42 protein-coding genes and 7 tRNA genes are annotated in these 44,847 nt (G+C 67.4%); 30 read left to right on the top strand and 19 right to left on the bottom strand.

Translation table 11 applies throughout. The features are described 5' to 3' along the window. From CCR79_RS03555 to CCR79_RS03530, 6 genes are all read right to left on the bottom strand, one after another. Window positions 1–433: toprim domain-containing protein (locus CCR79_RS03555; protein WP_242510811.1), on the bottom strand; the 433-nt coding region annotated here is incomplete at its 3' end. 5 nt (window positions 434–438) lie between these two features. Further along, the gene (locus tag CCR79_RS03550) at window positions 439–1,059 is read right to left on the bottom strand and encodes a hypothetical protein (RefSeq protein ID WP_201168828.1); all 621 of its coding nucleotides are present in this window, start codon (window positions 1,057–1,059) and stop codon (window positions 439–441) included. Between the two features lie 66 nt (window positions 1,060–1,125). Next, window positions 1,126–1,557, bottom strand: a complete 432-nt coding sequence (gene ssb, locus CCR79_RS03545) for a single-stranded DNA-binding protein (RefSeq protein ID WP_201168823.1) — start codon at window positions 1,555–1,557, stop codon at window positions 1,126–1,128. Window positions 1,558–1,628: 71 nt separating this feature from the next. After that, window positions 1,629–2,072, bottom strand: coding sequence for a hypothetical protein (locus tag CCR79_RS03540; protein WP_201168821.1), 444 nt, complete (start codon window positions 2,070–2,072; stop codon window positions 1,629–1,631). 236 nt (window positions 2,073–2,308) lie between these two features. Beyond that, window positions 2,309–3,055: a PFL_4669 family integrating conjugative element protein gene (locus CCR79_RS03535; protein WP_201168818.1), complete on the bottom strand. Its 747-nt coding sequence runs from the start codon at window positions 3,053–3,055 to the stop codon at window positions 2,309–2,311. Then, window positions 3,052–3,744 (bottom strand): PH domain-containing protein, encoded by a 693-nt coding sequence (locus CCR79_RS03530; protein WP_201168816.1) that lies wholly within the window; start codon window positions 3,742–3,744, stop codon window positions 3,052–3,054. Before CCR79_RS03530 ends, CCR79_RS03535 begins: the two co-directional genes overlap by 4 nt. A gap of 159 nt (window positions 3,745–3,903) precedes the next feature. Here CCR79_RS03530 and mobH point away from each other — a divergent pair, with 159 nt between their 5' ends. Beyond that, window positions 3,904–5,607, top strand: a complete 1,704-nt coding sequence (gene mobH / locus CCR79_RS03525) for a MobH family relaxase (protein ID WP_201168801.1) — start codon at window positions 3,904–3,906, stop codon at window positions 5,605–5,607. A 109-nt stretch (window positions 5,608–5,716) separates the two neighbouring features. Continuing rightward, window positions 5,717–6,715, top strand: coding sequence for a tyrosine-type recombinase/integrase (locus CCR79_RS03520; protein WP_201168800.1), 999 nt, complete (start codon window positions 5,717–5,719; stop codon window positions 6,713–6,715). Between the two features lie 319 nt (window positions 6,716–7,034). On the opposite strand, the gene CCR79_RS03515 is transcribed toward CCR79_RS03520, so the two are convergent. The 4 genes from CCR79_RS03515 to CCR79_RS03500 all read right to left on the bottom strand — a co-directional run bounded on the left by CCR79_RS03515 (window position 7,035) and on the right by CCR79_RS03500 (window position 7,514). After that, a tRNA-Lys gene (locus tag CCR79_RS03515) sits at window positions 7,035–7,110 on the bottom strand. A gap of 96 nt (window positions 7,111–7,206) precedes the next feature. After that, window positions 7,207–7,282: transfer RNA gene (locus CCR79_RS03510), tRNA-His, on the bottom strand. 37 nt (window positions 7,283–7,319) lie between these two features. Further along, a tRNA-Arg gene (locus CCR79_RS03505) sits at window positions 7,320–7,396 on the bottom strand. A gap of 41 nt (window positions 7,397–7,437) precedes the next feature. Continuing rightward, window positions 7,438–7,514 (bottom strand) — tRNA-Pro (locus CCR79_RS03500). Window positions 7,515–7,670: 156 nt separating this feature from the next. Between CCR79_RS03500 and folD the strand changes: the two genes are divergently transcribed. Both folD and CCR79_RS03490 read left to right on the top strand, forming a co-directional pair. Beyond that, a complete protein-coding gene (gene folD, locus CCR79_RS03495) occupies window positions 7,671–8,543 on the top strand; it encodes a bifunctional methylenetetrahydrofolate dehydrogenase/methenyltetrahydrofolate cyclohydrolase FolD (RefSeq protein WP_201168799.1) in 873 nt (290 codons plus the stop codon). A 37-nt stretch (window positions 8,544–8,580) separates the two neighbouring features. Then, on the top strand, window positions 8,581–8,958 hold the full coding sequence (locus CCR79_RS03490; RefSeq protein ID WP_201168798.1) for a PilZ domain-containing protein: 378 nt from the start codon (window positions 8,581–8,583) through the stop codon (window positions 8,956–8,958). A gap of 141 nt (window positions 8,959–9,099) precedes the next feature. On the opposite strand, the gene CCR79_RS03485 is transcribed toward CCR79_RS03490, so the two are convergent. Then, window positions 9,100–11,826, bottom strand: a complete 2,727-nt coding sequence (locus CCR79_RS03485) for a phosphoenolpyruvate carboxylase (protein ID WP_201168797.1) — start codon at window positions 11,824–11,826, stop codon at window positions 9,100–9,102. A 139-nt stretch (window positions 11,827–11,965) separates the two neighbouring features. On the opposite strand from CCR79_RS03485, the gene wrbA reads away from it, so the two are divergent. Both wrbA and CCR79_RS03475 read left to right on the top strand, forming a co-directional pair. Then, window positions 11,966–12,562 (top strand): NAD(P)H:quinone oxidoreductase, encoded by a 597-nt coding sequence (wrbA, locus tag CCR79_RS03480; RefSeq protein ID WP_201168796.1) that lies wholly within the window; start codon window positions 11,966–11,968, stop codon window positions 12,560–12,562. 62 nt (window positions 12,563–12,624) lie between these two features. After that, window positions 12,625–13,995 (top strand): alanine/glycine:cation symporter family protein, encoded by a 1,371-nt coding sequence (locus tag CCR79_RS03475; RefSeq protein WP_201168794.1) that lies wholly within the window; start codon window positions 12,625–12,627, stop codon window positions 13,993–13,995. A gap of 53 nt (window positions 13,996–14,048) precedes the next feature. Here the strand turns inward: CCR79_RS03475 and CCR79_RS03470 are convergent, their stop codons facing one another. Together CCR79_RS03470 and CCR79_RS03465 are read right to left on the bottom strand one after the other, a co-directional pair. After that, on the bottom strand, window positions 14,049–14,528 hold the full coding sequence (locus CCR79_RS03470; RefSeq protein ID WP_201168791.1) for a flagellar basal body-associated FliL family protein: 480 nt from the start codon (window positions 14,526–14,528) through the stop codon (window positions 14,049–14,051). Window positions 14,529–14,593: 65 nt separating this feature from the next. After that, a complete protein-coding gene (locus tag CCR79_RS03465; RefSeq protein ID WP_201168789.1) occupies window positions 14,594–15,424 on the bottom strand; it encodes a hypothetical protein in 831 nt (276 codons plus the stop codon). 167 nt (window positions 15,425–15,591) lie between these two features. Here CCR79_RS03465 and CCR79_RS03460 point away from each other — a divergent pair. The 9 genes from CCR79_RS03460 (at window position 15,592) to CCR79_RS03420 (ending at window position 24,106) form a co-directional block, all read left to right on the top strand. Beyond that, window positions 15,592–15,681 (top strand) — tRNA-Leu (locus tag CCR79_RS03460). 85 nt (window positions 15,682–15,766) lie between these two features. Next, on the top strand, window positions 15,767–17,077 hold the full coding sequence (tig, locus tag CCR79_RS03455; RefSeq protein WP_201168787.1) for a trigger factor: 1,311 nt from the start codon (window positions 15,767–15,769) through the stop codon (window positions 17,075–17,077). Window positions 17,078–17,102: 25 nt separating this feature from the next. Continuing rightward, on the top strand, window positions 17,103–17,735 hold the full coding sequence (gene clpP / locus CCR79_RS03450; RefSeq protein ID WP_201168785.1) for an ATP-dependent Clp endopeptidase proteolytic subunit ClpP: 633 nt from the start codon (window positions 17,103–17,105) through the stop codon (window positions 17,733–17,735). A gap of 84 nt (window positions 17,736–17,819) precedes the next feature. After that, window positions 17,820–19,100, top strand: coding sequence for an ATP-dependent Clp protease ATP-binding subunit ClpX (clpX, locus tag CCR79_RS03445; RefSeq protein WP_201168783.1), 1,281 nt, complete (start codon window positions 17,820–17,822; stop codon window positions 19,098–19,100). A 123-nt stretch (window positions 19,101–19,223) separates the two neighbouring features. Further along, entirely contained in the window at window positions 19,224–21,686 is a 2,463-nt protein-coding gene (lon, locus tag CCR79_RS03440) for an endopeptidase La (RefSeq protein WP_201168780.1), read from the top strand. Between the two features lie 256 nt (window positions 21,687–21,942). Next, entirely contained in the window at window positions 21,943–22,215 is a 273-nt protein-coding gene (locus CCR79_RS03435; protein WP_201168777.1) for an HU family DNA-binding protein, read from the top strand. Between the two features lie 16 nt (window positions 22,216–22,231). Next, window positions 22,232–22,307 (top strand) — tRNA-Val (locus CCR79_RS03430). A 47-nt stretch (window positions 22,308–22,354) separates the two neighbouring features. Then, window positions 22,355–22,431: transfer RNA gene (locus CCR79_RS03425), tRNA-Asp, on the top strand. A 100-nt stretch (window positions 22,432–22,531) separates the two neighbouring features. Next, on the top strand, window positions 22,532–24,106 hold the full coding sequence (locus CCR79_RS03420; RefSeq protein ID WP_201168774.1) for a peptidylprolyl isomerase: 1,575 nt from the start codon (window positions 22,532–22,534) through the stop codon (window positions 24,104–24,106). 463 nt (window positions 24,107–24,569) lie between these two features. Here the strand turns inward: CCR79_RS03420 and CCR79_RS03415 are convergent, their stop codons facing one another. After that, window positions 24,570–25,361, bottom strand: coding sequence for an enoyl-ACP reductase FabI (locus CCR79_RS03415; protein WP_201168772.1), 792 nt, complete (start codon window positions 25,359–25,361; stop codon window positions 24,570–24,572). A gap of 65 nt (window positions 25,362–25,426) precedes the next feature. Here CCR79_RS03415 and CCR79_RS03410 point away from each other — a divergent pair, with 65 nt between their 5' ends. The 7 genes from CCR79_RS03410 (at window position 25,427) to der (ending at window position 34,482) form a co-directional block, all read left to right on the top strand. After that, on the top strand, window positions 25,427–27,322 hold the full coding sequence (locus tag CCR79_RS03410; protein ID WP_242510809.1) for an extracellular solute-binding protein: 1,896 nt from the start codon (window positions 25,427–25,429) through the stop codon (window positions 27,320–27,322). A gap of 12 nt (window positions 27,323–27,334) precedes the next feature. Further along, window positions 27,335–28,423 (top strand): microcin C ABC transporter permease YejB, encoded by a 1,089-nt coding sequence (locus CCR79_RS03405; RefSeq protein ID WP_201168770.1) that lies wholly within the window; start codon window positions 27,335–27,337, stop codon window positions 28,421–28,423. Window positions 28,424–28,427: 4 nt separating this feature from the next. After that, window positions 28,428–29,471: a microcin C ABC transporter permease gene (locus CCR79_RS03400; protein ID WP_201168768.1), complete on the top strand. Its 1,044-nt coding sequence runs from the start codon at window positions 28,428–28,430 to the stop codon at window positions 29,469–29,471. Next, window positions 29,464–31,056, top strand: a complete 1,593-nt coding sequence (locus CCR79_RS03395) for a dipeptide ABC transporter ATP-binding protein (RefSeq protein ID WP_201168766.1) — start codon at window positions 29,464–29,466, stop codon at window positions 31,054–31,056. The genes CCR79_RS03400 and CCR79_RS03395 overlap by 8 nt, the downstream gene beginning before the upstream one ends. A 127-nt stretch (window positions 31,057–31,183) precedes the next feature. Beyond that, window positions 31,184–32,419 carry a TsoY family (seleno)protein gene (locus CCR79_RS03390; RefSeq protein ID WP_201168764.1) on the top strand — a complete coding sequence of 412 codons (1,236 nt, stop codon included), beginning with the start codon at window positions 31,184–31,186 and terminating at the stop codon, window positions 32,417–32,419. Window positions 32,420–32,656: 237 nt separating this feature from the next. After that, complete coding sequence (locus tag CCR79_RS03385; protein ID WP_201168762.1) at window positions 32,657–32,950, top strand: hypothetical protein; 294 nt, start codon at window positions 32,657–32,659, stop codon at window positions 32,948–32,950. A gap of 113 nt (window positions 32,951–33,063) precedes the next feature. After that, window positions 33,064–34,482: a ribosome biogenesis GTPase Der gene (der, locus tag CCR79_RS03380; protein ID WP_201168760.1), complete on the top strand. Its 1,419-nt coding sequence runs from the start codon at window positions 33,064–33,066 to the stop codon at window positions 34,480–34,482. Between the two features lie 9 nt (window positions 34,483–34,491). Here der and CCR79_RS03375 read toward each other — a convergent pair whose 3' ends face one another. After that, window positions 34,492–35,217 (bottom strand): PP2C family protein-serine/threonine phosphatase, encoded by a 726-nt coding sequence (locus CCR79_RS03375; protein WP_201168757.1) that lies wholly within the window; start codon window positions 35,215–35,217, stop codon window positions 34,492–34,494. A gap of 145 nt (window positions 35,218–35,362) precedes the next feature. Here CCR79_RS03375 and CCR79_RS03370 point away from each other — a divergent pair, with 145 nt between their 5' ends. Genes CCR79_RS03370 through tspO form a run of 3 tightly spaced genes read left to right on the top strand, consistent with a single transcriptional unit; the run spans window position 35,363 to window position 37,136 of the window. Further along, on the top strand, window positions 35,363–36,361 hold the full coding sequence (locus tag CCR79_RS03370; protein ID WP_201168755.1) for a permease: 999 nt from the start codon (window positions 35,363–35,365) through the stop codon (window positions 36,359–36,361). A gap of 50 nt (window positions 36,362–36,411) precedes the next feature. Continuing rightward, window positions 36,412–36,645, top strand: coding sequence for a thioredoxin family protein (locus CCR79_RS03365; RefSeq protein WP_201168753.1), 234 nt, complete (start codon window positions 36,412–36,414; stop codon window positions 36,643–36,645). Beyond that, window positions 36,642–37,136 carry a tryptophan-rich sensory protein TspO gene (gene tspO, locus CCR79_RS03360; protein ID WP_201168751.1) on the top strand — a complete coding sequence of 165 codons (495 nt, stop codon included), beginning with the start codon at window positions 36,642–36,644 and terminating at the stop codon, window positions 37,134–37,136. Before CCR79_RS03365 ends, tspO begins: the two co-directional genes overlap by 4 nt. Window positions 37,137–37,540: 404 nt before the next feature. Here tspO and CCR79_RS03355 read toward each other — a convergent pair whose 3' ends face one another. Further along, window positions 37,541–37,840 (bottom strand): YciI family protein, encoded by a 300-nt coding sequence (locus CCR79_RS03355; RefSeq protein WP_201168748.1) that lies wholly within the window; start codon window positions 37,838–37,840, stop codon window positions 37,541–37,543. 88 nt (window positions 37,841–37,928) lie between these two features. On the opposite strand from CCR79_RS03355, the gene CCR79_RS03350 reads away from it, so the two are divergent. Genes CCR79_RS03350 through rluB form a run of 5 tightly spaced genes read left to right on the top strand, consistent with a single transcriptional unit; the run spans window position 37,929 to window position 42,085 of the window. Continuing rightward, window positions 37,929–38,555 carry an L-threonylcarbamoyladenylate synthase gene (locus tag CCR79_RS03350; protein ID WP_201168745.1) on the top strand — a complete coding sequence of 209 codons (627 nt, stop codon included), beginning with the start codon at window positions 37,929–37,931 and terminating at the stop codon, window positions 38,553–38,555. A gap of 42 nt (window positions 38,556–38,597) precedes the next feature. Beyond that, entirely contained in the window at window positions 38,598–39,815 is a 1,218-nt protein-coding gene (locus CCR79_RS03345) for a tryptophan--tRNA ligase (protein WP_201168742.1), read from the top strand. Beyond that, entirely contained in the window at window positions 39,812–40,639 is an 828-nt protein-coding gene (locus CCR79_RS03340; RefSeq protein ID WP_201168739.1) for a segregation and condensation protein A, read from the top strand. The genes CCR79_RS03345 and CCR79_RS03340 overlap by 4 nt, the downstream gene beginning before the upstream one ends. Continuing rightward, window positions 40,636–41,259 (top strand): SMC-Scp complex subunit ScpB, encoded by a 624-nt coding sequence (gene scpB, locus CCR79_RS03335; protein WP_201168736.1) that lies wholly within the window; start codon window positions 40,636–40,638, stop codon window positions 41,257–41,259. The genes CCR79_RS03340 and scpB overlap by 4 nt, the downstream gene beginning before the upstream one ends. Then, window positions 41,249–42,085, top strand: coding sequence for a 23S rRNA pseudouridine(2605) synthase RluB (gene rluB, locus CCR79_RS03330; RefSeq protein WP_201168733.1), 837 nt, complete (start codon window positions 41,249–41,251; stop codon window positions 42,083–42,085). Before scpB ends, rluB begins: the two co-directional genes overlap by 11 nt. Here rluB and CCR79_RS03325 read toward each other — a convergent pair. The 3 genes from CCR79_RS03325 to CCR79_RS03315 form a co-directional block, all read right to left on the bottom strand. Then, complete coding sequence (locus tag CCR79_RS03325; RefSeq protein ID WP_201168731.1) at window positions 42,033–42,737, bottom strand: endonuclease; 705 nt, start codon at window positions 42,735–42,737, stop codon at window positions 42,033–42,035. The genes rluB and CCR79_RS03325 overlap by 53 nt on opposite strands. Beyond that, window positions 42,734–43,510 (bottom strand): SDR family NAD(P)-dependent oxidoreductase, encoded by a 777-nt coding sequence (locus tag CCR79_RS03320; RefSeq protein WP_201168728.1) that lies wholly within the window; start codon window positions 43,508–43,510, stop codon window positions 42,734–42,736. Before CCR79_RS03320 ends, CCR79_RS03325 begins: the two co-directional genes overlap by 4 nt. Before the next feature lie 383 nt (window positions 43,511–43,893). Continuing rightward, window positions 43,894–44,475: an HD domain-containing protein gene (locus tag CCR79_RS03315; protein ID WP_201168725.1), complete on the bottom strand. Its 582-nt coding sequence runs from the start codon at window positions 44,473–44,475 to the stop codon at window positions 43,894–43,896. Window positions 44,476–44,847 lie beyond the last annotated feature (372 nt).

Raw genomic sequence — 44,847 nt, 5'->3', positions numbered from 1 at the left:
CGAGAAGCTGCGCCAGCGCCTGGCGTATGCTGGCTGGATCAAGGGCCGACAGCCACAGTCGCCGCACAGGGCCACGGTAGCCGGCATGATCCAGGATCTCGCGCCCGATGGTCTCCCCTTCACGGTCCGCGTCCGTCGCCAGGACCACCTCGTCGGCCTGGCTCAGTAGACGCCTGACGATGCGGTACTGCTCTTTGGCCTTAGGGCGAACCTGCAGCTGCCACTGCCGCGGGAGGATCGGTAGGGTCTCGAGCCGCCACTGGCCCAGCTGCTCGTCGTAGGCCTCGGGCGGCGCCATGGCAAGTAGATGGCCGAAGCCCCACGTCACCGCGACGCCGGAGCCATGCTGGCAGCCGGCGTCGCGGCGTGTGGCACCCAGCTCGCGGGCGATGTCCCGGGCCTGAGAAGGCTTTTCGCAGAGGTAAAGCTGCATGGCCTTTACTCCAGGGCGCCCTCAAGCTGCTCGGTGAGGTTGCGCTCGAACGCCTCGGGATCGGAAGGCCACGGTGCGTGATCCTCGGGGCGTCCCCATCCGGCAAAGAACTGGTGATACGCCGCACGAACACGGGTGCGATCCTGCTCCCGCTCGAGGTCCACTTGCAGGACGACGCGGTCGTCACCGATCTCTGCGGCGTCGCGCAGGGAGTAGTAGGCCCCCGGCTCGCTGATGTAGTGATAAAGGCCGGTGTCCTCGGCCAGCTCGTGATTATGGCGCTGAGCCGGAGTCTTGTAGCCGAAGGTTTGGCGCACGCGGTTGTACGCGGTATCGACATCGAGATCCGCGAGCTCCTCGTAGGCGATCACGTACCCATCATCGGTTTGCGGCGCATCGGTGAGCTCGTCAGGTAGAGGCGGCGGCTCCGAGGGGTCGCCCTGGTCCGGAGTTTCCGCGCCGGCGTCGGCGCTTCGCTCGTCGTCCTCGCCCTCATCCGTCTCGAACAAGGCGCCTGTATCTAGGGTGTACTCGACATCATCGCGCTCATCCTCCTGGATCATGGCGCAGCCGGTCGCCAAAGCAGACGAGAGGAGCGCAGTAATCGTGGTGTGCTTCGGCTTCATAGTCCGCCCTCCTGTGGCGATCAGTCGCTAAAATCGACGAAAAGCGTAAAAATGCCGGAGTCGGCACTATGAAGTATTTGCGCTTCCGGGGGCATTCGCCACCGCGCCATCGCTGTCCGAGGTGTTCTCCTCTTGGGCGTTATGTCGGCGGCGTATGGTGAGGGAGTCGATCCTTCCCAGATCCGGGTCAACGTGGCGGGCGCGGATCTCCAGTTGGCGACGCTCCTCGCCGGTCTCCTTGTCCACCCATTGCGACTCGAAAAGCTCACCTTCGACAGCAACCCGCGTGCCCTTGGGCAGGAGTCGGGCTGCGGTTTCGGCGCGGGAGCCCCAGAGGCTCACGTTGGCCCAGAAGCCACCGCGCTCGTTAAAGCCACCTTCGCCGTCGGGGATGGGTCGATCGAAGTAGACCCGCAGGTTGGCAACTGGTGTGTCCTGGGCGTGGCGCAAGGTGGGTGTCGCACCAAGATTGCCTCGGCCACGGAAGAAATTGGCCATGGCTGCGTCCTCCTGCTGGGTGGTGGTTACCCAGTCTGGGAGGATGTGCCAATTCGCGGGTCAAAAAACGTTCACTGCGATGACCAATTTCGCTCTAGCGCATCGAGCTGAGCCATGTGCTCGGCGAAGCGCTTCAGCATGCGCAACTCGGCGTTCGCGACGCTGGCCCGGGTATTGAGTCGCTGGGCCTCGCGGTCAATGCTGAGCCACGCGAGACGAGTCAGCTGTGGGACGTTCTGGTGTTCCAAGTGTTCTTGGACCTGCTCCGAGGTAAAGCTGAGCCAGGATTGTCGAGACTCCCTGGTGCCTCCGAGGCGCCAGCGGATCACCGGGGCCCGTTCGTTGCCGCTGGCATGGATGCCGGGGTAGATCGGCCTGGGCTGGGTCGGCCACTGACGCCGAAATCGTTCTACGAGGGCCCTCATCTCTTCGCAGGTGCAGAGCAAGCTCTTCTCCAGCTCGGCTGACCGCTTACGAGCCTGTTCGATAGCGTCCGGTGCGTCGAGCTCGATCATGGATCCAACGCCTCCCTTACCCTTAAAGGGCCCTTTAAAAGGGGTGGTAGTCGCAGTCGGTGACTCAACCCGCCCTCATTGGACCATGCATCTGGGATCACGGCGCATGGTGGCCAGTCATGATGGGTGACCAGGGGGTGCTACGTGCACCCCCTAAGACGCTTATCGTTACCGGCTGATGCATAAGGATGTGGGGGTGCTACGTGCACCCCCCCCCCTTCCGGTGGGGCGAGGCGCTAAGTGACATCGTTATCGGCCGCTGCCTGATCGGCCTGGATTGCCGGTGCAACCTCGGCACGCAGCGTGCCTTCGATGATCGCCCGCGGTGGTTCGCCCCATTCCTCGATCATCTGCTGTGCAGCGGGTGTGGGTTGTTCTAGGTCGGGGCGTTTGACCGCACGGTAGCGCCAGCCCTGCGGGATGTGGAACACCCCGCGAACAAGGCGTCCCCCTTCATAGAGGCGTCGCTCGCTGTCGTCGCGACTCAGTAGCCCGACATGGCGCGCCGTAAGCACGGCTCTCGCGTACTGGTCGAACTCGGCGATTAGATAGGCGCCCATGTACCCGTAAGGCGAAGTGAAGGACAGAGGGACCTGGATCGGTCGGAGGCTTTCAGCAAGTTCGATCTCGACCGCTGGCATCGATTGCAGGGCCTGATCCATCTGCTCGCGCAAAGCTTCAAGGCCTTGTCGATTCTCTTGTACGGCCTCGTGAGTTTGGAGCAGAAGCCAGTCTGCCCATGGGTCATCTCTGCTGGCCGCGTTCCAGATGCCTCGCATGAGTGTGGCGAAGCGAGTCAGGCCTATGATCTCGGCTTTATGCGGCTCCTGGCGGCGACTGCGGCCATGCACCAAACGCTGAGCCTGCCGTGTTTGGATGGTCATACGTGCCTGGCCTCGAAGCCCGCCTGGTTTCTGCGAGCTGCTACACGCGGCCAAAGGTTGTTGCTCACTGCAGATGGTCGCGAAACTTCCACGGCTCATCGCCAAGCTCCTCTAGTAGCGGCATCAATGCGGGTTTGAATTTCGTCGAGGATGGTCTGGGGGTTTTTGATGTCGCGCAGGTGGACCTCTCCAGAGTCCCCGGTCCCGGCTGAGGAGACGTGCACGGAGCCGATCCTGAGTAGGCGGTCGATAAAACCTTGCCTGAGCGTGGGAATCCTGGCATGCCGGTAATCAATCGACCGCCGTTGTCGGCGGATAATACCTTCCTGCGCAACCAGTCGGTCTGCCCCGAGCTCGTATCGGAAGGAGAAAACGTTCAGGAAAAGGCGAAAACTGCCCCAGGCGAATAGCATCAGCCCGATGGTCGCGACCGAGGCAGCCACCAATGAGGCCTCTAACCAGGAGGGCTCCCACAGCGCAAACTGAGCCAGCGTCCCGGATAGGTTGCGGCCCAGCTGCTCTCCGTTACTGGAACTTAGAACAAGGCCCCCGCCGATTGCGGTTTGTACCAAGGGGGTGGTCTGCGCACGCCATGCTGGTCGCAAGCGGACCGGTGGCTGTGAGCGCAGAGCGTGTTGGTTATCACTCACGCTGCAGTCCGGCCGCAGGGCGTAGCCATTGCCATGCTCCACAAGCGTAAATCTCGTACCGCTGAAGCGATGGAGCACATGTCGGATATGAGTAGCTTCTGCCTTGGTCCACGGCTGTTGTCGATGATTCAAAATCATCGGGCTACCTCCCGTTGCCACGCGCCTTAGTCAGACTATGAATCTCGCCAACAGCCGAAGAAGGGAAAACGCAGAAGCGGGAAGCAGGAATTCTCGCTCTGGTCTGCTGTGGTGACGAGCAGTCTTGGGGATCCACGGTGTCGAGAGCGAAGAGGCTGGATGCTGGGTTTATTCTCGCAGCTTCGATCGCGTGCGAAGGAGGATCCAAAGGAGCCACCGCGCCCCGGTCTCCTGCCTGTCTGCTCAGCGGGGAGGCTGCTGCGAGCCCCTGAGCGGGTTAAACGCGTGCGCAAGATCGTCCAGCTCACAGCGTTCCCGGTGACGCACCGGGTAGAGCTGGTGGATTCCCTGCTGAGGTCGTTCGCGGGTTTGGTGCAGGAGCTGCCAGCCTCGGAGACCCACCACCATGCCGGGAGAGGGGGGCTGCTGGATCACGGTCTGGAGACGGCGATCTACAGCTTGCAGCGGCGTCAGGGGCACGTCCTGCCTCCGCACGCCGAGCCGGAGCGCGTCGTTCACGAAGCGGATGCCTGGACGTATGCCTTGCTGGCTTTGGCCCTTGTCCATGATCTCGGGAAAGTCGTTGTGGATCAGCGGATCACGCTCTACGGCTCGGGTGGGCAAAAGTTGCGGCTGTGGGAGCCTTGGTACGGGACCATGTCCGATATGGGGGCTGTTTGGTACGCGGTTCGATATGCCTCGGGGAGGGTGCATCGGCTGCATGAGCCTGCCTCAGCCCTGCTAGCTCATCGGGTAATCCCTGCGTCAGGGCTAGCCTGGATCGCTCGCCATCCTGACCTCTTCTCGCTTTGGGCCGCTGCTCTCCAGGGTCGGCTTGAGGATGCCGGCATTCTCGGGCAGTTGCTGCAGCAGGGGGATCGTGAGTCTGTTGCACGGAGTCTCGGTGGGGAGCTCCCTGAGCCGCTCGCCGCTGTTAAAGAGCCCTTGGGCGAGCGGCTGCTGAAGACGCTCCGTTACCTCTTCCGGGAGAAGGGTATGCCGTTGAATCGCAACGGGGCGGCTGGGTGGCTCAAGGGAGAGGACCTGTGGCTGGTTTCCAAACGGGTTGCGGACGCGCTCCGGGAGCAGCTCCACGAGGAAGGGTTCCACTCATTGCCTTCTCGCAACGAGAGGCTCTTCGATGTCCTCCAGGAGCAGGGGGTTGTGGTACCCAGCGGCGATAGGGCCATCTGGAAAGCTTGGGTGACGGGCGATGGATGGCGGCACGAGCTGACGCTACTCAGGGTAGAGGCGTCTCGGATTTGGCCCGAACCTGAGCAGCGTCCCTCCGAGTTTGAGGGTAGCGTCGAGCCGGTCACGGAAGAGCAGGGCACAGGCTCACCGGTCGAGCCGGCGCCCGGTGGCGAGGAGCCTGGTGTAATAGCCGAGGAGGAGGGGCAATCCGCGGACAAGCTGGATTCCGTGGGTGATGATCGTTCTGCTCAGGTTGGTGAGCGGGCTGAGTCTGCGGCGGCGTTGCCGGATGACTCAGACCCAGGCGAGGCTTTCTGGCTGTGGCTCACCCAGCGCCTCGGTCAGGGTGACCTAGCGGTTAATCAGCGGGATGCCCGGCTCCACGTTGTAGAGCTCGAGGATGGCAGCCACGGCTTGCTGCTCGTCAGTCCTGGGATTTTCCAGGATTACGGGCGAGAACAGGGCCAGGAGTGGCAGCGCGTGCAGAGGCGCTTCCTTAAGAAGCAGCTGCATCGGAAAGCGCCGGATGGGACCAACATCCATCGTTACGTTGCCAAGGGGCAAAGAAGGGCTAGTGAGCTTAAGGGCGTCGTTATCCCCGAGGCAGCCCAGCTATTCTCCAGCCCTCCAAATCCCAATCCATTCGTATGCGCGCATTGGTCACGTTAGAAAGTGGTATGTTCTCTCCTCGGGGAAATTGAAAAGAGCCAGGGGCTTGTTTTTAAAGTGCCGTCCTGCTGCTCACTCACGTGAGAGTAGGAGGCAAGGAGGCGCCATCATGGCCCCTGAAGAGAGCTCCCTGGACACGGAAGACCGGGGAGGGCGGACGCTCGGCGAGCTATTCCAGCTCTACTGCCAGGTTCGTGCCTTGCAGCCCGACACTGTCCGCACCTATCGCCTGGTCTGTCGACGGTTTGAGGCCGATCAGAGAGTTCGTCGGTTGGAACAGGTGACGCGTGACCGATTGTTGGGGTGGCGGAGTCAGATCCTCAGGCGGGCTTCGCCAACCACATGGAACACCTATCGACGCCACCTCCGCGCGCTTCTGCGTTACGCGGAGGAGATCAGTTGGATCGAAGAAAACCCTTTCAGGCATGTACCTACGGCCCCGGAGCCGTGGAACCGCAAGAAACGGGTCAGCCAGACCGTGCTTGCGCGCGCGCTTGATACGCTCGGCCGGGAAGGCGAAACGCTCCAGCCGCGCTGGTTCTGGCGCTCGGTTCTGATCACGTTCTATTACACGGGGATGCGCCGGCGACAGCTGATGCACCTCGTTTGGCGCGATTACGACTCAAGGCGCGCCGCGTTGCTGCTGGTCAGCGAGACCAGCAAGACTCGCAAGGAGTGGGAGATCCCGGTCCCGCGGCCTGTTCAGCAGGAGTTTGTTGTCCTCTGGCAGGAGGCGACCCGAGTCCTTGGCGCCCCGCCGAGCGGGGATCGAGCCATCTTCGACCTGCCGCTGTTCAGGCCCGCGCCATCACGCCGGCAAAAATATTTCGCTAAGACCGGCCTCACCGGCGAGCAGGTGTCTGGCTTCTTCCGACGTCTCTCCGATGAGCTGGGGGAGTCGATCACCGCGCATCGGTTGCGCCACACTTGTGCCAGCGAGATTGCTGGGCAACCTCAACCCGACCTGCGTGGCTTGCAGCAGCTCCTCGGGCATAGCAGCCTAGTGACCACGATGCAGTACGTGGAACCGGACCTGGGGCAGCTGCATCGACTGGTAGATGGCCTGCCGGACCCACGGGGGTCAGGCGGCGGGCGACGGCGAAGGTAGATCAGAAAGGCTCGGCGCTTGACTGGAACGCGTAGTCATGCGGTGATGGGAAGCGAAAACGGCTGCGGCGCATCGGGGGTGTGCTGCAGCAAGTGAAACGGGGAGATGTATTTAGGCGGTTTGAGCGGGAAAGCAGGTCGAACCCCTACCGCGGTTCGAGCACTATCAAGTGTTGTTTGCCCAGGGGTCACATGGAAGTGGGAGAAGAGCCGGTGTCGCCGCACCGGCTCTTCGGAGCCCGCCAACGGGGAGTCAAGCGGGCTCGCCCCTGGCCTGGTGTCTACCTTGGCATACGTAGGGTTGCCAATGGTAGCGAAGCTGGTGGGCCGCCAAGGACTCGAACCTTGAACCTACTGATTAAGAGTCAGCTGCTCTACCAATTGAGCTAGCGGCCCGTTTGAGAGGGACTTATTGTGCCAAGCCGTTGCCGGTCAGGCAAGTTGTCTCGGCAAACGAAAAAGGCCCGGCGCACCGGGCCTGATCGTGTTGGATGGGGTGAGCGATGGGACTCGAACCCACGACCACCGGAGCCACAATCCGGGGCTCTACCAGCTGAGCTACGCCCACCACCGTAAATCGTTGTACCCTGCCTGCGCTGCGCGTTTGGCGCGCCCGGCAGGGTTCGAACCTGCAACCGTCGGCTTAGAAGGCCGATGCTCTATCCGATTGAGCTACGGGCGCAGTGCTCGGCAGTTCGTGCCACGACCGCCTGGTTGACCAGGTGGTCGGGGTGGAGGGATTTGAACCCCCGACTCCCTGCTCCCAAAGCAGGTGCGCTACCAGACTGCGCTACACCCCGTAGGGTCACCGCAGATCCGCGCTGACCGCCGCGGTCTAGGTGCGAAATCATAGCGACCCCGCCTGTCGTCGTCAATTCCCCATTCGTTGCTGGCCGTTGCCGGCGCCCCCGCGGCGTGCGAAAATCCGCCTCAATTCGCGGTTCTTCGGGGGATTCATGCCTGCACAGATCCTGGATGGGAAAGCCATCGCGGCCAAGCGTCGTGCACTCGTTGGAGAGGCTGTCGAAGAGCGGGTGCAACATGGTCTGCGCCGGCCCGGGCTGGCCGTCATCCTCGTCGGGCAGAATCCGGCTTCAGCGGTGTATGTCCGCAACAAGCGGCGAGCCTGCGAGGAGGCCGGCATCCTGTCGCGGGCCTATGACCTCGAGGCCGATGTCAGCGAGGGTGAGCTGCTTGAGCGGATCGATCGGCTCAATGCCGACCCGGAGATCGACGGTATCCTGGTCCAGCTTCCGCTGCCGGGTCATATCGACGAGCAGACGGTGATCGAGCGGATCGACCCGATCAAGGATGTCGATGGCTTCCACCCGGAGAATATGGGCCGACTGGCGCTGCGACTGCCCGGGCTGCGTCCGTGTACCCCGCGAGGGGTCATGACGCTGCTCCACCACACCGGGATCGAACTGGAGGGGCGCAATGCAGTGGTGCTGGGCCAGTCGAACATCGTTGGCCGGCCGATGACCCTGGAACTGCTCAATGCCCGCTGCACGGTTACGGTCTGCCACAGTCGCACCCGCGATGTGGCCGAGCGTGTCCGCCAGGCGGATCTGGTGGTCGCATCGGTGGGCAAGCCGGGGTTGGTCCAGGGCGACTGGATCGGCGAGGGCGCCGTGGTCATCGACGTCGGCATCAACCGCCTGGATAGCGGCAAGCTCACCGGCGACGTCGACTTCGCGGCGGCCAGCGAGCGTGCCTCTTGGATCACGCCGGTGCCGGGCGGGGTGGGCCCGATGACCGTGGCCACGCTGCTCGAGAACACTCTGGATGCTGCCCGCAACCGGGACGAACTGACTGCGGCGGCGTGCTAAGCTGTCTCCGGACAGAGTGACGGGGACAGGGAGTCGGATGGCCACGCACGAGAAGCGCCGTTTCAGCCGGGTGAGCTTTCATGCTCCCGCCCGCTTGGTCGATGCCGGGGGTCACGGTCGCGAGGTCGAGATCCTGGATCTGTCCATGCGCGGTGCCTTGGTGCGACTCAGCGACGGGAGTTCTCCTCAGGGTGCCCTCTGCGATCCACAGAGCCGCTGGACGCTGGAGCTCTCCCTGAGCGAGGAAGACCGGATCTGCATGGAGGTGCAGCCCGCCCACTGGCATGAGCAGGAGGTAGGGTTGCGCTGCGAGCGGATCGACCTGGACAGCATGGTCCATCTGCGCAGCCTGCTTGAGGCCAACTTGGGTGATGTCGATCTGGTCAACCGGGAGTTGATGCAGCTCGTCTCCTGACTTCGAAACGGTCCCGGCAGCCGCAGCGCGCCATCGCCGCGGCGCCTTGCGCTCGTAGGCGTCCGGGCGGGTGCTCCGAGCACCCCCGCCCGCCCCGTGCGTCCTTCCCGTCTTGAAGCTCACGCTGTAGTCGGCCGTTGGCTAGCCTGTACTCTGCAGCCCGGCGCTGAGCCCGGCGATGGTCATCTTGACCAGATCGGTCAGTCGCGGGTGCTCCTGTTCCCGGGATTGCCGCAGCCGCGATAGGGCCGAGAGCTGAAGCAGCGACAGGGCGTCCAGGTCGGTGCGGCGCAGCTCGTGGCTCGCCTGCAGGGCCGGCTGGCGCTCGAGCAGGCGTTCCTTGCCCATGGCCGCCAGGAGCCAGTTACGGGTGCGTTGCCACTCGTCGAGGATTCGTTCGCGCAGCCCCGGGTGGCCGCCGAGCTCCAGGGCCTGACGGCCAAGGGTGAGATCCGCCCGGGCCAAGCCCATCTCGACGTTCTCCAGCAGCTGGGCGAAGAAGGGCCAGTCGCGGCGCATCTCGCGCAGCCGGGCGAGCCCGCCCTCGGTTTCGCCGATAGCGGCCAGGCCGGTGCCCACGCCGTACCAGGCGGCCAGGTTGATGCGGCTCTGTGACCAGGCGAAGACCCACGGGATCGCCCGCAGACTCTCCAGGTCGCGGGCCGCGCTACGGTGGGCCGGCCGCGAGCCGATCTCCAGCTGCCCGATCTCCTCGTAGGGCGTCACCCGGGTAAAGAAATCGGCGAACCCCTCGGCGTGGACCAGCTCGTGGTAGGCGCGCTCGCTTGCCTCGCTCATGCGTCGGAGCTCGCCGCGGTAGCGGGCCGCGACCCGCGCGGCGCGCTCTTCGGCATGCCCGGTGGACATGGCCAGCACGGCGTTGATGGTCTGCTCCAGGTGCCACCGCCCGGAGTCCACCGTCCGGTAGCGCGTGAAGATCATCTCCCCCTGCTCGGTGACCTTCAGCCGGCCGTCCACCGAGCCGGATGCCTGGCCACGGATTGCCCGGTTCAGCGGACCGCCGCCACGGCCCAGGGAGCCGCCGCGGCCGTGGAAGAGGGTAAGTTGGATGCCGTGCCCGCGCGCCCAGCTGGCCAGGCGCTCTTGGAGTTCATGGAGCACGGCGTTGGCGGCGAGAACACCCACGTCCTTGGCCGAGTCCGAGTACCCGACCATGACCTCCAACTCGTACCCGCGGGCCTGCAAGGCGTGCTGTTCGCCGGGTAGCTCGAGGAGTTCGTCGAGGACTGCCGGGGCGTGCTCCAGATCCCGGCGCGTTTCGAACAGCGGGATGATATCGAGACGGAAGGTGGCCCACTGTTCCTCGGGCACCGCCAGGCGGGCGAGGGCGCGCACGGCGGCGATGTCCGCCGCCGTGCGCGTGAACGAGATGATGTAGCGCCGGCACGCCTCGGGTCCGTAGGCGGCCTGCAGATCGGCGGCGGCGCGCAGGGTGTCGAGCACCTCTTGCGTGGCCGCGCTGGTCGGTTCCGGAGCCGTTGCCCAGCCCTCGCGCGCCAGGCGGTCGAGTTCCGCGGCGTCGGTGCTGACCCCCGGGGCCAGCTCCTCCAGAGCGGCGGCATGGACACTGGCGTGCTGGCGAAGCTCCAACTCGGCGAGGTGGAAGCCGAAGGTCTCGACCTGCCAGCGCAGGTCCTGGAGGGCGCCGTAGGCCAGGCGCGGGATCCCGGCGCCGGCCAGCGAGCGCTGGACCTGGTCGATCTCGGCGAGCAGCTCCGCGGGGCCGTCGAAGCCGCGCTCCGGATCGCCCTGGCGGCGGGCGCGCAGGCGCTCGGCGGCGTAGACGAGCTTGTGCCGGTGGGCCTGATCGGGGGAGGTCCGCGCCAGGGCGGCGGCCTGTTCCGGGAAATCGGCGCGGTCGCGCTCCAGGCCCTGAAGCAGCTCCGGGGCCGGCGGCGCGTAGCGGTCGCTGGCGGTGAACGTGCGGGCCACCTCGCGGGTGCGCTGCTCAAGGCGCTGGAGGACCTGTGTCGCCTGCTGGGCCATCGCCCGGTGGGTCACCTCCGCGGTGACATTGGGATTGCCGTCGCGGTCACCGCCCACCCACGAGCCGTAGCGCAGGAAGGCCGGGGTGTGGGGCGTGCGGGCCCCGGTGTTGCGGGGGGCCAGGGTGCGCTCCACCTCGTGGTAGATGCCCGGCACCAGGTCGAAGAGCGTCTGGTCGAAGACCGCCATGATCCGTCGCGCCTCGTCGAGGGGGGTGGGGCGCTCCTGGCGGAAGGGCGCCGTGGCCCACAGCGCGGTGAGTTCCTCGGCCAGGCTGCGGCGGACGTCGAAGGCGAGGGCGTCGTCGGCCTCGTGCAGGTCGAGGCGTTCGAGCTCCCGCGAGATGCGCTGTAGCGCATCAACCACTGCCCGGCGGCGGGCCTCGGTGGGGTGGGCAGTCAGCACCGGGTGGATGCGCAGCCGGCGGATCAGCTCGTGGGCGGCGTCCCGGCCCTCGAGCTCGGTGACTTCCTGGATGCCGGCTTCAAGACCATCGCCGACGATGCGCCCGTCCCGCCCCTGTGCCCGCAGGGAGCGCACCCGCTGGCGGTCCTCGGCGAGATTGAGCAGCTGGCAGTGCAGGGTCAGGGCCCGGGCCACCTTGTGGCCCGTGGTCGGATCCAGGCGGTCGAGTTCGGCGAGGGTCGGCTCCGGGTCGGGGTGTTCGGTCCAGTGGAGTTCGTGGGCGGCCTGGCGCAACCGGGCCAGTGGGGTGGTGACGCGCTCCCCCTCGCACTCCTGCAGCACGTCGTGCAGGACGCCGTCGAGCAGGGCGATCTCCTCGCGCAGCGGCGCGGGGACCACGACCCCGGCGTCGCGGACGGCAGAGATGTCGGAGAAGCGGGCGGCCAGTGGTTGCATGGTACGGATCCAGGCACGGCTGCTGTTGTTCCGGAAGACACTCGGCGCGATCTTGCGCGTTGTCAACGGATTCGCGATGCTCCCCAGGGGTGTGAGGCACTCTGTCGTAACCAACGCTCAGCCACAATCGGGAGGTGCCATGAGCAGGGTACTGGTTCTCTACTACTCCACCTACGGCCACGTCGAGACGCTCGCCCATGCCGTCGCCGAGGGCGCGCGCGGTACCGGTGCCGAGGTGGCGGTCAAGCGCGTCCCCGAGACCATGCCGGAGGAGGTTGCCCGCCAGGCCGGCGCCAAGCTCGATCAGGAGGCTCCGGTCGCCAGTCCGGAGGAACTCGCCGACTACGACGCCATCCTGTTCGGCACCCCCACCCGTTTCGGCAATATGGCCGGGCAGATGCGCAACTTTCTGGACCAGACCGGCGCGCAGTGGTTCAACGGTCAGCTGATCGGCAAGGTCGGCAGCGTCTTCACCTCGACGGGCACCGGTGGGGGCAACGAGACGACGATCACCTCGTTCTGGCACACCCTGGCCCATCACGGGATGGTCATCGTCGGTCTGCCCTACGCGGCAGCGGAGCTGACCGATCTCTCGGTGGTCAAGGGCGGCAGTCCGTACGGCGCCGCCACCATTGCCGGCGGAGACGGCAGCCGTCAGCCGAACGAGCAGGAGCTGGCGCTGGCCCGTTACCAGGGGCGCCATGTGGCCGAGATCGCCCAGCGCCTGCACGGCTGAGCCGGCCTTATTGTTGCCACCGTGCGGCGAGGTGGGCCGCATGAGCACCAGGGGAGAGGATCATGGAGGCGGTGACCTCATTGCTCGAGACGGTTAGTGACTTTGTCTGGGGGCCGGCGATGCTGGTGCTGCTGCTCGGCACCGGCCTCTACCTATCCATCGGCCTCAAGGCCATGCCGATCCGGCGGATCGGCTACGGCTTTCGGCGCATGTGGGGCGGCCGCGCGGAGCGCACCGACGAGCCGGGCGAGATTACCCCCTTCCAGGCGCTCACCACGGCGCTGTCGGCGACCATCGGTACGGGCAACATCGCCGGTGTGGCGACGGCGATCACCCTGGGCGGCCCGGGGGCGGTGTTCTGGATGTGGATCACCGCGCTGGTGGGCATGGCCACCAAGTACGCCGAGGCCGTTCTGGCGGTGAAGTACCGCGAGACCGACGAGCACGGGCGCTACGTCGGCGGTCCGATGTACTACATCAAGAACGGCCTGGGGCCCCGGTGGGCCTGGCTGGGGACGCTGTTCGCGATCTTCGCCATGGTGGCCGCCTTCGGCATCGGCAATACCGTGCAGGCCAATTCGGTGGCCGATGTGGTCGAGTCGAACCTGATGGTGCCGCCCTGGCTCACCGGGCTGATCCTCTCCGCCCTGGTCTTTCTGGTGATCATCGGCGGAATCCGGCGCATCGCCCGGGTCGCCGAGCGTTTGGTGCCGACCATGGCGGCGATCTACGTGATCGGTGGGTTGCTGATCATCGGTTGGAATCTCACCGATGTCCCGGCGGCTCTGGGGCAGATCGTCACCGACGCGTTCACCGGTACGGCGGCCACGGGTGGCTTCGCCGGCGCTGCGGTGTGGGCGGCGATCCGCTTCGGTGTCGCCCGCGGCATCTTCTCGAATGAGGCCGGTCTGGGGTCGGCGCCGATCGCCCATGCCGCGGCGCGCACCCGCAATCCGGTCCGCCAGGGCACCGTGGCCATGCTCGGCACCTTCATCGACACCATCATCGTCTGCACCATCACCGCGCTGGCCATCGTCCTGACCGGGGTCTGGACCACCGGCGAGACCGGCGCGTCGTTGACCTCCATGGCCTTCGGCGAGGGCGTGCCTGGAGGCAATTGGATCGTCACCGTGGGCATGATCCTGTTCGCCTTCACCACCATCGTCGCCTGGAGCTACTACGGCGAGCGTTGCGCCGCGTTCCTCTTCGGGGCCCGGGTGATCACGCCCTACCGCTACCTGTGGGTGGTGCTGCTGTTCGTCGGTGCCATCGCCGAGCTGGGGCTGGTCTGGATCGTTGCCGACATCCTGAACGCCTTGATGGCGATCCCCAACCTGATCGCCCTGCTGGCGCTCTCCGGGACCGTGTTCGCCATCACCCGCTCGTACTTCGCCCCGGGGGGTGGTTCCGAGGAGCCGCAGCGCACGGAGTGACGGGCCAGCCGGGGGCGCCGCCGGCGCCCCCGGGGGCAATCGCCCTTGGGCCCTTATTGCATGACGAACCGGGTGAAGTACACGCCGGCCGCCGGCTCGTCCACACCGTACTCGCGGAGCGTGGCGTTGACGCGATCCAGCGCCTCCTCGCGCAGCGCCTCGCGTGCATCCGGCTCGGCGAGCTCGGTGGAGGACTGATCGGCCAGGAAGAGCATCAGCGCATCGCGGATCGCGGCCTGGTGGGTCTCGATCCCATCGGCTGCGGCCTCGCTGGTGGTGGCGATCTCGACCTCGGCCTCGAGGTACTGCGCCGGCCCGTCGTCATCGAGGTTGACGGTCAGCGCCTGCTCGAGTTCGGTATAGCGGGCCTCGGCCAGGTCCTGCTCGGCCGGCTCCGGCCGTGGTTCTGCGCGGTGCTCCGGGGCCATGCCGGGCGGGGTGAAGACCCCGGTGGCCATGGCCAGCACCAGGCCCAGGGTGGCGAGCATCAGGACGGCCAGGCCGCCGAGTAGCGCGATCAGACCTTTCGGCATGTCGACCTCCTTCGCGGGTCAGCCAGCCCCGGGCAGGTCCTGCCGGGGTGGCAGGGTCAGCTGGTTCATCGGGCGCGGCTGCCGCGCCGGCGCTGCGCCTGCTGCTGCTCTTCCTCGGCGGCGCGCTCGGCGCTGGCCGCGGCGTAGTCCTTGAGTCGTTCCTGGCGCTCGCGGCGCCGACGCAGCGTGGTCTCGTTGCGCTCGATGAGCTCGAAGATCCGCATCATTGAGCCGTAGACCACGTACACCGGGTGATCGCGGCTGCGCTGCGGTTCCTCCGGGCCGTCCCCGGGGATCCACAGCACGCCGCGGGCGTTCACGCTGGCGGCGATCCGCGCGCAGCGTTGCAGCGCCGGGGTGAAGCCGAGGCTGGCGTGCTCCGGCGGCAGCACGTAGAGCGCGTAGCGGGCTTCGCCGGTCTCCACCAGGATGTTAGCCACACCGGCCGGGGTCTCCACGTCGAATCGGTAGCGGTAATCAGGGGCGTTGTCACCCATCCACTGGCGCAGTTCAGCGGAAACGCGTGCTGGGTTGAGCCCTCGGGCGGCGTCGCTGTTGCGGCGGGCGAGGGCGGCACGGCGTTCGCGTTCGCGCTGGAGTTCAGGCAGGGCGGTGCGTACGGCGACGGCCGCCGCCACGGCCGCCGCCCCGAGGATCAGCGGCCAGGCGAAGCTGAGCAGGGTATGGGCCTCTGCAATGATCGGTACCCCGGGCTGGTCGATGAACGTCGGCAGCAGGGCGAGCGCGGCAATCAGCAGGGCCAGGTTCAGCCAGCGGCGCGCCGCCCGCCAGCGCCGAACGGCCGCGGGATTGTCGCGGGTGCGGTGGATGCGGTTTGTGGTGACCTCGCGCAGGGCGAGCAGCAGCACCAGGACCGTGATGGCAAGCAGTATCATCTTCCCTCTGTGCGCGGGCGGCGCCGACGATGGGCAGGTGCCCATGGTAGCGGACCGCGGCCGGCCAGCCGAGCGCTCGGATGCGCATTGCGGGGAACGCGTCAACCGTTGTTATACTGATGCGGCGAAAGGCGTCAGGGTTACCCCCATTACGCCGCGCAGAGTCTGCGAAAGTGGCGGAATCGGTAGACGCGCCGGGTTTAGGTCCCGGTGGGGTTCGCAGCCCCGTGAGAGTTCGAGTCTCTCCTTTCGCACCAGGCAGTCCGTAGGCCGCGCGGTCCAGGACCGTGCGGCAAGCGCGAAACCGCAATCACCAAACGTTTGGATCCCAAGGACTTCCCGATGCAAGTTTCCGTGGAGACGACCGAAGGCCTGGGCCGGCGCATGACGGTCCAGGTCCCCGCCGAGCGCGTGGAGCAAGAGGTAGAACGCCGGCTGAAAGACCTCAGTGGCCGCGTCAAGATGGACGGCTTCCGGCCCGGTAAGGTGCCGGTGAAGGTCGTTCGCAAGCAGTACGGCGCCCAGGTGCGCAGCGAGGTGCTCAGCGAGGTGGTCCAGCAGACCTACTCCGAGGCCCTCGAGCAGGAGTCGCTGCGCCCGGCCGGCAACCCGCACATCGAGCCCAGGCGTACCGGCGAAGGGGAGGACCTGGAGTACGAGGCCACCTTCGACGTGCTGCCGGAGATCGAGGTTCAGGGCCTCGACCAGATCCGGGTCGAGCGGCCCCAGGTCGAGGTCACCGACGCCGACCTGGACAACGTCCTCGAGCGGCTGCGCAAGCAGCACGCCGACTACCAGGAGGTGGATCGGGCGGCCCAGGATGAGGACCGGGTGGTCATCGACTTCCACGGCACCATCGACGGCGAGGCGTTCACCGGCAACTCCGCCGAGGACGCTCCGCTGATCCTCGGCGCCGGGCAGCTGCCCGAGGCCTTCGAGCAGGCCCTGCAAGGCGCCCAGGCCGGCCAGGAGCTGACCGTTGAGCACAAGTTCCCGGACGAGCTGGCCGAGCCGAGCATCGCAGGCAAGACCGCAGTCTTCCAGGTGACGGTCAAGCGGGTGGAAGAGCCGCAGCTACCCGAGCTCGACGACGACTTCGCGGCCCGTCTGGGCATCCAGGAAGGCGGAGTGGAGGCGCTGCGCGACGCCGTCCGCGGCAACCTCGAGCGCGAGCGAGACCAGGCCGTGCGCCAGCGCCTCAAGCGGCAGGTGCTCGATCAGCTGGCCGATCAGAACGAGCTGGAGCTGCCCAAGAGCCTGATCGATGGCGAGATCGAGGCCCTGCGCCAGCAGTCCGGCGCCACCGCCGAAGGCGAGCTGCCCGAGTCGGAGCGTTCCGCCTACGAAGAGGTGGCGGGCCGCCGCGTGAAGCTGGGCTTGCTGGTCAACGAGCTGGTGCGCAGCCAGGGGATCCAGCTCGACCGCGAGCGGATGATGACCCAGCTGCGCGAGATGGCCGCCAACTCCGGCCAGGATCCGAGCGAGGCCCTGCAGCAGATCGCTCAGGACCGGCAGATGATGCAGGGGCTCGAGGCCTCGGTGATCGAGGAGCAGGTGGTCGACTGGCTGCTCGAGCAGGTGCAGACCGAGGACAAGCCCATGAGCTTCGACGAGCTCATGAACAGCGAGGACGGCGACCAGGCTTCGGCCTGAGTCGCGGCCCCAGGAGGCCAACGGCATGAGCGATACGCAGCAATCCGCCCCCGACGTGTTCAACACCGGCCTGGTGCCGATGGTCGTCGAGCAGTCGGCGCGCGGCGAGCGGGCCTACGACATCTTTTCGCGCCTGCTCAAGGAGCGCGTCATCTTCCTTGTGGGCCCGGTGGAGGACTACCAGGCCAACCTGCTGGTGGCGCAGCTGCTGTTCCTCGAGTCCGAGAACCCGGACAAGGACGTGCACCTGTACATCAACTCGCCGGGCGGATCGGTGACCGCCGGGCTGGCGATCTACGACACCATGCAGTTCATCAAGCCGGACGTGGCCACCCTCTGCGTGGGGCAGGCGGCCAGCATGGGTGCTCTGCTGCTCGCCGCCGGCGCCTCGGGCAAGCGCCACGCCCTGCCCAACTCGCGGATGATGATCCACCAGCCGCTGGGCGGGTTCCAGGGGCAGGCGACGGACATCGACATCCACGCCCGCGAGATCCTCAACATGCGGGATCGTCTCAACACCATCCTGGCCCACCACACCGGGCAGGACATCGAGACCATCCGCCAGGACACCGATCGGGACAACTTCATGACCGCCGAGGCGGCCGCGGAGTACGGCCTGATCGACCGGGTCCTGACCAGCCGCGGTGCCTCCGAGTGAGGACCCGCGGGCTGGTTGCGTACCCGCTGAAAAGGGTGCATCGTTGATAACGAATGATTCCAGTGCGCAAACCGAGGCCGTGGCATGACTGATCGAACTCAGAACAAGGGCGAGGACGGCGGCAAGCTGCTGTACTGCTCCTTCTGCGGGAAGAGCCAGCACGAGGTCCGCAAGCTCATCGCCGGGCCATCGGTGTTCATCTGCGACGAGTGTGTCGAGCTCTGCAACGACATCATCCGCGAGGAACTCCAGGAAGGCGCGGCGACGGAGGGGGGCGGTCTGCCCCGGCCCCACGAGATCAACCGCGAGCTCGACCAGTACGTGATCGGCCAGGAGCACGCCAAGAAGGTGCTCTCGGTGGCCGTGTACAACCACTACAAGCGCCTCGAGAGCCGGACCAGCCAAGACGACGTGGAGCTGACCAAGAGCAATATCCTGCTCATCGGCCCCACCGGCTCGGGCAAGACCCTGCTCGCCGAGACCCTGGCTCGGCTGCTCAACGTGCCGTTCACCATCGCCGACGCCACGACGCTGACCGAGGCCGGCTACGTCGGCGAGGACGTCGAGAACATCATCCAGAAGTTGCTGCAAAAATGCGACTACGACGTCGACAAGGCGCAGCACGGCATCGTCTACATCGACGAGATCGACAAGGTTTCGCGCAAGGCCGACAACCCGTCGATCACCCGGGATGTCTCCGGTGAGGGGGTGCAGCAGGCGCTGCTCAAGCTCATCGAGGGGACCACCGCCTCGGTGCCGCCCCAGGGCGGGCGCAAGCACCCGCAGCAGGAGTTCGTCCAGGTCGATACCAGCAACATGCTGTTCATCTGCGGCGGCGCCTTCGCAGGGCTCGACAAGGTCATCCAGGAGCGCTCCGAGCGGGGCGGGATCGGCTTCTCGGCCGAGATCAAGAGCGAGCGGGAGCGGGCCAGCGTGGGCGAGACGCTGCAGACGGTGGAGCCCAGCGATCTGGTCCGCTACGGCCTGATCCCGGAGTTCGTCGGCCGTCTGCCGGTGATCGCGACCCTCAACGAGCTCGACCAGGAGGCCCTGGTGCAGATCCTGCGCGAGCCGAAGAACGCACTGGTCAAGCAGTACCAGAAGCTCTTCGAGATGGAGGGCGTCGAGCTCGACCTGCGCGACGATGCCCTGCGCGCCGTGGCTGACAAAGCCATGGAGCGCAAGACCGGTGCGCGCGGGCTGCGCACGATCATCGAGCAGGTGCTGCTCGAGACCATGTACGAGCTCCCGTCCATGGAGAACGTCAGCAAGGTGGTGGTCGACGAGTCGGTCATCGCCGGCGACAGCGACCCGTACATTGTCTACGCGGGTCCCGAGCACTCCAAGGCGGCGTCCGACGAGTAGGGCGCCGTCACCCGGCGCACCTTGAAACCCGCCCGTATCACCCCCATTCCGAACCCAGAGGAGGGGCGCGCGGCTGCGGCCGCGCGCGTCCCGCCGTTCGCACGCCAATGAGGTTCGCATCCAATGGCTGAGCCAACCGCTCACAACCCCGAATCCCCGCAGACCGTCACCCAGGCGCCGGTTTTGCCGCTGCGCGACGTGGTGGTCTACCCGCACATGGTGATCCCGCTGTTCGTCGGGCGGGAGCGCTCCATCCACGCCCTCGAGGCGGCGATGGAGCAGGACAAGCGCATCTTCCTGATCGCCCAGCGCAGCGCCGAGGTGGACGACCCGGGCGTCGACGAGCTCTACGGCTACGGTACCGTCGCCTCGATCCTGCAGATGCTCAAGCTCCCGGACGGCACCGTGAAGGTGCTGGTAGAGGGCAGCGAGCGGGCGCGCCTGGTCGAGCTGCTCGATAGCAACGAGTATCTCTCGGCCCATCTGGTCACGGTGCCGGAGCCGCAGCCCAGCGACGAGGACCGCGAGCTCGAGGTGGTGGCGCGTTCCGCGACCAACGTCTTCGAGCAGTACGTCAAGCTCAACAAGAAGATCCCGCCCGAGATCCTCTCCTCGCTGTCGGGCATTGAGGAGCCGGGGAGGCTGGCGGACACCATCGCCGCGCACATGGCGCTGAAGGTCGAGGAGAAGCAGAAGGTCCTCGAGATGGAGGACCCGCGTGAGCGCCTCGAGCATCTGATGGGGCTGATCGAGGGGGAGATCGACATCCTCCAGATCGAGAAGCGCATCCGTGGGCGCGTCAAGCAGCAGATGGAGAAATCCCAGCGGGAGTACTACCTCAACGAGCAGATGAAGGCCATCCAGAAGGAGCTGGGTGAGCTGGAGGACGTGCCCAACGAGGTCGAGGATCTCGAGAACAAGATCGAGCAGGCCGGCATGCCCCAGCAGGCGCTGGACAAGGCGAAGCAGGAGCTGAACAAGCTCAAGATGATGTCGCCGATGTCCGCGGAGGCCACGGTGGTGCGCAACTACCTCGACTGGCTGGTGAGCCTGCCGTGGAAGGACAAGACACGGGTGCGCCACGACCTCAAGCACGCCGCCAAGGTGCTCGACCAGGACCACTACGGGCTCGAGAAGGTCAAGGAGCGCATCCTCGAGTACCTGGCCGTCCAACGCCGGGTGCGTAAGCTCAAGGGTCCGATCCTCTGCCTGGTCGGGCCGCCCGGCGTGGGCAAGACGTCGCTGGGTCAGTCCATCGCCCGGGCGACCAACCGCCGGTTCACTCGCATGTCCCTTGGCGGGGTGCGCGACGAGGCCGAGATCCGCGGCCACCGGCGCACCTATATCGGCTCGTTGCCGGGCAAGATCGTCCAGAACCTGAGTAAGGCCGGCAAGCGCAATCCGCTGTTCCTCCTCGACGAGGTGGACAAGATGGCCATGGACTTCCGGGGCGACCCGTCCTCGGCCCTGCTCGAGGTCCTCGACCCGGAGCAGAACAACAGCTTCAGCGACCACTACCTGGAGGTGGATTTCGACCTCTCGGACGTGATGTTCGTCTGCACGGCGAACACCATGAACATCCCGGCACCGCTGCTCGATCGGATGGAGGTCATCCGTCTGCCGGGTTACACCGAGGAGGAGAAGCTGGCCATCGCGCAGAACTACCTGCTGCCCAAGCAGATGAAGGCCAACGGCCTCAAGAAGGGCGAGCTGGACGTCAAGGAGAGCGCCATCCGTGACGTGATCCGGTACTACACCCGCGAGGCCGGTGTCCGGAACCTGGAGCGGGAACTGGCCACGGTCTGCCGCAAGGTGGTTAAGGACCTGGTCGAGGGCGAGTCGAAGGGGCGCAAGCGCGGCAGTGGCGTGCAGGTGACCCGTCGGAACATCGACAAGCACCTCGGGGTCCGGCGTTACCGTTTCGGCGTAGCCGAGACCGAGGACCGCATCGGCCAGTCCACTGGCCTGGCCTGGACCGAGGTGGGCGGCGAGCTGCTGACCATCGAGGTGGCCGTGGTGCCGGGCAAGGGCCGGGCGACGCAGACGGGCCAGCTCGGCGAGGTCATGAAGGAGTCCATCGATGCGGCCACCACCGTGGTGCGCAGCCGCGCCCGCGCGCTGGGGCTGGATCCGGAGTTCTACACCCGGAACGACTACCACATCCACGTCCCGGAGGGCGCCATCCCCAAGGACGGGCCTTCGGCGGGCACCGGCATGTGTGTCGCCTTGGTCTCGGCGCTGACCAGCATCCCGGTGCGCGCCGGGGTCGGCATGACCGGCGAGATCACCCTGCGCGGCGAGGTGCTGCCCATCGGCGGGCTCAAGGAGAAGCTCCTGGCTGCCTTGCGCGGCGGTATCGACACGGTCCTGATCCCCGCGGAGAACGAGAAGGATCTGGCCGATGTGCCCAAGGACGTGAAGTCGAAGCTCGACATCCGGCCGGTGCGCTGGATCGACGAGGTCCTCGAGGTGGCCTTGACCCGTCAGCCGGAGCCGCTGCCGGCTCCGGAGGGCGAGGACGAGGCCGACGCGGCCAAGCGCGTGGCCGTCGGTGAGGGCGAGGGCGACGCCAAGCGGCCGCACTGAGCTCGTGCCGCCCGTTTGACAGTCCGGAAAAGCCGCTGCTATAACGCCAGCAACTGAGCGGCCTGGGCCGTGACAGGCCCGGGCCGGCGGCGTCGGCGCTGCCAGCAGGGCGATTCAACGGCAACGCTGTGGAAGCACGCTACGCCGTGGTAGGGTTTGGGGGTCCGTAGGGTTGCCGGGCCGCCGTTCGGTGACCCAGGCCCGAAGGGCCAGCCACGCCAGCATCGAGTAAAAAAACCGAAAAGGGGACACGGGGATGAACAAGAGTGAACTAATCGAGGCGGTAGCCGACTCCGCGGATCTTTCCAAGGCCGCGGCCGCGCGCGCCGTCGATGCCATGGTCGAGTCGGTCACCGACGCCCTGCGCGAGGGGGATCAGGTCACCCTGGTGGGTTTCGGCACCTTCACCGTGCGCGATCGGGCCGCCCGCACTGGCCGGAATCCGCGCACCGGCGAGAGCATCAACATCCCGGCGTCGAAGGTCCCGGGTTTCAAGCCTGGCAAAGCGCTCAAGGATGCGATAAACTAACGGGCTTAGTCGGTTCGGGTGGTTAGCTCAGTTGGGAGAGCGTCGCCCTTACAAGGCGAATGTCGGGGGTTCGAATCCCTCACCACCCACCAGGGGTAGACAAGCGGCAAAAAGTTGTTACAATAATCGACGTAATCACGGAGCGGTAGTTCAGTTGGTTAGAATGCCGGCCTGTCACGCCGGAGGTCGCGGGTTCGAGTCCCGTCCGCTCCGCCAAATCAGAAAGCGGCCCTGACAGCCGCGATAAAAAGGCGCCCATAGTGGCGCCTTTTTTGTATCCTGATCACCCACATGAGCACTCGGCGGAAGACAAGGCATGCTTCAGGCGATTCGTGACGGCATCAAGGGCTGGATTGCGTGGGTCATCATCGGGTTCATCGCCCTGCCGTTCATCTTCATGGGTGGTTACGAATACTTCGGTGGTGGCCGCGAGGACGCGGTGGTCGCCCGCGTCGATGGCGAGGAGATTCCCCGCTCGCAGATCAACCAGGCGGTGGAGCGCCAGCGCGCGCAGCTGCGCGAGATGTTCGGCGGTGATCTTCCCGATGGCGCCTTCGACGCTGCCGCATTGCGCCGCGAGGCCCTGGAGCAGCTCATCGACGAGCGGTTGCTGCACGCCTACGTCGATCGCCAGGGATTGCGGGTTACCGATCAGGAGGTGGCCCAGACCATCCGTAGCCAGGAGATCTTCCACGAGGGCGGGCAGTTCTCCCGGGGTCGATACCAAACCCTGCTTGAGCGCAATCGCATGACGCCGGAGGACTACGAGGAGCTGGTCCGGCGGGACCTTAAGGCCGATCAGTTCCAGCAGGCCGTGTTCGCCAGCAGCATCAGCACCCCCTCCCAGCTGGATCGTCTGGTGCGCCTGCAGGACGAGTCGCGCAGCTTCAGCTACCTTGAGCTCGCCGCCGAGCGCTACATCGACGAGGTTCGTGTCGATGATGCCGAGGTTGAGGCCCATTACGAGGCCAACACCGACGACTACATGGCCCCGGAGGCGGTGCGCCTTGAGTACGTCGAGCTGGGTCCGCTGGCCCTGCGTGATCAGGTCGAAGTGGATGATGATGCGCTCCGCGAGCGCTATGACGAGCGTTACGGCGATGACGAGGACCCGCCGGCCTTCGATGCCGTGCGCGAAGAGCTGCTGGCCGACTACATCCGCGAACAGCACGGCACCGAGCTCATGGAGGCCGGCGATGAGTTCGGCAATATTGCCTTTGAGCAGCCGGACAGCCTGGAACCGCTGGCCGACACCTTCGGCCTGGAGATCCGGAGCAGCGACTGGATCGATCGCGAGGGCGGCGAGGGCATCGGCGAGCTTTCCGGGGTCGTCGAGCAGGCGTTCAGCGAGGATGTGCTGGAGTATGGCTACAACAGCGACCTGATCCGCGCCGACGAGGACCGCTACCTGGTGGTACGGCTCCTGGAACACCGAGAGGCCGAGCCCCGGCCCCTGGAGGAGGTGGCGGATTCCATCCGCGAGGAGATCCGCCAGGAGCATGCCGCCGAACTTGCCCTGGAGCGGGCGGAGGAGTTAATGACCCGGCTGCGCGATGGTGAGTCGTTGGACGAGCTGGCCGAGGAGCTCGATGTCGAACGCTTCACGGTCGAGGAGGCCTATCGGGACGACCGCAGCCACCCGGCGGCCGTTGTGCGCGAGGCGTTCGCCCTAGAGGAGGGCGGTCATGCCCGGGTGGAGCTGGAGGACGGGGCCGCGGCGCTGCTCCGTCTGGACGAGATCAGCCGCGGCGATCCGGACGGCCTCTCGGCTCAGGAGCGTGAGCAGCTGCAACAACAGCTCCAGCGCATGGCCGGGGACTCCGAGGTGCGGGCGCTGATCCGCGCCCTGCGTGCCGAGGCGGATATCGAGATCGCCCGCGAGCGGCTCTAGCGGCGGGCGCGGGGGCTCTATCGCTGGCCCCCTGCGGAAGGAGCGCTGGGCGCGACCGGGAAGAGCGGCTCAGGGGCACGACACGGCGAAATGGAGAGCGCTGGGGTGCCCCTCTTCACCGGGGGCATTGAGCGCGCCGAGCAGCGCAGCCCGAGCGGGGAAAAGCGCCGACGCCCGCCGTCGGCGCTTTTAGCGAGGTTTTGTCCGAGCGAAGCGTCAGCGGAGCGAGTTAAGCGAGCGACCCGATCGGGTGAGCCGCGCAGGGGACCGCGAAGCGGCACGCTCGTCAGCCCCCGGTGAAGAGGGGCACCCCGTCGCTCGCCGGATGGGGCGACGCCCTCCATGAGCCGCTCTTCCCGGTCGCGCCCAGCGCTCGCCTTGTGGAAGCCCCCATAGCAAAAGGCCCCGCGGCTTGCGCCGTAGGGCCTTCGCGTTCGGCACCTGTTTCAAGCAGGGGCCGCGTCTAAAGCTCCGCGCCCGACAGCGCCACGCAGTGGAAGCCGCCGTCGACGTGGACCACCTCACCGGTGATTCCCGAGGCGAGATCCGAGCACAGGAACGCCCCCACGTGCCCGACCTCCTCGGTCGAGACGTTCTTGCGCAATGGCGACGCCTGCTCGTTGAAGCTCATCATCTGCTTAAAGCTGCCGATCCCCGAGGCCGCCAGGGTGCGGATCGGGCCGGCCGAGATGGCGTTCACGCGGATGCCCTCCGGGCCCAGATCCGCCGCCATGTAACGCGTGGTCGCCTCCAGGCTCGCCTTCGCCGCACCCATGACGTTGTAGTTGGGCAGGGCCCGCTCGCCGCCCAGGTAAGTCAGCGTGATCAGCGAGCCCTGGCGCTGGCGCAGCATCTCGCGGCCGTAGCGGGCCAGGGCCACGAAACTGTAGGCCGAGATCTCGTGAGAGGTGCGGAAGCCCTCCCGGGTGGTGTTGTCCACGAACGACCCGGCCAGCTCCTCGCGCGGCGCGAAGGCCACGGCGTGGACGATACCGTCGATGCCATCGGTCCAGTGCTTGCTAAGCTCAGAGAAGACCGATTCGATCTGCTCGTCGGAGCTGACGTCGCAGGGGAAGACCAGCTCGCTGTCCACCGAGGCGGCGAGCTTGGTGACCCGGTCCTGGAGCTTTTCGTTCTGGTAGGTAAAGGCGAGTTCGGCGCCTTGCTGGTGCATCGCCTCGGCAATGCCCCAGGCGATGGAGCGGTCACTGGCGACACCGACCACGAGGATGCGCTTGTTCTGCAGGAATCCCATATCTGCTCTCCGGCAACTGTTGCTTGCTTGCGCGTGCCCAGGGGCGAAACGCCGGGGATGATAACATGACCGGCATGCACGCCTTCCCCCGTCCCAGCGGCCGCGCCTGGGCCCGCCTGGCGCGTTGGCTGCTGGGCACGGCTTGCCTGGTGGCCGCGGTGCAGCTGCCGGCCATCGTCGGGGCAGCGCCGGGCTCGTCGGGGGTGCACGGCCTGGCGCTGCACGGCGAGCCCAAGTACCCGCCGGATTTCTCGCACTTTGACTACGTCAACCCGGACGCGCCCAAGGGCGGGACCGTCATCCGCGAGGCCCGCGGCAGTTACGACAGCCTCAACGGCTACATCCTGCGCGGCACCAAGCCGCCGGGTCTGGGGCTGGTGGTGGATACGCTGATGGCTCACGCCGAGGACGAGCCGTTCTCCGTCTACGGGCTCATCGCCGAGCGTGTCGAGGTGGGCGAGGATGATGCCTGGGTGGCGTTCCATCTGCGCGAAGAGGCGCAGTTCCACGACGGGGAGCCGATCACCGCCGAGGACGTGGTCTATAGTTTCGAACTACTGCGTGAGCACGGTCACCCCCGGCTGCGCTCCTACTACCGCCATGTGGAGTCGGCCGAGGCGCTGGATCGGCACCGGGTGCGCTTCGAGTTCGCCCACGCCGGCAATCGCGAGCTGCCGCTGATCATGGGTGAGCTGCCGGTGCTGCCGCAGCACTACTGGGAGGAGCGGGACTTCAGCCGGACCACCATGCAGCCGCCCCTGGGCAGCGGCCCGTACCGCATCGCCGAGGCCCGCCCCGGGCGCAGCATCACCTATGAGCGCGTGACCGACTACTGGGCCGAGGACCTGCCGGTGCGCCGCGGTCGGTTCAATTTCGATCGTCTGCGCTACGACTTCTACCGGGATGCCACCGTCGCCCTCGAGGCCTTTCGGGCCGGGGAGTTCGATCTGCGCGAGGAGAACACCGCAAGGCACTGGGCGACGGGGTACGAGACTTCCGCGCGTCGCGACGGTCGCATGGTGCTCGAGGAGATCGAGCACCGCCGCCCGGCGGGCATGCAGGGGTTCGTCTTCAACACCCGCCGCCCGGTCTTCGAGGACCGCGGAGTGCGCCGGGCGCTCGGCTACGCCTTCGATTTCGAGTGGACCAATCGGCAGCTCTTCCACTCGGCCTATACCCGCACGGCCAGCTATTTCGAGAACTCCGAGCTGGCTGCGCGTGGCGCGCCCAGTGAAGCCGAGCGGGCGATCCTCGAGCCCTATCGCGACGAGCTCCCCGAGGCGGTCTTCGAGCCGTACCAGCCGTCGGTGACCGACGGCTCCGGGTGGAATCGCGACGACCTTCTGCGAGCGCTGCGCATCCTCGAGCAGGCTGGATGGTCGGTGGGGGAGGACGGCATCCTCCGTCACCAGGACAGTGGCCGGCCGCTGGCCTTCGAGCTTCTGTTGGTCAACCCTAGTTTCGAACGGGTGGCCCTGCCGTTCGTCCAGAACCTGCGGCGCATCGGGGTGCTGGCCCGGGTGCGCACCGTGGACACCACGCAGTATCAGTACCGGCTGGATAACTTCGAGTTCGATATGGCCGTTGTGGTCCTGCCGCAGTCGCCCTCGCCGGGCAACGAGCAGGCGATGTACTGGAGCTCGGCGGCCGCCGAGCAGCGGGGTAGTCGGAACTACGCCGGTGTGCGCGACCCGGTGGTCGATGAGCTGGTCGAGCGGCTGGTCACCGCCGATGGGCGCGATGAGCTCGTGCAGCTCACGCGTGCCCTGGACCGGGTCCTGCTCGCCGGTCACTACGTCATCCCCAACTGGCACACCCCGGTGCACCGGGTCGCCTACTGGGACAAGTTCGGGCGGCCGGAGATCGCCCCCAACTACGGCCTGGGTTTCGACACCTGGTGGGTCGATCCGCAGAGGGAGCAGCGACTGCGCGAGGCCAACGGCCCGCGTTCGGTCCGATAGCCGATGGGGACCATGCCGGCCTACATCCTGCGCCGCCTGTTGCTGATGATCCCGACCCTGCTCGGGGTCATGGTCATCAACTTCCTGATCGTCCAGGCCGCCCCGGGTGGGCCCATCGAGCGGATCAGTGCCGAGCTGGCCGGCACCGGGGTCGAGGCCACCGCGCGGGTGGCCGGCTCCGGGGGCGAGGTGGGCGCCGCCTTCGCCGAGGCCGGCGGTGGCTACCGCGGCGCCCACGGCATGGATCCGGAGCTGCTCGCCGAGCTCGAGCGGCAGTTCGGCTTCGACCTGCCGGCCCATGAGCGTTTTCTCACCATGATGGGCAATTATCTCACCCTCGATTTCGGCGATAGCTTCTACCGCGACCAGTCCGTCCTGGAGCTGATCGTCGAGGCGCTGCCGGTGTCGATCTCCCTGGGGCTGTGGACCCTGCTGCTGGTCTATCTCATCTCCATCCCGCTCGGGGTCCGCAAGGCGGTGCGCGATGGCTCGCCGTTCGATGTCTGGACTTCGGCGCTGGTGATCGTCGGCTATGCCGTGCCCGGCTTCCTGTTCGCGATCCTGCTGATCATCCTCTTCGCCGGCGGCACCTACCTGGATCTCTTCCCTCTGCGTGGGCTGGTCTCCGAGGGGTGGGCGGAGCTCTCCTGGCCCATGCGCATCCTCGACTACCTGCACCACATCGCGTTGCCGGTGCTGGCCATGGTCATCGGTGGCTTCGCCGGTCTGACCATGCTCACCAAGAACTCCTTCCTGGAAGAGATCCACAAGCAGTACGTGGTGACCGCCCGGGCCAAGGGGGTGACCGAGCGCCGGGTGCTCTACGGGCACGTCTTTCGCAACGCCATGCTCATCGTCATCGCCGGCTTCCCGGCGGCCTTCGTCTCGACGCTGTTCACCGGCGCACTGCTCATCGAGGTGATCTTCTCGCTGGAGGGGCTCGGGCTGCTCGGTTTCGAGGCCGCCGTGGACCGGGATTACCCGGTCATGTTCGGGACGCTGTTCATCTTCACCGTGCTCGGGCTGGTGCTGAATCTCGTCGGCGACCTGATGTACGTCGCCGTCGACCCGCGCATCGACTTCGAGACCCGGGAGGTCTGAGCCGGTGGTCGGGTCGCTGTCGCCGATCAATCAGCGTCGCCTGGCCCGCTTTCGCGCCAATCGCCGGGGCTGGTGGGCGCTGTGGATCTTCGTCGGGCTGTTCGTGCTCAGCCTCTTCGCCGAGCTCATCGCCAATGACCGGCCGCTGGTGGTCTGGTTCGAGGGCAGCCTCCACTTTCCCGTGGTCGAGTCGATCCCCGAGACCACCTTCGGCGGTGAGTTGCCCACCGAGACGGTCTATCGCGACCCCCATGTGCAGGAGTTGATCGAGGCGGGGGGCTGGGCGCTGTGGCCGCCGATCCGCTTCAGCTATGACACGGTGCACTTCGGCCTGGCAGAGCCGGCCCCGGCGCCGCCTTCGGCGGAGAACTGGCTCGGTACCGACGACATGGGGCGCGACGTGGCGGCGCGTATCCTCTACGGCTTCCGCATCTCGGTGGTCTTTGCCCTGCTGCTGACCGTGGCCAGTTCGGTGATCGGGGTGGTGGTGGCGGCGCTGCAGGGGTACTTCGGGGGCAAGACGGATCTGTTCGGCCAGCGCATCGTGGAGATCTGGTCGGGGCTGCCGGCGCTTTACATCATCATCATCGCCTCGGCGCTGATCGAACCGAGTTTCTGGTGGCTGCTGTTCATCCTGCTGCTGTTCCAGTGGGTCAGCCTGGTGGGGGTGGTGCGCGCCGAGGTGCTGCGCGCCCGCAACCTGGAGTATGTCAAGGCGGCGCGGGCCCTGGGGGCCGGGCACCTACGGGTGCTGTTCCGCCATGTGCTGCCCAACGCCATGGTGGCCACGCTGACCTTCCTGCCGTTCATCATGAACGGCTCGATCACCACGCTGACCTCGCTGGATTTCCTCGGCTTTGGGCTGCCGCCGGGCTCGCCGTCGCTCGGCGAGTTGCTGCAACAGGGTAAGGACAATCTGCACGCCCCCTGGCTGGGCATCTCGGCCTTTGTCAGCCTGGCGCTGCTGCTCTCGTTGCTGATCTTTGTCGGCGAGGCGGCGCGCGACGCCTTCGACCCGCGCAGGGCGCAGGAGGCCGGGCGTGGCTGAACCGCTGCTGAGCATCCGCGGTCTGCAGGTGGCCTTCGGCGATGGCGCGCCGGCGGTGCGCGGCGTGGATCTGGATATTGCCGCGGGCGAGACCGTGGGGCTGGTCGGAGAGAGCGGCTCGGGCAAGTCGGTCACCGCCCACTCGGTGCTGCAGCTCCTGCCCTATCCATGGGCGCGGCACCCGGCCGGCTCGATCCGCTTTCGTGGCCGCGAACTGCTCGGCGCCCCCGAGCCGGTGCTGCGCGAGCACCGCGGCGGGCGCATCGGCATGATCTTCCAGGAACCGATGAGCTCCCTCAATCCGCTGCACACGGTGGAGAAGCAGATCCGCGAGACGCTGCTCGTCCACCGCGGTCTGGATCGGGTGGCGGCCCGAAGGCGGGTGAGGGGGCTGCTTGAACAGGTCCAACTCCCCGATCCGCAGCGGCTGCTCAGCGCCTATCCGCATCAGCTCTCCGGCGGGCAGCGTCAGCGCGTGATGATCGCCATGGCCCTGGCCAACGAGCCGGATCTACTCATCGCCGACGAGCCCACCACCGCCCTCGACGTGACCGTGCAGGCGCAGATCCTTAGCCTGCTCGCCGACCTGAAGGCGCGGCTGGGCATGGCCCTGCTGTTCATCACCCACGATCTGGACGTGATCCGCCTAGTCGCTGATCGGGTCTGTGTCATGCGCCAGGGCGAGATCGTCGAGCGGGGCGAGGTGCAGCGTCTGTTCAGCCGACCCGAGCATCCGTACACCCGGCAGTTGCTCGCGGCCCGGCCCGCCGGCGAGCCGGTGGCTACGGATACCCAGGCGCCGGTGCTCCTCCACGGGGCGGGGGTCCGTGTGCACTTCCCGGTGCGCGGCGGTCTGCTGCGCCGGCCGGTGGACTGGGTGCGGGCCGTCGATGGCATCGACATCACCCTGCGTGCCGGGCAGACCGTGGCCGTGGTGGGGGAGAGCGGCTCGGGCAAGTCGACCCTGGGCCTGGCGCTGCTGCGGCTTGAGCGCAGCAGTGGCTCGATCCGCTTCCGCGGTGATGAACTCCAGGGGCGCACGGCGCGGCAGCTGCGCCCCTACCGCAGCGCCCTGCAGATCGTCTTCCAGGATCCCTACGGCAGCCTGTCGCCGCGCATGGCCGTAGGCGATATCGTCGGCGAGGGGCTCGACCTACACCATCCACGTCTGAGTCGTGAACAGCGGACTGCGCGGATCGTGCGCGTGCTCGCGGAGGTGGGCCTCGACCCGGAGACCCGCCACCGCTACCCCCACGAGTTCTCCGGCGGACAGCGTCAGCGGATCGCCATCGCCCGGGCGCTGATCCTCGAACCGCAGGTCGTGGTGCTTGATGAGCCCACCTCGGCGCTGGATGTCTCGGTGCAGGCCCAGATCATCGACCTGCTCCGCGATCTGCAACGTCGCCGCGGCCTCGCCTACCTCTTTATCAGTCACGACCTCCAGGTCGTCCGCGCCCTGGCTCATGAGGTCCTGGTCATGCAGGCCGGCCGAGTGGTTGAGCGCGGGCCAGCAGAGGCGGTCTTCGCCGCTCCGCAGGACCCTTATACCCGGGCTCTGATGGCCGCCGCCTTCCTCTCCTCCTGAGCCATCGCGCTACCGAAGCCCCGCGCCCTTTGACATAGTTTCAAATATGCGCATACCATCGTATTCAAGAACGTTGATACGTTCGCCAGTCGCTGGATACGCAACCTGACAACGCAAAGGAGGGAGCATGCTTCATCGACTGCCCAGAGACCTCGGGGAGAACTACTCCCCGCTGTATTGGCTCGCTGCCCTGGGCGCCGGGGGGCTGACCGTATCGTTTTTCATGTGGCTGATGTTCTGGGTGCCCTACGAGGGCATGGTGCCCTTCTTCGAGGATATCGTGGCGGCGCTGGGCAGCGGTCACGCCGGCCTGCAAACGGCCATCGTACTGGCCTGGGCCGGCATCCTGGCCATGGCCTTCATCCATTTTCGTCTGCTGTTCTGGAACATCCGCGAGCATCGGCGGTTCCTGCAGACCGACGCCTACCGCAAGAACATGCGCGGCAACCGCACCGAGGTGCAGCTGCTGGCCGCGCCGCTGACCGTGGCGATGACCATCAATGTCGGCTTCGTGCTCGGCATGGTCTTCGTCCCGGGGCTGTCGGCCATCGTGGAGTGGCTCTTCCCCGCGGCCATGGTCGCCTTCCTGATCGTCGGCGGCTGGGCTCTGCGCCAGCTCGGCGACTTCTGGGGCCGGGTGCTCACCGAGAGCGACTGCGACTGCGCCGCCGACAACAGCCTGGCCCAGGCCCTGCCTGCCTTCGCGCTGTCGATGGTCGGCGTGGGGCTCGCCGCGCCGGCGGGGATGAGCAGCGTGCCGGCGACAGCGGCGTTCAGTCTGGCGCTGTCGAGCTTCTTCCTGATCGCCGCGGTGATCACTGGCGCCGTCATGCTGGTCCTCGGCGTGCGCGCGATGATGGAGCAGAACGCCAATCCGGTCAGCGCGCCGAGCCTGTGGATCGGCGTTCCCGTGCTGACGATCATCGGCATCACCCTGGTGCGCCAGACGGCGGGCATCGAGGCCCACTTCGGCGCCGAGGCCGGTGGTATCCAGACCCTGGGTCTGCTCACCTACTTCCTGGCTGCGCAGGTCGCGCTGCTGCTGCTCGGTTGGGTGGTGCTGCGCCGCTTCAACTACTTCGGCCGCTTCGTAGTCGGCCCTGAGCGTTCCGCCGGCTCCTACACCCTGGTTTGCCCCGGCGTGGCGCTGGCGGTGATGATCCACTTCTTCACCAACCTGGGCCTGGCCCACCACGGTGTCATCGAGGCCTACGGGGTCGCCTACTGGGCGCTGACGGCCATCGCCCTGGTGGTCCAGGCGGCCACGATCTGGCTGGTCTTCCAGCTCAATCGCAAGCACTTCCGGGTGGATGCCTGGGCGGGGCAAAGATTGAGCCCCTCCACCACCAGTTCGTCCTCCTGAGGCCCTCAAGTTGGCCTGGCAGCCGACGACAACGGGGGTGTAGGCAGAAGTGGGATCTGGAACCCGGCACGTGGGTTGCAGGTCCCACGCATATCCGGAAACGCTCCGTGCCACAAGCCCCTTGAGGGCGGATGGCGCGGAGCGGGCGCCGGAACCGGATGGCCGCAACCGGCAATGGAGTGCCGGATAGGCGGGTAGAGAGCCCGGCCCGAGTGATACGAAACGCAGGAGGTAGTGATGTCTGCAGTAGGAGCAGTTGGCGGAGGGGCGCCGAGCATGCCGCCGCCGTCCCAGGGCGCCGGTGGTGACGACCCCTTCGAGGGTGAGGAGATGGAGGGCGCTGGCGGCTCCGAGTTCGGTGGTGAAGCCGCTGGCGGGGCCGACACGGTGGACATCTCCTCGATCGCCGGCGGCGAGGACGTTGGCACCAGCACCGAGTCCTTTGAGGACGATGGTGGGGCAGCCAGCTACGACGCCTCCGGTGGCGTCGACGATCTGGACGCCGGTGGCGAGATCGACGCCATGGTTTGACCTTCCCAGGGGGGCAGCGGCTCACGGGCCGTTGCCCCGTCCGTTATAATCCCCGCCCTCGGACCGCCTTTCCAGCGCGGTCATCCTGTCCCAGCCAATGCGGGGAACGCCCAATGTCTGCGGTAATCGCCCTGGTCGGGCGGCCGAACGTCGGCAAATCGACCCTGTTCAACCGGCTCACCGGCAGCCGGGACGCCCTCGTGGCCGACCACCCCGGCCTGACCCGGGACCGGCAGTACGGCGTCGTGCGCCATCGCGGCAGTCACGCCGTGGTGGTCGATACCGGTGGGATGGGCGAGGAGCTCGAGGGAGTGGGCGGCTGCATGCACGAACAGGCCCGCACCGCCATCGCCGGAGCCGACGCCGTGGTCTTCCTGGTCGACGGGCGGGCCGGTAGCACCGTCGGGGATGAAGAGATCGCCGCCGAGCTGCGGCGGGCGCAGGTGCCGGTGTTCCTGGCGGTGAACAAGACCGACGGCCTCGAGGCCGGGGTGGCCGCCGCCGATTTTCACGGCCTCGGCCTGCAGCCGGTTCACAGCATCGCCGCCACGCGCGGGCGCGGTGTCGGCGAGCTGCTCGACGCCGTGTTCGCTGCGCTCCCGCCCGCCGAGCCGGAGGAGGGGGAGGTCGCCGCCGGGCACGGCATCCCGGTGGCGCTGATCGGCCGGCCCAACGTGGGCAAGTCCACCCTGGTCAATCGGCTCCTCGGCGAGGAGCGGGTGGTGGTCTACGACGAGCCGGGCACTACCCGCGACAGCATCGCCGTGCCGTTCGAGCGCGACGGGCAGCACTACACCCTGATCGATACCGCCGGCGTGCGGCGCCGGGCGCGGGTCCAGGAGACCGTCGAGAAGTTCAGCGTGGTCAAGACGCTGGAGGCCATCGAGCGGGCCTCGGTGGTGGTGCTGGTGACCGATGCCCAAGAGGGGATCACCGAGCAGGACGCCCACCTGGCCGGGCATGTCCTGCAGGCCGGACGGGCCCTGGTGCTGGTTATCAACAAGTGGGACGGTCTCGATCCCGATCAGCGCCGCAAGGTGCGCCGGGATCTCGATCTGCGTTTCGGTTTCCTCGGTTTTGCACGCCACCACTTCGTCTCGGCCCTGCACGGCAGTGGCGTGGGGCTGCTGCTGGAGTCGGTGGACCGGGCCCATGCGGCCGCCCACCGGGATCTGGCCACCCCGGAACTCAACGAGGCCCTGCAGGAGGCGCTCGCCAACCACCAGCCGCCGCTCTCCCGCGGGCGGCGGATCAAGCTGCGTTACGCCCACCAGGGCGGGCATAACCCGCCGGTGATCGTCGTCCACGGCAACCAGGTGCAGCGGCTGCCGCGGGCCTACATGCGGTACCTGGAGAACTTCTTCCGCGACGCCTTCGACCTGTACGGCACGCCGGTGCGCATCGAGTGCCGGGCCAGCGAGAACCCCTTCGCCGACAAGCCCAACCAGCTCACCGAGCGTCAGCGCCGCCGGCGCCAGCGGGTCATCCACCACGCCAAGAAGCGCGAGAAGAAGCGCAAGCGCCGGCGCTAGCCGGGCGGTTCAGGTGCGGACCAGCACCACCGAGACGTTGTCCGGCCCGCCGGCATCGAGGGCGGCTTCGATCAGGTCCCCGGCGCGCTGGGACAGCGAGCGGTCCTCCTCGGCCAGGATGGCACCGATCGCCGCGTCCTCCAGAGGCTCGGTCAGGCCGTCGGAACAGAGCAGGAACAGATCCCCGGGGTCGCGCGGCAGGCGGGTGACGTCGGGCTCGGCCCAAGTCACCGCGCCGAGCGCGCGCTCGAGGACGTTGCGTTCCGGCGAGCGGCGCCCCTCGGCCTCGGTCATCGCCCCCGTCTCGACCGCGCGCTGGACCGGCGTGTGGTCCCGGGTGAGCCGCTCCAGGCGGCCGTCCCGGAAGCGGTAGATGCGGGAGTCGCCCACATGGGCCAGGGCCACTTCGTCGGGGGCCGCGCAGAGCAGGGCGAGGGTGGTGCCCATGCCCTCGTAGCGGCGGTCGCGCTCGGTATAGGAGAGCACGGCGCGGTTGGCCAGCTGGACCAGATCCGCCGGCTCCCCGCCGGACTCCAGCCAGGTGTGGTCACTGCCGTGGTGGGTGCGGGCGATGCGGATCACCGCCTCCACCGCCAGCCGCGCCGCCTCGGCCCCGTAGGGCAGCCCGCCCATGCCGTCGGCGAGCACCGCGACGCCGGCGCCCTCGTCCCAGTCGATACGGTCCTCGTTGCGAGGTCGCTGGTGGCCGCGGTGGGTCTCGCCGGCGATCTCCATGGTTCCACGCCTCCTGTTGCAGGGTTGCCAAAGGTTTGAGGCCATCCTAGCCCGCAGAGCGTGCTGCGGGAACCTGTGCCGTGTTTGATATATGTTTAGGCGTATATGACAATGGCTGCCGATCCCGAACTGACAGCCGTCCATCATGCTTGAACTCTTCGCTCATCTCGCCACCTTGATCGTCCACGACCTGCTGGGCATCGAGGCCGGCAAGCCGTTCGGCGATGCCGCGCACTTCTTCGTTGAGAGCACGGCGAAGATCTTCGCCCTGCTGGCGGTGCTGATCTACGTCATTGCTCTGGCCCGGGCGTCGCTGAACGTCGAGCGGGTCCGCGCCTTCCTGGCCGGGCGCAATCGCGTCCTCGGCTACTTCCTGGGCTCGACGTTCGGAGCCGTGACCCCGTTCTGCTCCTGCTCGAGCGTGCCGGTGTTCATCGGCTTCACCACGGCGCGGATCCCTATCGGGGTGACCATGGCCTTCCTGATCACCTCGCCGATGATCAACGAAGTGGCCGTGGTGTTGCTCTGGGGGCTGCTGGGCTGGGAGCTGACCCTGATCTACATCGCCGTCGGTTTTCTGATCGGCATGCTCGGCGGGGCGTTTCTCGACGCCATTCGCGCGGAGCGCTACCTGCAACCGTTCCTGGCCAAGGCCTATGCCGAGGGCAGTGCGCCGGCTGACGGCGCTGCCGGTGCGACGCGGCTGACCCTGCGCCAGCGCCACGACTTTGCCCGGCGCGAGGTGGGGGAGATCTTCGCGCGGGTCTGGAAGTGGGTCCTGATCGGTGTCGGCCTCGGGGCGGCGCTTTACGGCTTCGTCCCCGAGGGCTGGATCGAGGAGCACCTGGGTGCCGGTCACTGGTGGCAGGTGCCTGCGGCGGTGCTGGTCGCCATTCCGCTGTACACCAACATCACGGGTGTGGTGCCGGTGATGGAGAGCCTGATTATCCAGGGGCTGCCCATCGGCACCACCCTGGCTTTCTGCATGAGCACCGTCGCTGCGAGCTTTCCGGAGTTCGTGCTGCTCAAGCAGGTGATGCAGTGGCGGTTGCTGGCGATCTTCTTCGTCCTGCTGCTGTTCGCCTTCACCCTGGCGGGGTGGCTGCTCAATGCCGTGGAGCCGCTACTATTTGCCGGGGTGTGAGGACGGCGGCAGGCCGTTACCATGAACGATGCATAGGAGGAACGGATCCCATGACCATCATTAAGGTGCTGGGCAGTGGCTGCGCCAAGTGCAACAACACCGCCGAGCGGATCGAGCAGATGGCTGCTGATCTGGGTGTGGCCGCAGAGGTACACAAGGAGACGGGGCCGGAGGCCCTGATCCAGTACGGCGTCATGTCGACACCGGCCGTGGTGGTGGACGAGCGGCTGGTCCACAGCGGGTCGGTTCCTGAACCCGAGCAGATCAAGGAGTGGCTGCAGTGAGTCTTTTGATTTTTGTCGCGTTTCTCGGCGCCTGCATGGCGGCGGCCGCCACCGGGGCCATGTTCGGTCCCGGGCGTTGGTATGAGGAGCTGGACAAGCCCACCTGGACGCCGCCGAACTGGCTGTTCCCGGTGGCGTGGACGGTGCTCTACCTGGCCATTGCCGTGGCCGCCTGGCGGGTGGCCCTGTCCGGCTCCGAGGTCCTGGCCCTCGGTCTGGCCCTGTGGGCGCTGCAGATCGCTCTGAACACGCTGTGGACGCCGGTTTTCTTCGGTCTGCAGCAGCTCTTCGGCGGCTTGGTGGTGCTTGGGGCGCTGTGGGTCTCGGTGCTGCTGACCACGGCGGCGTTCCTGGCCGCGGACTGGCTGGCCGGGCTGCTGTTCATCCCCTATCTGGCCTGGGTCAGCTTTGCGGGCGCCCTCAACTACGACATCTGGCGACGCAACGGCGATGCCCCCTCGGCCGGCACGACGGAGCAGGGCGGCGCCTAAGCCGCTCGCCGGGGCCCTTTTACCGGGGCCCCGGCGGCGGTCTGCCGAGACCGCCTGCGCCCCTGGCCGGGGGGGGGTCGGGCCGCTGGGGTGCCGTTGAGCGTGCCGAGCAGCGCAGTCCTTCTGCCGAGACGGTTCGCGCCCTCGCCGGTGGTACCAGGTCGGGCCGGCGCCGTTGAGCGCGCCGAGCAGCGCAGCCCCGGCGGGGGATCAGCGCGAAGCTTTGCCGGTTCGCGCTGATCAGCGAGGTTCTGTCTGAGCGGCGCGCCAGCGCCGCGAGTTTAGCGAGCGGCCCCGCCGGGGTGAGCAGCACAGGGAACCCCGCCGATAGGCGGGGCGCGTTCGTCCGGCGCCGGCCCGACCTGGTACCACCGGCGAGGGCGGGCCATGGCGATCGCACCCGATTACGGTAGCACTGGCTTGAAGGGCCGGACGTCCACCTGCGCGTAGACGCCCGCCGCCACGTAGGGGTCGGCATCCGCCCACGCCTGCGCCGCCTCTAGTGACTCGAACTCGGCGACCACCAGGCTGCCCGTGAAACCGGCCTCACCGGGGGTCTCCGTGTCCACGGCCGGATACGGCCCGGCGAGCAACAGCCGCCCCTCGTCGCGCAGCTGCTCCAGCCGTGCCAGGTGTTCCGCCCGCGCTGACTGGCGCAGCGGCAGACTGTTCTCCACGTCCCTGCTCATGATCGCGTAATACATGGGTCGTTACCTTATCGCTCCGAAAGGGGTCCGGTACAATGAAGCCGTGCCCCGGGATGGCCGGGGCGTGTCCACGGGAGAGGAAGTCATGGCGCAGTACTTTGAAGTCCATCCGGAGACGCCCCAGCAGCGCCTGATCAACCAGGCCGTGCAGACTCTTGCCGATGGGGGTGTCATCGCCTACCCGACGGATTCGAGCTACGCCCTCGGCTGTCGCCTCGGCGACAAGGCCGCCCTCGACCGCATCCGCGAGATCCGGCGTCTGGACAACAGCCATAACTTCACCATGGCGTGCAAGGATCTCAAGGATATCGGCACCTACGCCAAGATGGAAAACTACGCCTACCGCCTGCTCAAGTCCCACACACCGGGGCCGTACACCTTTATCCTGCGGGCTACGTCCGAAGTGCCCCGGCGGCTGCAGCACCCCAAGCGCAAGACCATTGGTATCCGCGTACCCGACCACCCGGCCAGCCGCGCACTGCTCAACACTCTCGGCGAGCCGCTGATGAGCGTGACGCTGCAGCTGCCCGGTGACGACATGCCCCTCGACGATCCCGAGGCGATCCGTGAGCGCATCGGCAAGCTGATCGACGCCGTCGTTGCTGGCGGGCCCACCGGGGGCGGGGCGAGCACCGTGATCGATCTCACCGGTGAGGCTGCCGAGGTCATCCGCGAAGGGGTCGGCGATACCCGCGTCTTCCAGAGTGCCTGAGCGCATGGAGACGGATCGCGAACAACCATAAGGAGCCGTTGCTTGGCTAACATCAACCAACGACCCAGCCGCGTCCTGTCGGGCATGCGCCCGACAGGACGGCTGCACCTGGGCCATTACCACGGCGTGCTCAAGAACTGGGTGCGCCTGCAGAACGAGTACGAGTGTTTCTTCTTCGTGGCCGACTGGCACGCCCTGACCACCCACTACGAGAGCCCCTGGGTGGTCGGGGACAATGTCTGGGACATGGTGATCGATTGGCTGGCCTGCGGCGTCAACCCCAAGCTGGCGCGGCTGTTTATCCAGTCCCGGGTGCCCGAGCACGCTGAGCTCCACCTGCTGCTGTCGATGATGACCCCCCTCGGCTGGCTCGAGCGGGTGCCCACGTTCCGCGACCAGCAGGAGCAGCTGAGCGACCGGGACCTGTCCACCTACGGCTTCCTCGGGTATCCGCTGCTGCAGTCGGCGGACGTGCTCATCTACAAGGCCACCGAGGTGCCGGTGGGCGAGGACCAGGTGGCCCACCTGGAACTTACCCGCGAGGTGGCCCGCCGCTTCAACCACCTCTACGGCGTCGAGCCGGATTTCGAGCAGAAGGCCCAGGAGGCGGCGCGCAAGATGGGCAAGAAGAATGCGCGCCTCTACCACGACCTGCGCCGTCGCTATCAGCAGGAGGGTGACCGCGAGGCCCTGGAGGTGGCGCACGCCCTGCTGGAGGGGCAGCCGAACATCACCGTCGCCGACCGCGAGCGGCTCTTCGGCTATCTCGACGGCACCACCCGGGAACTGTTGCCCGAGCCCGAGGTGCTGTTGACGCCGACCGCGAAGATGCCCGGCCTCGATGGCCGCAAGATGTCCAAGTCCTACGACAACACCATCGGCCTGCGCGAGCCCACCGACGACGTCGTCCGCAAGCTGCGCACCATGCCGACGGACCCGGCGCGGGTGCGTCGTAACGACCCCGGCGATCCGCAGAAGTGCCCGGTGTGGGACTTCCATCAGGTCTACTCCGACGAGTCGACCCGCGCGTGGGTCCAAGAGGGGTGCACCACCGCCGGGATCGGTTGCCTGGAGTGCAAGCGCTGCATCATCGACGCCGTTGAGGCCGAGCTGTCGCCGATCCGCGAGCGGGCCCGACAGTACGAGGAAGATCCGGAGCATGTGCGCTCGATCATCGTTGACGGCTGTGAGCAGGCCCGCGAGGAGGCCCGCGAGACCCTTGGCGAGGTGCGCAGCGCCATGGGCCTGGAGTACCGGTGACGGAGACCGCCGCCGGGCAGGCGTCCGCTGACGAGCCGGCGGGCGGCGGTGAGCCGGTGGCCCGCGTCGGTGACGAGGCGCTGCGACGGCTGCCGGACGATCTCTACATCCCCCCGGACGCGCTCGAGGTCTTCCTCGAGGCGTTCGAGGGGCCGCTGGATCTGCTGCTCTACCTGATCCGGCGGCAGAATCTCGACATCCTCGACATCCCCATCGCCGAGATCACCCGGCAGTACATGGAGTACGTCGAGCTCATGCGCGAGATGCGTCTGGAGCTGGCCGCCGAGTACCTGGTGATGGCCGCCATGCTCGCCGAGATCAAGTCGCGCATGCTGCTGCCGCGGCCCGCGGCGGCCGACGACGAGGAGGACGAGGACCACGATCCGCGGGCCGAACTGATCCGCCGGCTGCAGGAGTACGAGCGTTTCAAGAAGGTGGCCGAGCAGATCGACGAACTCCCCCGCGTGGGGCGGGATATCTTCCCGGCCGCCGCCGACGCACCGGAGTGTCGGCCCCGGGCGCAGGCACCGGAAGTCAGCCTGCGCGAGCTGCTGCTGGCCCTTTCAGAGGTCATGCGCCGGGCGCAGCTGAATGAGAGCCACCACGTCGAGCGCGAGACGATCAGCATCCGCGAGCGGATGAGCGAGACCCTGAGCGGGCTCAGCGAGGAGCGTTACACGCCCTTCCAGGAGCTGTTCCGGGTGGAGGAGGGGCGGACCGGGGTCGTGGTGACCTTCCTGGCGCTGCTCGAGCTGGTGCGCGAGTCCATGGTGGAGCTGGTCCAGGCCGACGCCTTTGCCCCGATCTACATCCGCGCACGATGAATATGCCACCACTCAAGCACATCATCGAGGCGGCGCTGCTGGCCGCCGGCGAGGCGCTGACCTTCGAACGCATCCAGGGCCTGTTCGATGCCGACCGGGCGCCGAGCCGCGACGACATCCGCCGGGCCGTGGCCGAGCTGTCGGCGGACTACCAGGGGCGCGGGATCGAGATCCGCGAGGTGGCCGGCGGCTACCGCATCCAGGTCGGTGCCGACATGGCCCCGTGGGTCTCGCGGCTCTGGGAGGAGAAGCCGGCACGCTATTCGCGGGCCGTCCTCGAGACGCTGGCCCTGATTGCCTACCGGCAGCCGATCACCCGCGGGGAGATCGAGCAGGTGCGCGGGGTCAGCGTCAGTACTTCGATCATCCGCACGCTCGAGGAGCGTGGCTGGATCCGCGTGGTGGGCCGGCGCGACGTGCCGGGGCGCCCGGCGATGTACGCCACCACCCGCGGGTTTCTTGAGCACTTCAACCTGCGCGGGCTGGATCAGCTGCCGGATCTGGCCACGCTGCAGGATCCGGATCAGGCGCATCTGGAGCTGGATCTGCGCCTGCCCGACGAGGCCGAGGGCGATCCGGCAACCAGCGACGACGAACAGGGGGCGACCCGTGACGAGTGACGGTGGGAATCAGCCTGCGGGCGAGAAACTGCAGAAGGTACTGGCGCGCGCCGGGCTGGGCTCGCGCCGCGAGATGGAGGCGGCCATCCAGGCCGGGCGCGTGCGCATCGAGGGACGCGTGGCGAAGCTGGGCGATCGCGCGCAGCCCCGTGACCACGTGGAGCTGGACGGGCAGACGGTGCAGCGGGTCCATCGCGAGCCGCCGCGGCGGGTGCTGCTCTATAACAAGCCCGAGGGCGAAGTGACCACCCGCTCCGACCCCGAGGGCCGATCAACAGTCTTCGAGCGGCTGCCGCGCACGCCCGGGCGGTGGATCGCCGTCGGGCGGCTGGATATCAACAGCCAGGGGCTGTTGCTGTTCACCAACGATGGCGAACTCGCCAACGCCCTGATGCATCCCTCCACGGGGGTTGAGCGGGAGTACGCCTGCCGGATCCACGGCGAGGTGACCGAGGAGATGGTCCACCGCTTGGTGGGTGGGGTCGAACTCGAGGACGGCCCCGCCCACTTCGAGGTGGTGGAGTCGGCCATGCCGGTGGACGAGCCGCAGGAGGGCGCTAACGCGTGGTTCCACGTTATCGTCACCGAGGGGCGCCGCCGCGAGGTCCGCCGGCTCTGGGAGTCCCAAGGGGTGACGGTCAGCCGTCTGATCCGCGTGCGCTACGGGCCCGTGGTGATGCCCCGGGATCTGCGCCGCGGCCAGCTGCACGAGCTGGACGAGGCCGGCAAGCGCGAACTCTACGAGCACGTGGGCCTGACCCCGCCGGAGCCGGTCAGGCGGACGGCGCCCCAGCGCCGCCGGCGGCGTGGGCGCAAGCGGCGCTGAGCGGGCAGTCGGCACAGCGCGGCGTGGGGCGGCAGGTGTCCTTGCCCAGCGCCACGATCTGGGCATGCAGCTCGTTGAAGGCTGCGGTGTCCGGCCCCAGCGCCGCCTCGACACCCGCCCGTAGCCGTTCGTAGCCCTCGTCGCCCTGAATCCAGCCCAGGCGCTGGAGGATGCGCCGGGTGTAGGCGTCGATGACGAACACCGGGCGGTGGAAGGCGTAGAGCAGGATGTCGTCGGCGGTCTCGCGGCCGACGCCGTTGACCGCCAGCAGCTTCTCGCGCAGCGCCTCGGTGCGCCGTAGCTGCATGCCCTCCATGCAGCCCTCCTGCAGGTAGGCGATGCACAGGTTGCGCAGCCGGCGGGTTTTGACGTTGAAGTAGCCTGCCGGCCGGATCGCCTCGGCCACCTCGTCGCCCTCGGCCTCGATCAGGGCCACGGGATCGAGCAGCCCCGCGCCACGGAGCTGCTCCATGGCGCGCTCGACATTGCTCCAGGCGGTGTTCTGGGTCAGCACGGCCCCGACCAGTACCTCGAAGGCGGTTTCTGCCGGCCACCAGTGCTGTTCACCGTGGTGGGCGACCAGCTGCTCAAGCAGCCAGCGTAGCCGCTCACCGGTCAGGCCGGGGTGGGGGCGCGGCGAGGGCGCGCTCACGCCGGTGCCGGCTCGACGCTCAGCGCCTGACCGTGGTGGCTGCGCCCGTCGGGCCCGAGCAGGCGCAGGAAGGCGCCGGCCACCTGCTGCGGCTGGGTCAGGTCGAGGGGGTTCTCGAAGGGGAACTCCTTCTGCCTCAGCCCGGTGGCGACAATGCCCGGGTCGAGGGTGTTGACGCAGACGCTCGTCGTCTCGGCCAGCTCCGCGGCGAGCACCCGCATCAGGCCCTCGAGCCCGGCATTGGAGACGGCGTAGGCGCCTCCGTAGGCTTTGTGGCCATTCCGGCCGCTGGCATCGCTGGTGAACACGATGCTGCCCCGGTCGGACTCGCGCAGCAGCGGCAGGCACGCTTGAGTGAGCATGAAGGCGGCGTTGAGGTTGACCTGGAGGGTCTTGTACCACGTCTCCATGTCGTAGAGTTCGACGGGCGCCGGTTTGCCCATGGTGGCCGCGGCGTGGAGCAGGCCATCGAGGCGGCCGAGGCCCTCGCGGATACGCTGCGCGACCTCGGGGAAGTTGTCGAAGGTGGCGCCCTCGAGGTTCATGGGGTAGATCGCCGGTTCTGGGTGGTTGTCCTCGACGATGCGGTCGTAGAGGCTCTCGAGCGCCTTGAGGTCCTTGTCGAGGATGACAACCGTGGCGCCGGCGGCGGCGAGCCGGCGGCAGACGGCGCTGCCGATACCGCCAGTGGCGCCGGTGACCAGGATGACGCGCCCGTCGAAGGCGTCTTCGGCGGGCTGGTAGTCGGCGGAGATCAACGCTTGTTCGGCCACGGTTATCCCCTGATGGTGGTGAACGACGGGAAACGCCGTACCTTACCCAGCGCTCCGGTGGCGAGCAAGGTAGGCCGGGCGGGGTTGCCTGTAGCCATTGCCTCGGGCGTATTCCCCGCCGTCGCTCCCTGTGTCAGCCCCCCGGGCCGGATCCTTGCGGACGCGCCGAGCAGCGCAGCCCAAGCAGGGGGCCTGCGCGAACCTTTCCTGGTTCGCGCTGGTCAGCGCGCAGCGCAGAACGGCGCGCCAGCGCCGTTCCTTTGCGCGCGGCCCTGCGCGGGCGAGCAGCACAGGGAACCCCGCAGGGGCGCGTCCGCCGATCCGGCCCGGGGGGCTGACACAGGGGAGGTCCATCGAGCCCTCCGAGGCAGCGGCGCCTCTCCTCAGGCAGGCGTGCCCCGGGGGTCCGTCTCCACTGCGAAGCACTTCGCCTCGGCAGCCACCAACTCCTTGGCGGCAAGCATCCGCACCGGCGGACTGGCTTGGCCAAGGGACTCATAGAGAGCCCGGCACTCCGGGACGTAATGACGCGCAAAGGCCAGATCGTGATCAGCAATGGAGGCAAGGTTGCTGGCCAGATCGGCGCACTTGATGGTCTGAACCCAGCCCGGTGCCTGGCGCAACTGCTTAACGGCGCGGGCCTTGCGCTGGTCGCGGGGCTCGCCCTCCTCGATCGCGGCGCAGGTCAGCCACATCACCCCGGAGCGAACACGCTCTCCAAACTGGGCGCAGAGCATTCCGGGCTCTAGGCCGGAGTCCTCGACAGCATCATGAAGCCAGGCTGTGATCAGTGCGTCGGTCTCCTCCGTACCGAGCCGGGTCAAGGCCGCCACCTCCGCAAGGTGCTTCCAGTAAGGCTCGCCGGTATAACGCCGACGTTGATCGCGGTGGATGTACATGGCGAGGGTGATGGCTTCGTAGAGGCGTTGCTCGTCGCGGGCCGATGGCTGCTGCGAATCGGTCATGGGCCTGCTCTCGCGGTCTATGGTGGCCGACGGGGTCGCGTTTGCTGCATCTACTTTACCGGTTTCACGACCTGCTGCCCATGCAAGGGCGTAGGAGCCGGGAGGGGCTCGGCAGCTAAGCGTTGTTTGCTCCTATCGCCGTCGACGCCGGCAGTCGCCCCTGTGTCAGGCCCCCGGGCCGGATCCTTGCGGACGCGCCGAGCAGCGCAGCCCAAGCAGGGGGCCAGCGCGAACCTTTCCTGGTTCGCGTTGGTCAGCGCGCAGCGCAGAACGGCGCGCCAGCGCCGTTCCTTTGCGCGCGGCCCTGCGCGGGCGAGCAGCACAGGGAACCCCGCAGGGGCGCGTCCGCCGATCCGGCCCGGGGGCCTGAAA

The sequence above is a fragment of the Halorhodospira halophila genome (assembly GCF_016653405.1).
Taxonomy (GTDB): domain Bacteria; phylum Pseudomonadota; class Gammaproteobacteria; order Nitrococcales; family Halorhodospiraceae; genus Halorhodospira; species Halorhodospira halophila_A.
The sequence above is the reverse complement of the archived record's forward strand: the minus strand, read 5'-3'. Positions and strand labels throughout refer to the sequence as shown.

Coding starts and splice junctions, on each gene's coding strand:
- CCR79_RS03550 (WP_201168828.1), bottom strand. CDS start 1,059: ATGAAGCCGAAGCACACCACGATTACTGCGCTCCTCTCGTCTGCTTTG.
- ssb (WP_201168823.1), bottom strand. CDS start 1,557: ATGGCCAATTTCTTCCGTGGCCGAGGCAATCTTGGTGCGACACCCACC.
- CCR79_RS03540 (WP_201168821.1), bottom strand. CDS start 2,072: ATGATCGAGCTCGACGCACCGGACGCTATCGAACAGGCTCGTAAGCGG.
- CCR79_RS03535 (WP_201168818.1), bottom strand. CDS start 3,055: ATGAGCCGTGGAAGTTTCGCGACCATCTGCAGTGAGCAACAACCTTTG.
- CCR79_RS03530 (WP_201168816.1), bottom strand. CDS start 3,744: ATGATTTTGAATCATCGACAACAGCCGTGGACCAAGGCAGAAGCTACT.
- mobH (WP_201168801.1), top strand. CDS start 3,904: ATGCTGGGTTTATTCTCGCAGCTTCGATCGCGTGCGAAGGAGGATCCA.
- CCR79_RS03520 (WP_201168800.1), top strand. CDS start 5,717: ATGGCCCCTGAAGAGAGCTCCCTGGACACGGAAGACCGGGGAGGGCGG.
- folD (WP_201168799.1), top strand. CDS start 7,671: ATGCCTGCACAGATCCTGGATGGGAAAGCCATCGCGGCCAAGCGTCGT.
- CCR79_RS03490 (WP_201168798.1), top strand. CDS start 8,581: ATGGCCACGCACGAGAAGCGCCGTTTCAGCCGGGTGAGCTTTCATGCT.
- CCR79_RS03485 (WP_201168797.1), bottom strand. CDS start 11,826: ATGCAACCACTGGCCGCCCGCTTCTCCGACATCTCTGCCGTCCGCGAC.
- wrbA (WP_201168796.1), top strand. CDS start 11,966: ATGAGCAGGGTACTGGTTCTCTACTACTCCACCTACGGCCACGTCGAG.
- CCR79_RS03475 (WP_201168794.1), top strand. CDS start 12,625: ATGGAGGCGGTGACCTCATTGCTCGAGACGGTTAGTGACTTTGTCTGG.
- CCR79_RS03470 (WP_201168791.1), bottom strand. CDS start 14,528: ATGCCGAAAGGTCTGATCGCGCTACTCGGCGGCCTGGCCGTCCTGATG.
- CCR79_RS03465 (WP_201168789.1), bottom strand. CDS start 15,424: ATGATACTGCTTGCCATCACGGTCCTGGTGCTGCTGCTCGCCCTGCGC.
- tig (WP_201168787.1), top strand. CDS start 15,767: ATGCAAGTTTCCGTGGAGACGACCGAAGGCCTGGGCCGGCGCATGACG.
- clpP (WP_201168785.1), top strand. CDS start 17,103: ATGAGCGATACGCAGCAATCCGCCCCCGACGTGTTCAACACCGGCCTG.
- clpX (WP_201168783.1), top strand. CDS start 17,820: ATGACTGATCGAACTCAGAACAAGGGCGAGGACGGCGGCAAGCTGCTG.
- lon (WP_201168780.1), top strand. CDS start 19,224: ATGGCTGAGCCAACCGCTCACAACCCCGAATCCCCGCAGACCGTCACC.
- CCR79_RS03435 (WP_201168777.1), top strand. CDS start 21,943: ATGAACAAGAGTGAACTAATCGAGGCGGTAGCCGACTCCGCGGATCTT.
- CCR79_RS03420 (WP_201168774.1), top strand. CDS start 22,532: ATGCTTCAGGCGATTCGTGACGGCATCAAGGGCTGGATTGCGTGGGTC.
- CCR79_RS03415 (WP_201168772.1), bottom strand. CDS start 25,361: ATGGGATTCCTGCAGAACAAGCGCATCCTCGTGGTCGGTGTCGCCAGT.
- CCR79_RS03410 (WP_242510809.1), top strand. CDS start 25,427: ATGACCGGCATGCACGCCTTCCCCCGTCCCAGCGGCCGCGCCTGGGCC.
- CCR79_RS03405 (WP_201168770.1), top strand. CDS start 27,335: ATGCCGGCCTACATCCTGCGCCGCCTGTTGCTGATGATCCCGACCCTG.
- CCR79_RS03390 (WP_201168764.1), top strand. CDS start 31,184: ATGCTTCATCGACTGCCCAGAGACCTCGGGGAGAACTACTCCCCGCTG.
- CCR79_RS03385 (WP_201168762.1), top strand. CDS start 32,657: ATGTCTGCAGTAGGAGCAGTTGGCGGAGGGGCGCCGAGCATGCCGCCG.
- der (WP_201168760.1), top strand. CDS start 33,064: ATGTCTGCGGTAATCGCCCTGGTCGGGCGGCCGAACGTCGGCAAATCG.
- CCR79_RS03375 (WP_201168757.1), bottom strand. CDS start 35,217: ATGGAGATCGCCGGCGAGACCCACCGCGGCCACCAGCGACCTCGCAAC.
- CCR79_RS03370 (WP_201168755.1), top strand. CDS start 35,363: ATGCTTGAACTCTTCGCTCATCTCGCCACCTTGATCGTCCACGACCTG.
- CCR79_RS03365 (WP_201168753.1), top strand. CDS start 36,412: ATGACCATCATTAAGGTGCTGGGCAGTGGCTGCGCCAAGTGCAACAAC.
- CCR79_RS03355 (WP_201168748.1), bottom strand. CDS start 37,840: ATGTATTACGCGATCATGAGCAGGGACGTGGAGAACAGTCTGCCGCTG.
- CCR79_RS03350 (WP_201168745.1), top strand. CDS start 37,929: ATGGCGCAGTACTTTGAAGTCCATCCGGAGACGCCCCAGCAGCGCCTG.
- scpB (WP_201168736.1), top strand. CDS start 40,636: ATGAATATGCCACCACTCAAGCACATCATCGAGGCGGCGCTGCTGGCC.
- CCR79_RS03315 (WP_201168725.1), bottom strand. CDS start 44,475: ATGACCGATTCGCAGCAGCCATCGGCCCGCGACGAGCAACGCCTCTAC.